The sequence below is a fragment of the Oceanobacillus limi genome (assembly GCF_900111445.1).
GTDB classification, from domain to species: domain Bacteria; phylum Bacillota; class Bacilli; order Bacillales; family Amphibacillaceae; genus Ornithinibacillus; species Ornithinibacillus limi.
Window position 1 is genome coordinate 1 of the sequence record NZ_FOHE01000006.1, and the last position, 57,671, is coordinate 57,671.

A 57,671-nucleotide genomic window follows, 5' to 3' on the forward strand; every position below is an offset into this window, starting at 1 on the left:
GATCCTCATTCCGCTATTAGCCATAAATCAGTGAAAATTATACTGGAAAATGGTGAATAAAGGAAAGAGGAACCAAAACCATGCTCGAAACGAATTAATTCAGCCATTTAGCGGAATGAGGATCCACCTCGTCATCGCTGAGGATCGTTCTTCCGCTATTTGGATCCAATGGTGCTTAAATGAATTTTGTTTTTCCCACTATCGGTTTTAAGTATTCCACCATCAGTTGATTATTAGAATAACAATTATTTAGTTGCGTCGCATAAAGTACAAATATGAAATAATTCCAAACTGTTGATAAACATTTCTAATGGAAAGGGAGGAGTAGTCGTTTCGTCAGTATGAAATCATAAGAGATGTTTCATACTAGAAAAAGAAAGGATGATGAACATGGACAAAAAACATAACCAAGCACCTGAATTAGATACGTTTACGATATTAAATCCAGATTTTCAAGCAATGGATGGAGAAGTTACCATTAGTTCGCAGGAACAAAACGTTGAACCCCAAAAAGAAATGGATGAAGAGCAATAATCAGCATTTTTTTCGGAAAAATATAAATTTTATGTATCTTTTTGTCGGTAAATTTGTTAAATTATAATTACCACCTCTTTCTTTTCATTTAACGAAAGGATTGAATTCAATTGTTAAATGAATTTTATACTCCATCCCATGAGATTACCCCGCAGACAATGGCTGTTTTAGCCCAACTAGATAATAATGGAAACCTTAGCACTTGTGTTTTAGAAGAAGAAACGGAATATATGATTGATTATTCCCCTAGCAAGTTGATTGACTACTCCTGTAGGTTCTTCGGATCTAGTCTAAAGGGCAGGCAGGACGGGACTAGAGATATATGTGGTATAACACATAAAGTTCCAATTTCGATCGATCCCTCAAGTGGAATGTATTTCTTTCCTACGTCTTCACCTTCAAGCCCAAAATGTTCCTGGATTGCTCATTCCCATATTGACCAATTGAATAGAGCTGGTAATCATTGTACAGAAATTATTTTTAAAACAGGTAAGAAAGTGACTTTAGAAATTTCTTTTGGCTCTTTAATTAATCAAGTACAGCGAACAGCACAGTTTCGTTATTTGTTAGATAGTCGTATTAAGTTCCTGAAGCAACGGGATGATGATAAGATAGACTCTTTAACATAAGCTCTTGAAAGATTGCTTCTACCTTTTTACGAATTGCGGGATTAAAGTAATTACGTTTTTCCTCTTTTCCTTGGCATAAGAAAAGGTAGGAAGAAAAGGAATCATTTTTGGTTAATAGGGTGACCTGAAGCTTTTTCTTATTCATTTTTTTCCGTAATTGTTTGCGTTCGTTACTTGCTTCGGAAGCCATTTTTTCCAGTAAATTCACATAAGGCTCCTTAATTTTAAATTCCCCTTGTCGAAAACGGTCAATATCTTGCTTAATGACGACTAGTGTCATGGATAAGAAAAGAAAGCGAGAAGCTAGTTGTACTTCTTCATCTGTCAGATAACGCATGAAAATTCACCTCTACATTTAAGAACGTTTGTTCTATTATACGTCAAAAAGTATAAAAATAACACTAATAAATTTTGGAAATGAAAAGAAAGAGGTTGGAAGTTAGTTCATACTATGCTTTTTGGCGAGTTTAATTTAAAATAGAAGTATTATTGCATAGATATATTACCACTTATTGACGTTATACAATGATGAGGAGATTTGCCTACATGTATTTGTTTAACATCCTAACGGAATGGAAGATTGCATTAGAAAATGACCAATTAGATGATTTGATTATGCATTTACTAAATGATTATGAGCGGCTTGGACCACTGCCAGGGATACTATTGCCATTTATTGAAGCGTTCCTTCCATTTTTACCGTTAGTAGTATTTGTAATGGGGAATGCTGCCGCTTATGGATTATTAGAAGGTTTTTTATTGTCATGGGCTGGTTCCAGTCTAGGAGCTATATTAGTCTTTTTAATCATCCGTAATCTTGGTGATAAACGAATGTTCAAAGCGATTCGTCGAAATAAACAGGTTAATAAAGTGACAAAATGGTTAGAAAGGCATGGATTTGGTCCACTATTCTTGCTTATGTGCTTTCCATTTTCCCCTTCGTCTGTGATAAATGTCGTTTCTGGACTATCAAAAATTAGTATCCAACAGTTTATTTTAGCAGTACTTTTGGGGAAAGCAGTCATGATTTTCTCGATATCCTATATTGGTTCCAGTATTGTTTCATTTGCGCAAAATCCAATTAGAACCATAATTGTAGGAATTTGTATCGTATTGTTCTGGATCATAGGGAAACTTATCGAAAAAAGATTACAACGAAAAGCATTATTAAATGACAACACAAATGAGATTGAAGAATAACAGAACGCTACATAATGATAAGATAAACTTCTGTCTGGTATGGATAGGAGTTTTTTCCTTAGTCTCACAGCGTTTGTTACTTTTGATAATTTAAAGAACAAACCTTCCATATTACCAACATACACCTAGGGGGGATAAGTATGGGACTTCGATTTATCGTAGGTAGATCAGGAAGTGCAAAGAGTGAGCAATCCTTTGCCGAAATTCGTGAAAAATCGTTGAACGATCCACAAGGAACGCCAATATTTTATATTGTTCCGGATCAAATGACGTTTGAACAAGAATATGAATTGTTTAAGGATGAAGGATTTCAAGGGAGTATTCGAACGCAGGTTGTAAGTTTTTCACGGCTTGCATGGCGAGTACTCCAGGAAACGGGAGGGGGTACGAGACAATTTATAAGTTCTGTTGGAATCCAAATGATGCTCCGAAAAATCATTGAGGAAAAGCAAGGAGAATGGCTTGTTTTTCAAAAAGCGATGGAAAAACAAGGCTTTTTGAGCCAACTGGAGAAAATGATTACGGAATTTAAACGTTATCAAATTACACCAGAACTTTTACAAATGCAAATTAATGAACTTAATCAATTTGTTCATCAAGAACCAGGAGAACAGGCGTTAATAAATAAACTAGAAGATTTGCATTATATTTACGAAAAATTAGTACACGCCCTACAATTCAATTACATTGATAGTGAAGATCAGCTTCAATTACTAGCTGAAAAGATAACGGAGGCGTCGTTTTTACAAGGTGCTGAAATTTACTTTGATGGATTCCATCGATTTACTCCGAAAGAATTAGTTGTGGTTGAAACGTTAATGAAGAAGTGTCGTAATATCACGGTAACATTAACAATTGATGATCCAGAGGAAGAACACGTCTCTGATTTGGATCTGTTTTATCAAACAACGGAGACCTATCATGCGCTCAAATCAATTGCCCAAGAAAATAACATTCCAATTGCCGAAGACATCGTGCTGGAACCAGAGGATGGCAGGTTTCAAGATCGTCCGTTTTTTGCTCATTTAGAAAAGTATTTCGATGTAAGGCCAGCTAATTCATACGAAGGAGATGCACCAATCCAACTTGCGGAAGCTGTTCACCCAAGAGCAGAGGTGGAGGGGGTTGCGCAAGAGATATTACGGTTAGTGCGAGATGAAAATTACCGTTTTCGAGACATGGCTGTATTGATTCGTCAAGCCGATATGTACCAAGACCTTATTTCGACTATTTTTGAAGATTATAATATTCCCGTCTTTGTTGATGAAAAACGAACGATGTTAAATCATTCTTTAATCGAGTTTATCCGATCTGTTTTAGATATTGTAGAAGGAAATTGGCGATATGATGCAATCTTTCGCGTATTAAAAACTGGATTCATTCCACAGACTGACGAAGAATATCCATTAACCAATGATGCAATTGATGAATTGGAAAACTACGTATTAGAATATGGAGTTCGGTCACGAGAGAGATGGACTGGGAATGAAGAATGGAAATTTCAGCGTTTCCGTGGGTTTGATCATGCAGCCCAAACAGATGAAGAAAAAAATACGCAATTACGTATTAACCGTTATCGAAAGCAAGTTGTCCAAGCCTTGGAGGCTTTTGATACGAACATTCGAAAAGCAAGCACCGTCCAAGCATTATGTGAAGAAACATACTTATTATTAGAAAGATTGGATGTACCAGCACGACTGGAAAAAATGCGTGCTTACTATGACGATCAAGGACTTATTGAAAAAGGCCGAGAGCAAGAACAAGTGTGGAATGCAATCGTTCAGTTGATGGATGAAATTGTCGAAATGGCCGGTGAAGAGCAAATGTCATTGGCAACGTTTCGAGCAACATTGGATGCTGGGTTTGAATCGCTGAAATTTTCCCATGTTCCACCAAGTATTGACCATGTCATTGTTGGTACGATTGATCGTTCGCGAATAAGTGGTATAAAATGCTCATTTTTGCTTGGGGTTAATGAAGGGGTATGGCCATTAAAGCCACCAGCAGATGGCATGATTAATGAGGCAGAAAGAGAACGGTTAGCTGGCCACGGCATGAAGCTTGCAGAAACAAGTAAACGACAATTATTAGATGATTGGTTCTATATGTACCTTGCATTTACTTCGGCTAGGGATTATCTGTGGGTTAGTTATCCATTAAGTGATGAGGATGGAAAGTCAAAAATGCCATCACAACTCATTAAACGCATGGAAGACTTATTCCCAGATTGTAACAGTCATCTGTTATTACAGGATCCAGATGAATTGGTTGATGCGGAGCGTTATATAACGACACCAGTGAAGACAAGGTCTGCATTAACTGCTCAATTAGCTCGTAGTAGAAAAGGCTATCCTGTAAAACCAGTATGGTGGCATGTTCTCAATTGGTATATGAATCATCACGACAAACAAAGTACGACCTATACCATTTTACAAAGTCTATTTTATGAAAATAAGCCAACGAACATTGCTGAAGAAACGGTTAAGGAATTGTATCCCAAACAAGTGAAGGCAAGTGTTTCAAGGTTAGAATCCTACTACCGTTGTTCGTATCAGCACTTTGCTAAATATAGTTTAGGACTTGATGAACGAAAAACGTACAAGTTGGATGCACCAGATATTGGGAACCTCTTTCATGAAGCATTACGAATCATTACCGAATGGATTCAAGAGGAAGGAAGAGATTTTGCTGGTTTGACAAAACAGGATACAACGACCTATGCACAAAAAGCGGTGGATAATTTAGCTCCAATATTACAGCACCAGATTTTGCATAGTTCCAACCGGTACCAATATATCCAACGAAAATTACAGGAAGTTATTGCACGTGCTGCATTTGTATTGAGTGAGCAGGCAAGACAAAGTAATTTTTCTCCGATTGGTTTGGAGCTAGGTTTTGGGTCAAAAGATGATAAGTTAAAGCCTGTGACCTTAGAGCTACCGAATGGGTATGAAATTATGCTACGAGGTCGAATCGATAGAGTGGATAAAGCATTAAATGAGGAGCAACTATTTTTACGTATCATTGATTATAAATCAAGTGCAAAAGGCTTGAATTTAGTAGAAGTGTATTATGGTTTGGCGTTACAAATGCTAACCTATTTGGATGTCGTGTTATCCCAATCGGAAAACTGGTTACAGAAGAAGGCAACTCCTGCGGGGGTTCTATACTTCCATGTCCATAATCCAATGATCTCTGGCAATAAACGTATTTCTGATGAGGAAATAGAAAAGGAAATCTTTAAGAAATACAAAATGCAAGGAATGGTCATTGCGAACGAACAAGTAGCACGATTAATGGATACTAGTTTGGAAACGGGTTGGAGTGACATGCTTCCATTAGGTGTGAAAAAATCAGGCGAATTTTATGGAAATTCAAAAGTTGCGCATCAGGATACGTTCGCTAGTTTACAAGAACATATTCATCGGTTGATGCTTCAAGCAGGAATAGACATTACCCAAGGTGGGGTGCATTTAAACCCTTTCCAACATAAGCAAAAATCAGCATGCACGTACTGTCCATTTTTATCTGTTTGTCAGTTTGATACGTCGTTAGAAACGAATGATTTCCGAAAACTGCAAGATATGGACGATGATGAAATACTTGAAAAACTTCGCAGCGAGGAGGAGATATAAATGGTCAAATGGACGAAAGAGCAAGAAGATGCGATTTATACGGATGGTAGTGATGTCCTCGTTGCCGCAGCTGCTGGATCTGGTAAAACGGCAGTGTTAGTAGAGCGGATCATTCAAAAGTTATTAAAAAAAGAAAAACCAGTTGATATCGACACCCTCCTTGTTGTAACGTTTACCAACGCAGCTGCACAAGAGATGCGTAACCGGGTAGGACTCGCACTTGAGAAAGCGCTCGAAGAAGATCCGACATCCATACATCTTAAGAAGCAACTATCTTTATTGCAGCGCGCATCGATTTCAACCTTGCATTCTTTCTGTTTGGATATTGTGAAGCAATACGCGTATTTATTAGATATTGATCCTGGATTTCGGATTGCCAATGATATGGAAGCAGATCTCATGCAACAGGAAGTTATGGATGATTTATTCGAGGAATGGTATGGCGCTGATGGTGAGGAGCAGGAGCGTTTCTTTTCTGTTGTTGATCGTTTCTCCAGTGATCGAAGTGATGCGGATGTGGAGGATTTGGTTTTATCATTATATACATTTGCAATACAGAACCCTTGGCCCAATGTATGGCTTGATAAACTAGCGAATGTATATGATATTCCTGATGAGTGGCAGGAACAGGATTTAACATGGCTAGAAATTATTAAAAAAGAAGTTTATAACAAGTTTGAGGCGATTCAACAGGAGATGGAGCATGCCTACACATTAACACAAGACCCGGATGGCCCTGAGCAATATACAGAGGCAGTTGAGTCGGACTTAGCGATGTTAAACCAAGCGAAAGAAACACTTCATTCTTGGGATGGCTTACAGGAAATAATGGCATCTAGTAAGTTTAAAGCTTTATCACGAAAAGGTACGGAGTGTGATGAAGAAAAGAAAAAGAAGGTACAGGTATTACGAAATAACTATAAAAAACGGTGGGAGAAAATGCAAAAAGGGTGGTTCAGCCGTAAGCTTTCCTTTCATATAGAGGATATGCGCGAGTTGGCTCCTGTTATTAAATCCTTAACCGATTTGGTAAAAGAATTTAGTGCCCGCTTTACAAAATTAAAAAAAGAAAAAGCGGTAGTAGATTTTTCCGATTTAGAACATTATTGCCTGCAATTATTAGTGGATGAAACCTCTTCATCTGATCAGGTAGTTCCGTCAAGTGTTGCTAAAAATTTACAAAACCAGTTTACGGAATTACTAGTAGATGAATATCAGGATACAAACCTAGTACAAGAAACAATCCTAACCTTAATCAGTGACCAAGTAGGACCAGGGAATATGTTTATGGTTGGAGATGTTAAACAAAGTATTTATCGCTTTCGTCATGCGGAGCCTTCCTTATTTATAGATAAGTATAAACGTTTTGCTAAGGAAGAAAATGTTGGGAAACGAATTGATTTAGCACGGAATTTCCGCAGTCGAGAATTAGTTCTTATTGGTGCAAATTATTTATTTAGGCAAATTTTAGATGAAGGCTTGGGAGAGATTAATTATGATCAGGATGCAGAATTAATCTATGGGAACAAGATGTATGATACGTTACCTTATTCTGAGCCGAATCCGGAGTTAGTTATTATTGATCGGCAGCAAGTAGATGAGAAAGAAGATACTTCTGAAGATGGAGAAGACTATAAGGATTTAGAAAAAGCCCAATTGGAAGCAAGGGCCTATGCGGAAAAAATTAAAGGCTGGATCGGTCAAAAAGAAAAAGCACCTTTACAGGTGGTAGATAAAGCAACAGAAACACAGCGCGATGTTCAATATCGTGACATTGTTATATTACTTCGTTCCATGACATGGGCACCAACTATTGTGGATGAGCTAAAGAAACAAGGAATTCCAGTGTACGCGGAATTATCGACAGGGTATTTTGAAGCAATTGAAGTAAAAATCATGCTTAGCTTTTTAAAGATTATCGATAACCCGCGCCAGGATATTCCGTTGGCGTCAGTCCTGAAATCTCCTATTGTTGGTCTAGATGAAAATGAATTAGCCTCCATCCGTTTAGCGGATCGGAAACATACGTATTTTGATGCGTTAAATAAATATAAACAAGAAAATCAAGACGAACTTGCGAATAAAATTACACGCTTTTTGGATCTATTAGAACAATTCCGAATCGCATCAAGGCAAGGAGCTTTATCCGAATTAATTTGGCAAATCTACCGGGAAACAGGTTATTATGATTTTGTTGGCGGTATGCCTGGAGGACGGCAGCGTCAAGCCAATTTACGAGCGTTGTATGATCGAGCAAGAAGTTACGAAACGACATCTTTTCGAGGACTGTTCCGTTTTCTTCGTTTTATTGAACGGATGGAAGAACGTGGCGATGACTTAGGAGCAGCAAGAGCGCTAAGTGAACAAGAGGACGTTGTTCGTATCATGACGATTCATAAGAGTAAAGGTCTTGAGTTTCCAGTTGTTATTGTTGGAGCAATGGAGAAGCAATTTAATTTGCAGGATTTAAATAAGCGGTATTTATTGCATAAGGATCTAGGATTTGCAAGCAAATATATTGATCCAGTTAAGCGGATCACCTATCCAACGATTTATTTTGAGGCAATTAAGCAGGAAAAATTACGAGAATTATTAGCAGAGGAAATGCGGGTTTTATATGTTGCATTGACTCGAGCAAAAGAAAAACTCGTAATGATCGGAAATGTGGCTTCCTTTGAGAAGAAACAGGAAAAATGGCAGAAAATGCTCGATCATTCCGAATGGATTCTACCAGCTCATTTCCGAATCGAGTCAAAAACATACTTGGATTGGGTTGGACCAGCATTGATTCGTCATCAAGAAACAGAAATGCTCCGATCGGAAGAAATTCAGGATGCAGTACTAGAGGAGGTTCGTATAGACCCCTCTAAGTGGGATGTATCCATTATTCATGGTAGTGATTTAACTAATATGGAAGATCTTCGTTTGGAAGCGGACAAGCAGTTACAAGATCGAATAAACGATTGGAACCCGATGGATGTTGAAGACGAAGAACTAGATACTTTTGTAGCGAATCGATTATCGTACACGTATCCATATGAGGAAGCGGCAAAGTCACGAGTGAAACAAACAGTTACTGAAATCAAGAGACAGCGCGAAGTGAAGGATGAGTATAGTGCTGAGCAATTGATTACACCATTCCAGGCTCCAATTGTGAAGAAACCAGCATTTATGCAAAAAGAAAAGAAATTATCCGCAGCAGAAAGAGGAACAGCAATGCATACCGTTATGCAGCATATTCCTTTTACAAAGCAAATGAATACTAGTGATATTTCTGATTTTATTGAAGGGTTGGTAGAGAAAGAAATTCTTCTTAGACAAGAAGCGGATATTATTGACATACCAGCAATTGAAAAATTCTTTGACACAGAAATAGCGAACTATTTAAAAGAGCAATCTTCTGTTTATCGGGAGGTTCCATTTAGTATTACATTACCGGCTAAGGAAGTATATGCAAATTGGAAAAGTGATACGAATGAACAGATATTGCTACAAGGTGTGCTTGATTGTGTTGTACCTAAAGACGACGGATGGATTATTTTAGATTACAAAACGGATACAATTACAGGTGAAGTTACAGACGAAACGATCGATAAACTTGTCAAAAGGTATGAAACCCAGCTAAGCTTATATCGCTATGCATTAGAACGGATTTGGCAGCAACCAGTTAAAGAAGCATATTTGTATTTTTTCGCAAGACAACTTCTTGTAAAGGTGCCAATGGAATGATTTTTAAAGCTAGACCAATTAAATGGTCTAGCTTTTTAAGTATATAAAGAAAAACATAATAATTTTGGTCGTATACTACGTGAACTTGGATTGGAGTAATGTCTGATCCAAGTTTTTTTATCGTATTTAAACATTCCTTACCTTAGAGTTGTAGGAATTATTAATTCTGTCAACAATTTGTCAAAAATCGTTCTACCTGTAACCAATATCACACCCTCCTGTGATTCATTTCACTTTCATGATAATACTTCTCAATTAGTATAAAGGTAAGAAATCGTTAGGGAGGTTGATTCAGATGGCAGAAAAGAAAGTTAACCTTGAGCAAAAGGTAGAAACACACACAGATGAACATTCCACAAAAGGTGCATTCGCTGCATCCATGATTTTTGTTGGAGGATTTATTTTATTCTTGTATATAGCAATTTATTGGTTATTTATGGTTCGAGTTGATCTATAGGAGGGGAAGAAAATGCAAATGCACAAACATGAAAAAATTTGGTTGACATTAAGTAGTGCGATGATTATTGGTTTCTTGCTAATTGCTGGCTATCAAACGTTTGCGTTAGAGTTGGGGCCGCCAAGTCATAAGGAGACCATCGATCCGCAAAAAGTGGATGAAACAGCTCCTTTTGATGAACCCGGTGTTTATCAAACAGGTGAAAATGAATATGAAGTGGTGATGACGCTTCAGATATTCAGTTTTACACCAAACGAAATTGAGATACCTGCTGGTTCAGAGGTAACATTTACGATGACATCTAAAGATGTAACACATGGCTTTCAAATTGCTGGTACAAACGTCAATGCTATGGTAATGCCTGGATATATCCAAAAGATTAAACAGACATTTAATGAACCGGGTGAATATTTAATTTTATGTAACGAGTATTGTGGTGCAGGACACCAAATGATGTCGACGACAATCACTGTTAAATAAAGGAGGGAAGCAACATGTCGATTGCATTAAATTTAAAAAACAAAGCAAATAAAGTAATGGGGATAAACCCAGAAGATGCACGAATCTCGAAATCATATTTTACCGTAACTTTTGTCGCATTATTAGTAGGTGGGATCTTAGGCTTACTTCAAGGATTAAACCGAGCAGGTCTTCTTGAACTGCCATCATGGCTTAACTATTATCAAGTATTAACAGCACACGGATTACTCTTAATCCTCGTATTTACAGCATTTTTTACAATTGGTTACTTTTATTCTGTATTATCCCATAACTTGGATGGCTTACTTCCGAAAGTTAGAAAAATGGTATGGATCGGTTTTGGAATGAAAATGGTTGGTTTTGTGTTAGCTGTTATTCCAATTTTAATGAATGATGCTACCGTTATGTACACATTCTATCCGCCAATGGCAGCTTCACCGATGTTTTATATAGGCTTAGTGTTTATTGTATTAGGTGTTTGGATGGCAGCATTTGGAGCATTTATTCAAGTAGCTAACTGGAGAAAACGAAACAAAGGAACGCATTTACCAATCTTATCTTTCTTTGCAACAGGTGTATTTGTTCTATTATTCTTCTCTAGTATTCCAGTTGCAATCGAAGTGTTCATGATTATTCCATGGTCATTCGGTTGGATGGAAACGATTAATGTAATGCTTAGTCGTACGCTGTTTTGGGCGTTTGGGCATACCTTAGTTAATATTTGGTATCTAACGGCGATTTCTGCTTGGTATGTCATCGTACCAAAAGTAATTGGAGGCAGACGATTTAGTGACATGCTAACACGTGTCGTGATCATTTTATTGGTTATTCTTAATATCCCTGGTGGGTTCCACCATCAAATCATCGACCCAGGGATCTCGGAAGCAGTAAAATTCATGCATGTATTTATGAGTTTAGCAGTAGGATTTCCTTCATTAATGACTGCATACGCAATGTTCGCAGTGTTTGAAAGAACAGGTAGAAAAAAAGGTGCAAAAGGATTATTCGGTTGGTTTAAAAAATTACCATGGGGTGATGTTCGATTCTTAGCTCCAATGATCGCGATGATCGCATTTATTCCGGCTGGTGCGGGTGGTATTGTCCAAACTACAAACCAATTAGACCAAGTAGCACATAATACACTTTGGATCACTGGACATTTTCACTTAACACTAGGAATGACGGTAGCACTGACATTCTTTGGAGTAAGTTATTGGTTAGTACCATATGTATCAGGTCGTATCCTAACTACTAAAATGAATAAATTTGGTGTTTTCCAAACAATCCTTTGGACAGTCGGAATGTCCTTGATGGCTGTAGCAATGCACTTAGTCGGATTATTAGGATCTCCAAGAAGAACTTCTTATTCAACTTATGGCGATCATGCAACTGCATTAGGTTGGGATCCATATTTAATCTTCTTGGCAATTGGTGGAACAATTCTTATAATCGCTGTACTCATGCAAGTGTTCGCCGTATTCCATCTGATGTTCCGTGCACCGAAAGGCGAGTCCGAATTCCTTATCGCGGAAGAAGAAGAAAACGCCACGAAAACCCCATTCTGGACAGAACGCTGGAGCAGAACCATTCTTATTATGCTTATCATCGTAGCGATGGCTTATGTTATACCAGTCGTAGACTTTATCGGTGATCCAGGGTCCCCGCCATGGAGAACATGGTAGATGAAGGAATGAGAGTTGATACCTTGGGATGAAGGGTTGATAAGTCGCGGCCGAACGTTGATAACTCGCGGTTTAAGGTCGATAAGTGGGTGCTGAACGTTGATACCTCGGAATAACGGTCGATAAGTGGGGGTCGAACGTTGATAACATGAGATGAAGGTCGATAAGTGGCGGTTGAACGTTGATAACTCGCGGTTTAAGGTCGATAAGTCGGTGCTGAACGTTGATACCTCGGACTGAAGGTCGATAAGTGGCGGTCGAACGTTGATAACTCGCGGTTTAAGGTCAATAAGTGGGTGCTGAACGTTGATAACTCGGACTGAAGGTCGATAAGTGGGGGTCGAACGTTGATAACATGAGATGAAGGTCGATAAGTGGGTGCTGAACGTTGATAACTCGCGGTATAAGGTCGATAAGTGGGTGCTGAACGTTGATACCTCGGACTGAAGGTCGATAAGTGGCGGTCGAACGTTGATACCTCGGAATAAAGGTCGATAAGTGGCGGCCGAACGTTGATACCTCGGACTGAAGGTCGATAAGTCGTGGCCGAACGTTGATAACAAGGAATGAAGGGTTGATATCCTAGAACGAAGGTTGAATTCAAAGAATTGAAAGTTGATTTCATAGAGTTAAGGGGCGATTTTCACGAATCCAAAGGTGATATCTCAGGTGTAACTTGCAGGAGAAGGAGGTTCCTATTTCGCCCTTTAATCTAGTGCAGAAGGAAGTGAGTTCCGTGATCAAAAAAAGACATAATACCGTTGCTATAGTAGTGGTGTTACTGTTTGGATTTGGAGTATTTTACTTTGGTACAGATGGTTTCCAAGCATTCACTGCAGAAACTGCTCGTACGAATAAACTTATTGAAGAAAAGCCTCAATTTCCAAATGTAACATTTGAGGATAGTAAGGAGCGGGTCTATACGTTTGATGAATTTGAAAATAAGTATGTATTTATTACGTTCCTATATACGGCTTGCACCGATGTGTGTCCACAGCTGGAAATGAACATGCATGAAGTCTATCAGAGATTACCAGTAGAAGCGATTGGGGAAGACATCGTCTTTTTGAGTATTAGTTTTGATCCGGAACAAGATGATCCTCGCACTTTAGAAAAATATCGTGGTTTTTTTGGAAGTGATGGAGATACGTGGAGAATGGCTAGAATACCTGATCAAGCAGAATTAGATAGGTTACTAGATGAATTTGGTGTCATTGTCATTCCAGAAGAAAATGGGATTTTCACACATAATTCAGCTTTTTATTTAGTCAATCGAGAGGGACAGTTGGAAGAGGTTATGGATTATACGAAACCTGAAGAAGCTGCAGCGAAGGTAGAGCAATATCTCCAAGATGAAGCGGGGGATGAATGATGACACAGGCAAAATATGGACTGGTACTATTAATCTTTCTTATTCTTCCACCTGTAGCGAATCTATTGGAATCGATCATGATCATTCACATGCATATGCAGATGCCCTTGCTGGTGATAGCTGGATTATTAATGGCTCCATTTTTCCAAGCGAAATTTCCTAGTTTCTTTAATAAATGGAATGAGAACGGAATACCTGGGATAATGCTCTTTATCATCATTATGTCTTATTGGTCGATTCCAAGGGCAATGGACGATGCATTAGCGATTTCAGTTGTAGAGTATTTTAAGTTTGTTAGTCTACCATTTTTAGTTGGCGTACCATTAAGAGATAGCTGGAAAAAGCTCAGTGATTTTGGGAAGAACCTAACATTTATCATTTTCCTGATTCAATTTACAGTAATGGGTATCATTTATATTGCTTCACCTGATCAATTATGTAATAACTACATTCGAGCTGAACAGGTAACCCTTGGGTGGGGATTTATTACCATGGCGATCGCGATATTTATCTATTTAGTACAACTTCTCTTTATTAATCCATCAGATTATGAGTAAGAAAATAGAGTGTATCTAGCCTTGTAGCTGGCTGATACACTCTTTTCTATGCTTAGACAAGTATAAAATTAAATCCCTGTTGGATGAGTTATTGGAAGGAACAGCTGCATCTAGCTACAGCGCCTAGAGACTAGCGAGACTTCCCTCGCCTTCGTACGATAAAGAAGACTTACCGACTGGCTCTGCCAGAGGTTTAGTCGCACTTATACCCTTGTGGTGAAAGTCAACATCGGCTTCGAGGGATAAAGAAGGTCGACTAAAGTCGGCCTCCTGAGGCCAACGTCGACATACCCCTTTTTTAGTGGCATGTTTCCTTTATCTCCTTGAAAAAGGAATACACTTTTTCTGCGTGCGATGTTTTGCTGACGTAGCATTACTTCTCCTACGGTATGAATAATCGATTAAAACCGTCACTTTGCGTGACAACATCGATTCACCCATCATGGATGGGCGCAGTCCGTACGTCTCTACCCAAGGCGCTTGCGCTTTTGTTCTATGCATTGGCGGTCATATTTTGATCGGAAACATCTGGGTCAAAAGGATTTGTAGAACTGAGGCCGGTATTTGTATTGATAAAGTCACCGGTATTAAACGACCCAGACCCTGCATTGGTTTTGGCAGTTCCTTTTGGTGCCAAGTAAAAGGAGTCACCAAAGTTTACAACTCCACTATCAACACTAACTATTTTTAAAGGTCCTCCAACAATTGATGGCATTGTATTTACACCTACTAACTTTCGTTTATTATAGTTTATGATTAGGAAATTAAATTGTGTGGGATCTTTTTATATTTCTTCTTTCTCAGAGCGAATTCTCCGAAAATGTTTGACTCTGGAATCGGAGTGAATATGCTTTAAGCTTCCAACTTGGATAATTCCGGATTGGCTAGCCCCGTTGATATATACATTTCCTACACGGATCGTATTTGAGTGATGCCTGCTTCTCATTTTGACATTTCTTCTACCATTTGGCCAGTTAGGTTGTAATTGAAAAATTGGATAATCCTCGAATTGTACATCATATGCATCGTTAAAGATAGCCCCCTCTTGTTGAAGGGCGATAATTTTCGACCTTGGATTCGCATTGTTACTATCTCCAATATTAAAAATGGAACTGTACGCAATGGAATGAATTCGTATCGTTTTCACATCGGATAAACGTTTGTTAGACAATATTCTCCCTCTTTTAAGCCATAGGTGGTGCTAAAGGAACTAATAATCCCACCTCATAAGATTCTGGAGGGGTATCAAAAAATGAGGAGAGTGTAATTTGTTCATTGTCACCAATTAAGAAAACGGATGACGACGCAATCGCATCGATTTTAATATCCCCAACTTGTAACCCCCAATTGTGTACTTCTATATTCATAATTCTGCTCCTTTTTCATTATTACCCTGCATATATTTTGTTAAGGAGTGATAAATCTCCTTTTTAACTTGCTCGTATAAGTAGGAATGAAGTTCATCTTCCGTTGAAAAATGTTGATTTGATGCTTCATTTGTATAATAAGCTATGCGGTGTGGTAGTTGTCTTTCCATATCTTGAATAAGCAAGGATTGGTAATTTCCATCGATTGAACGATTATGACTTTGAGCAAGATCTTGGATCATTTTAGGTCCTTCATTCCTTAGAAAGTTTGTTAAATCTGCCATTACTTGATGATGTGTGGAATTGGGATTTGCTTGCTGTTGATTTGTATTCATGTCCAGTGGGATCTGATTTCCGAAACCGAGATCGTCTATATTAGCTAAATCATTAGGGGACAACCCAATATGAAGTGTTCCATCCAGTCGTTCAATTTTTAGTTGGTCAAAATGATATTCTACTTTGTCAACCATATGAGAATTTTTTTCTTGGATAACACGTTCAAGTTCACTCATTCTCTGTTGCAATTCTTGTATTTGTTGTTGCTGCTGTTGGCTAGCTTGCTGTAACTGATAGAAGTAGTTGTTCCAATCATACATATTATTTAAATCGCCCCTTTCCCCTAGGCACTTACCTATTTATAGCCTATGCAATGGCTAAGTTATTTGTTAATTAGTAGGACTCCTCAACGGGACAATAGGGGGAATCTGTGTACCAACAGCTTCTGCTTCTTCAGCAACTTCGGTGTATCCTCCAGTATTATATAAATCAGCCTGGGCTTGAATACTTCCTGTACTTCCAATTTGTAAAACCGATGAATTTGTGATGGATCCAACTTTTAATAAGTTTATATTGATGGATTGATGAACAGTGAGACACAACTTTATCACTCCATTATTCTGTAACAGGTTGATCGACTTTATCTTTATCATAGACATACGTGTTGGAATTTCTTAAATTAACACGAATTCCATCTCCAGTATTAAATGAGCCACCACCAGCATATGTTTTTGCAGTACTTCTTGGATTCATCGTATAGACGTCCCCAATGTTGAATATGGCGGATGCGGATACACTATTCACTTTTACTGCGCCTACTTTTGCTGGCATTTTCGCATCCCTCCTCATAGTAGTCTATGTAGAAACGGGGAATTGTTGAAAGAAATAGTGTAGGATGTGGTATCTTAAAAGTACAAAGATTCTAAGGAAGAGGTGACGGTATGAATAAAACAAAACTAAAGCAAGAGGGGAAAAAATGGGTTGCAGAGGGAATTATATCGGAGCAACAATTAGAGAGAATTCTTGAAACCTACAAACAAAAAGATCCAAACTTTATTATTATCGTTTTTGCTGTGTTATTAACAGGCCTGGGATTTCTTACCTTTATCATGTCGGATTGGGCCCAAGTTGCTCATTTTTCTAGGGTATTCGTTATACTAGCTGCCATTGTTGGATTATATATTCTCGGCGATATTTTGTACCGAAAGCGTTCGGAATTATTAGGGGTAAGTTTTGTTATTTTAGGATATATTGTTTTTGGTGCAGGGATGTTATTAATCTTAAACATTTATACTGTTGAATTATTTAGTGCTTGGCCGTTTTTAATTTGGAGTGTTATTGGACTGTTGCTTTATTTTATTTATGAGCATAAATTAATATTTGTTGTAGGATTACTTGTTACAACTGCGGGACAAATTTATAGTGGAATGGAATTTGCTTCATTTAGTTGGCTAATCCTTATCGTATTTATAGTAGGATATACGCATTTTGTTTATCACCATGCAAATTATGTATTTAGTTATTTATTTGCTATTAGTTTTTCTCTGCAAATGGTAGTACTAACGATAGCAAATGCTTATGAGTACTATTGGCTGATTGTTTTATTCCTAGCATTGTATGTGATCGGGGAATTGCTGCCAAAAGAAATACTAAAGAAAACATTCCAATACATTAGTTTACTGAGTATTTTTTTATTCGGCATGTATCAAAGTTTTCTACTACAAGAATCATTTTTTATTCAAGATATGAATTTACAAACTAGCTTTATAATTGTATGGGGATTGGCCATTCTCGGAACTGTAATACTTAAATTGCTTACAAGAAGCCAGTTAGAGCTCATTGACCTGGTTTTATTTTTACCTATTTGCTATTTACCATTTTCGTATGTTCTTGGTTTGGTTAGTTTATTTATTTTTTCAATCGCTTGGTTACTTTTGGGGTATCGAAAAGAGGACCACGAGAAAGTATTGCTTGGTACCGTTAGCTTTTTACTTAGTACATTTACCGTTTATATACAGTTTGGCTGGGACGCGATGAATAAATCGTTGTTCTTCTTAGTAGGTGGAATATTATTATTTTCGATTAGCTTCTTTTTAGAAAAACAGCGTCGTGCGATTGTGGATTCCAATAAAGGAGGAAATACAAAATGAAGCGACTGTTGGTTTATGGTGTCATTTTGTTGCAAATAGTAATTATATCAGGAATTGCCTGGCAAGATACCTTGATTGATGAATATGGTCAATCCATTCAGTTGCTACAAGATCAACAAGATCCTTTAAAATACAATTCACTTTTCGAATTCGGCTCGATGCGCATGGAATATGAGATAAATACAATACCCCATGAAAAGTGGGATATCTCAGAGGAAATTCATTATCAAGAAGTAATCCATGTATTACTCGAGGAAAACGAAAATGGCTATTATGAGGTTATAAAGGCAGCCAATGATAAGGTTGAACCGAGTTCTGATCAAATTGTATTACAGGCAAAATATAACTATACGGATTCGATAACAGATAATCACCGGGTCCAATATGGTTTCGAGGAAATCCATGGAGAAGTGGATGAATATCAGCATTTGGATTCTGGAAAGCAATGGGTTGTTACTGTAAAAGTTGCGCCTTGGAATCAGAATAAAGTAGTTGCGATTGAAAATAAAGAGTGATGAGCAGGTATCCCATTCGAGATTCATTACATTTATACGCAGTAATAGGGGAAAATAAGAGAACATCTTTTATTGGAGGGAGATAAACTTGGCTGAAAAAGAAAGACTTAATGAGGAAGCAGCTCTAAATAATAATTTAGGTTCATCAACTTTAAAAAGAAACCATGACATTGCAGAACAACACCAAAAGCCTAAATTAACACAACAACAAAAGAAAAATTCCAATGGGTAAGTTGAACAAAGACCAGTCCTCAGAAGATTGGTCTTTTATTTTTATAGCAAAAATATAAGATAACATATCTATAACCCTACATAATTAAATTATCAGATATGTTAAAATAGAATGAAAGAGGGGGAGAGAATGGGCATAATGTCCGTATTATTATAATTTTTTCAGGAGAGGGTATTCATGGATTATGTGAAAGATAGTCCTGTAGGAATAGTTGAGCGATTCATTGCATTCGTCGTTGATTTAATTGTTATATTTACGATTGCATCTATTGCGGGGCTTCTTTATGATACTTCAGTTATCGTTATAGCAGTCATTTCTTCCTATATTTATGCAATAACTCTACCGCTACTATGGAATGGTTACACGATAGGAAAGCGATTTGTCGGAATTCGAATTGCTTCTATTACAAATGAAAAACTATCTCTCTCCATGATGGTAAAAAGAGAGTTGCTAGCGGGGTTATTATATAGTATTTGTGCAGGAATTTTAACATTGGTAAGTATCTTAATCATGAATAGAAACGATCGACGTTCGATTCATGATTTGGTTGCTTCTACCTATGTTACTTCTAATTACTCGGAATATTGATTAGCTAAAGCCAGGGCAGTATGGTAATACAGTATAATTCAAAGGTGGTTCCTTGATATCATGGAACAAGCTGTTTTAATTGAAGGTGCCAAAAGGTTTGGGGTTCCTTATAACGAAATGAAACCAATGGGTGGTTTTTCCAATAATGTTTTTCACAGTAATGGAAAAGTTTTAAAATTCCACCCTGACTCGATCTATTCACTGGATTCTATAGCGTCAGAATTGGATTGGATAATCTATCTGTATCATTCAGGCGTACAGGTAACTCCCCCTATTCCTTCGTTAAACGGAAATTCAATAGAGAAAGTTGAGGAAGATAATGGGGAGGTTTGCTTTCTCATAGCTTTTGAAGAAGCAAAAGGTCAGGTTGTAAATGTTGATAATGAACAAGAATGGAATGTAGATTTTTTCTTTACGTGGGGAAAGACGTTGGGAAGAATTCATTACTTATCTAAAAAGTACAATCCAAGTTATAAGGTAACTAGAAAAAGCTGGAATAGTAGTTCCCTTTTTACAAAAGGAACGAATGCATGTGTACAAATCCAAGAGAAATGGAACAAGTATATAGATAGACTTAACAAGTTGCCGAGGGACAGTAATGATTATGGGATGATCCATAATGATCTTCACCATAACAATTTTTATGTCCAAAATGGCCAAATGATCTTATTTGATTTTGGAGATTGTGAGTATAGTTGGTTTATTTATGACATTGCTATTGTTTTGTACCATGCTATTGAAACAATTGAAGAGTGGAAGGTAGAAGAAAGAAATAATTTTGCACTCAAGTTTCTTGGTTCATTTTTAAAAGGATATTACACTGAAAATCAGCTTAGTCACCATTGGATATTGGAACTGCCATTCTTTTTAGATTACAGGCAGATTTATTCTTATATGTATTTTTCCAATTTTTTGAGCGAAGATAAAAAACAGAATCCGAAAGTGAAGGAAAAACTCTGTCGAATGAAAGAAAGAATCGTAAGTGGTAAGTCCAATGTAGATTTAAAGTTGGAATACCTAAGTATTATTTAATTTGATAATGAAAAAAATGATCGTAATAATAACTAAAAGTCACTATTACGATGCTTCCTTAAATGTACTTAGCATACACTATTATTTTTGTTGTACAGAATGAAAGGTTTCTTTATCGCAAATGATAAACAAATTAGTACCCTTGGGAATAGCTTCATCTAATCGTCTTATAATGCCTAAGTCGTTGTTAGCAGATATGAGGTTTGCTCCTTTTTCTTGTAAGCTATGAAAGGCATCACGGTACGTTTTCCAGGTTGGATGGGGTTTTATTTTCCACAAATCATCCCCGTATCTTTTACTAAGCAATTGCATGAATAAATGACTGGATCCATGGTACTGCATGGATTTCGCCATAAGGAATGGGAATGTATCATTGGAAGGCAGAAATTCATTTATTTTTACATGATTAAACATTTTTACATGACTGTCCCGAACCATTTCAACGATTGTATAAATGTCTTTGTTATGTTCCATGCCGTAGATTTCAATAGCAGATGCTATCAACAGGGACTTCCCATCAGCGGAGACCTCATCTTCATTATCTGAAGCAAAAATCGTAACGGAGTTTGATTTTAATACATTTGCCTTTTCGAGTGTTTCGCGCTTTGTCGGGTCCCCATACAAATAGTATAGGTTCTCATGCTCAACCGGTATTTTATCTAGTTGGTCTATTAAAACAATGTCACTTTGGTTATCTTCGTTAATCAGAATTTCATCAAGTGTTTTTTGTGCCTTCTTAGACCACCCAATAAGAACGAAATGATTTTCTCCACGGTAGCTCAACTTTCCTTCCTCCTTAAACCTTCGATACAATGTGAATGAATCTACAATCTTGCCCAGTATAATTCCGATTAGCCCAATACCAGAAAAGTACAGAAACATCCCAAAAACCATGCCCATGTATGTTTCAGGTGAATAATCACCGAACCCCACAGTCGTAACTGTAGTCATAACCCACCAGAGTCCGATGAAAGGATTCTTAAAATTTTCCGGTTCAATTGCGTAAATAATAAATGCACATAGTATGTAAAAAAAAGTTGCTATAGCAACTAACTTGAGTGTATTTACCTTTATTGCTTTTTTGATTAGTTCAAACATTATGTCCTCCATAAAGCTATGTAATTTAACTTCCTTACTCTCTTTAGTAAATATGCCTCATAACTGCCTTATATAAACTAAGTATTCTTTGATTTTATAGGCTAAGGTAGAGTTTTTATGAAAATAGGGTTAAGTTGTTTAGAAAGATATTGACATGAACACGAAACAGGCGTAGATTATTACTTACAAAATTAAAACAAACCTTTTAAATCGCTTAATCTTTTTGAGCGGGGGAACCAATTTAGATAGATATATTTATCTATCTTGGGGTGAATCTTACTTAGGTAAGAAGGGGTACTCTCTATCCCTAATCCGTCAGCTAACCTCGTAAGCGTTGCTGTTTTTTGAGAGGAAGGTCGAAGGTAACAACCAAAGGCCATCTTTTTGTGATGGTCTTTATTTTTAGTTAAGAAAAGAGGCGTAATATGAAAAAGCAATTTGTTATTATTGGTTTAGGAAGCTTTGGAAGTAGTGTCTGTAAACGACTTTTTCAATTAGGACATGATGTCTTAGCTATTGATAATGATATTGAAACTGTAAAAGAAATCTCGGATTATGCGTCACATGCTGTCGTTGCAAATGCAACGGATGAGGATGAACTAAAATCTCTTGGTGTAAGAAATTTTGATCATGCTATCGTTGCAATAGGAGAAAAAATCCAGCCTAGTATTCTATGTACATTGATCCTTAAAGAAATTGGTGTTAAAAAAGTATATGTAAAAGCACAGAATTTAAAACATCAGAGAGTCCTTGAAAAAATTGGTGCAGATCGGATAATCCACCCTGAGGAAGAAATGGGCATCCGAATTGCAAACCAACTGGATTCTGACAAGATTATCGACTATATTGGATTGTCAAAGAATTATAGTATTATCGAATTGGAAGCAACTAATAAAGTATCCAATCACTCTTTGGTTGATCTTGATGTAAGGGCAAAATATGGTTGTACAATACTAGCGATAAAACGGGAAGAACATGTAAATGTATCACCTTTGCCAGATGATAAAATTGTCCAGGGAGATATATTAGTTGTTATGGGTGATAACAAGAGCTTAAAACGATTTGAAGAGAAGGGTTTGTAATAATCTACCTATCAGTTTGACTCGTATCCCCAATTATAAGGAGAAATAAATATGTTAAAAATAAATAAAAAATACGATTTAAGTCCTGCACAACTTATTGTTTCGTTCTATATCATTGCCGTTATTGTATCGACCTGTTTGCTAAGTTTACCAATCACGACCCAGCCGGGTGTTCAGTGGAGTTTTGTTGATGTTTTGTTCACAGCAGTTAGCGCCGTTAGTGTAACAGGTTTAACAGTAGTGTCTACTGCTGATACGTTTAGTACACCGGGAACGTTTATTTTATTGTTTATCCTACAATTTGGTGGAATAGGTATTATGACCCTTGGTACTTTTTTCTGGCTAATCATCGGAAAGAAAATAGGTCTTAGGGAAAGGCGACTAATACGAACGGATCAAAATCAATCTAACTTATCTGGGTTAGTTAGTTTGATGAAACAAATATTAGTGATTATTTTACTAATTGAGCTTGTAGGTACTATTATACTAGGAACATATTTTTATTATCTCGATTATTTTCCAACTTGGCAAGAATCCTATTTACAAGGGTTGTTTGCTTCAGTTAGTGCCACGACTAATGCTGGTTTCGATATTACTGGAAGCTCGTTAATTCCATTTGCAAAGGATTATTTCGTGCAAATCATTAATATTATATTATTAACCCTTGGAGCAATTGGTTTTCCAGTGCTCATCGAGCTCAAAGATTTTATAAAAAATAAACGAAGTTATGGTACCCAATTTACTTTATACACGAAGTTAACAACAATAACTTTCTTTTCATTAATGGTATTTGGAACTTTGGTGATTTTATTGTTTGAAGCCAACCATTTTTTTGAAGGGAAAAGTTGGCACGAATCCTTTTTTTATGCGTTTTTCCAATCTGCAACAACTAGAAATGGCGGATTAGCCACAATGGATGTTAGTCTATTTTCGACATCTACTTTGTTAGCTTTATGCTTTTTAATGTTTATTGGTGCTTCGCCAAGTTCTGTAGGTGGAGGTATTCGAACAACAACATTAGCAGTTATACTATTATTAGTATTTTCTTTTGCCAAAGGACAAAAAAGTATAAAGGTGTTCAAAAGGGAAATACACGAAGAAGATATTCGAAAATCCGTTGTCGTTAGTTTCTTAGCTGTTATGATCTGTTTTATTGCTTTAGTAATTTTGAACTATGTAGAAAATTTTTCATTAATGGAGATTATGTTCGAAGTGAGTTCGGCTTTTGGTACAACGGGTCTTTCAATGGGGATTACTCCTGAATTAAGTACTGTTGGGAAATTAGTGATAATTTCACTCATGTTTATAGGAAGAATTGGTATTTTATCCTTTATTTTTGTATTCCATCAAGAAAAGCAAGAGCTAAACTATCATTATCCAAAAGAACGATTGATAGTTGGTTAATCATTGATCAAGATATATTAGAAGAGAGTTTGCAACGTTGCAAGCTCTCTTCTTTTGACTCTATAATTACCCCTTCAAAACCTCTTTTATATGATCTAATGCCCAATCAAGATCCTCTTGTTCAATAATTAAAGGTGGTGCAAAACGTATTACGTTTTCATGAGTTTCTTTACATAGAAGACCACGCTCTTTCAATGCTTCACAATAAGGGCGGGCAGGTTCGGTTAGTTCAACACCAATGAATAATCCTTTTCCACGAACTTCTTTGATGATAGGATTATCAACTTTATTCAATTCTGCCATCATATGATTCCCTAATTCTAGTGATCTGTCAGCTAGTTTTTCTTCTAATAGTACTTCTAGAGAAGCGATGGAGACGGCACTTGCTAGTGGGTTTCCACCGAATGTAGAACCATGAGAACCGGGATTAAATACGCCAAGAATATCCTTGTTGGCTACGACACAAGAAATTGGCATAACACCGCCACCAAGCGCTTTTCCTAGGATAAGCATATCTGGGGTGACACCTTCCCAGTCACATGCGAACATTTTACCTGTACGAGCAAGACCTGCCTGAATTTCGTCAGCAATATATAAGACATTGTTTTCTTTACATACCTCATACGCTTCTTTTAGAAACCCTTCTGGAGGAATTACAATACCAGCTTCTCCTTGAATTGGCTCAAATAAGAAACCTGCTGTGTTTTCATTGATAGCGGCCTTTAAGGCATCAATATCACCATAAGGAATTAATTTTATGCCTGGAAGCATTGGTCCAAATCCACGCTTGTATTCTTCTTCTGAGGATAATGAGACCGCTGTCATTGTTCGGCCATGGAAATTACCTTCACATGCAATGATCTCAGCTCTATTTTCAGCAACACCTTTGACATCATATGCCCAGCGACGAGCAGCTTTTACTGCTGTTTCAACTGCCTCTGCACCGGTATTCATCGGGAGTGCCATTTCTTTATTTGTTAGCTTGCAAATTTTTTCATACCAAGGACCTAACTGGTCATTATGAAAAGCTCGGGAAGTTAATGTTACGGCATCAGCTTGTTTTTTTAATGCATCAATAATTTTTGGGTGGCGATGCCCTTGGTTTACAGCTGAATAGGCACTTAGCATATCCATGTATCGGTTTCCTTCAGGATCTTCTACCCAAACACCTTCTGCTTTTGTCACGACAACGGGAAGTGGGTGATAGTTCTTCGCACCAAATTCTTCTGTTTGATCAATAACTTGTTGACTACTATGTACCATAAAATCCCTCCAATAGTTTAGAAAATAATGATTATGCAATTATTAATTACATTATAACAGTTTTGACACATTTTCATATGTATTTGTTTTTTATCCATGGTATGATAGATTACATATGTAAGATTAAGTCGTGTATAGGAGGAATAAAATGAATACACATCTTCATATTACAGCATGGGTATTAGCATTGATACTGTTTGCTGTAGCCGTTATGTTACATAAACAAGGAAATGCGAAAGGATCCAAAATTGTACAAATGATTCTACGCTTGGATTACCTGTTAATTCTGTATTCTGGTGGAGATTTAATTGCAAATTATTTTGGTGGAGATAGTCCATTAATGGGAGAAGCCATTGCAAAAGGAATTATTGGTATCTGGGTAATTGCTGCGATGGAAATGACTTTGGCAAAAATTAAAAAAGACAAGCCTGCAAAAGGTGGTTATATCCAGCTAATTATTGCTGTGATTCTAACATTTATACTTGGATTTGTACGCCTACCAGGCGGATTGATGTAAAATGAATTATAAGAGCTATTCCACATATCGGAGTAGCTCTTTCTTTGTTCTTAGCTGTTATTGAATTTAGTTGATGGATTGCGTAGTAAATTAGGTTGAAACCAATATTTAGGAATAGCAAGTATTTTCTAAGCCGTCGATCAAGCTTCACGATCGTGGAAGTTCACTTCGGACGAGAACTTCAAATATAGTCACATTACTCTTTCAATACGTCGTATCTTAAGAAAAAACTATTCAAAATATCATTTTTAAATCAACCAAATATGAAGTATTTTTAACAATCTTAGGTTTAGGATTGACTAATAATGTGGATGGTTAATAATAGAACAAGAGTTTATTTTAAGTTGGGGGAAAGGTTTATGAAAAAAATAATGCTGTTGTTAACAGCCATACTCTCTATATACATTCAGTCAAGCGAACAAGTATCGGCCGAGGAGACAGATATAAACGGAGAAATTATCTATGAAATTTTCGTAGACCGTTTTAATAATGGGAATCATGCATTAACAGAGCAGGTAGATTTAGAAGATCCATATGCCTATCATGGTGGAGACCTAGAAGGGATCACACGAAAGCTAGACGATTTGAAGCAATTGGGCTTTACTACAATTAGCTTATCACCAATCTTTGCTAATGCGCCAGATGGTTATCATGGGTATTGGATAGAAGACTTCTATGAAGTAGAAGAGCAATTTGGTACGTTAGAAGATTTACAAACACTAGTTGAAGAGGCGCATGATCGTGATATGAAAATCGTGTTGGAATTTGTACCAAATTACGTGGCAAAGACTAGTCCGTTGGTATCAGATCCAGAAAAAAGTGATTGGTTTTATGATAACGAACCAATTCCAACAGGGGCTAACACATGGGAAGATAATGTGGTACGTTTGAATCAAGAGCATCCAGAAGTGGAAGCATTGTTAATGGATGTAGCTGATTATTGGATAGAGGAAGCTAATATTGATGGGCTTAAGCTTCATGCGGCAGATCAAAGTTCACCAGCATTCTTAGATACATTTACAACACATATAAAAACGAACAATCCAGACTTTTATATAATTGCAGACCTTTTAACAGATAATGATGCGAAACATGTTTTTACTAATCCAAACATTGATATCGTTGAAAATAAGCCTTTGTATGAAGCGATGACAAATGTATTTTCAACAGTTGATAACCCAACTTCTGAACTTTATGAGGTCTGGGAAAATGAGACTCCAAAAAATGGTTTCGTATATGTAGATAATGCGTTTACAGATCGTTTTACGCAATTGTTTTCAGTCAATGGTAGGAATTCTTTAACCGTATGGCAACTGGCCTTAACGTATATGTTAACAAGCCCGGGTGTCCCGGCAGTTTATCAAGGGTCAGAAATACCGATGCTAGGTGAGTTTCCTGATAGTCAACGGTTAGTTGATTTTAATAGTGGAGAGCCAGACTTAAAAGAATTTATGGAACGAATTACGTCCTTAAGACAAGAGTTCCCTGTGATGAAGTATGGAGACTATCAATTAGTTGCTACAGATCAAGGAATGAGCGTCTTTAAGCGAACATACCAAGACGAAACCATGTATATTGCGATCAATAATGATAGTGAATCCCGTGCGGTTTCAATTGAGATGGATTCAGGATACCAGCTAAGGGGATTATTAGGAGATAATATTGCAAGGGAGCAAGATAATGGGAAATATAAGGTCGGAATTCCTCGAGAATCTGCTGAAGTGTATGTCATTGAGAATGACACAGGATTGAACTGGGGCTTTATTTCACCAATGATTGTCGTTTTTCTCCTTTTTGTATTTGGTATTTTTTATTTAACACGAAAACAGAAAAAGAATAATCAAACAGGAAAGTATTAGGTTATTGGCCTAATACTTTTTTTGTTAACACCTTGAAAAATAAGAATTTTTAAATTATAACAAGGGTAACTATGTTATTATTGGAATGAAAAGGAAATGCCATTTTTGAGTTGGATCCAGTCGAAGAAGATCAAGCTTTCGTCGAAAAGACTGGCTATGTACCTGTTAAAGGATCCAAATAATTGTTTCTATGTTAGAAAAATGTTAATCAAAACAACGATATTAAAGCTAGCGACGAGAAAGTAAGTATATGCAAAACCCCGCTGCTTTTTCCGTAATAATTCTACGCCTGAGTGAAAAAATAACAGACTTATTAGTAGAAGACTAAGCGGTAATAAGTTATAGCTGTTTGTTACTATAATATAGATGCCGAGAAAAATAACAATAAAGCTTAATAGTATACTAATTTTCTTAATGGAAACCAACTCCTAATAATTACTTATTTTACAGTTTATTCTATTAAACAATATTGTTCAATATGTAGTTACAAGAAGGAAATATTTAATAAAGGAAGGAAACTAGATGATTTATGAAGCGGATTTACAAGTAAGAAAGAAATTGTTACCGATGTATCAAGGGATGGAGGATACGGTTATTCAATCCTGCTTGCAAGGTCATATGGGTACTGCCTGGGTAGATGACCTTGAAAAACCTACTGTATCTCAATTAATAGTAGGAATCTTTGTTTTTTATGCGGGGAATCCGAATGCAAATGCTACAGAAGAATTGTTATATAATTTGCCAGAACATTCCTTGGTAATCGTTGATACGGAAGAATGGAAAAAGAAAATTGAAATGGTTCATCAGGATGCTAGTAATAAAATTCAACGCTATCGTTTTCGAAAGGAACGAAAAGATCTTGATCGACATCATTTAGAAAAGTTTCTTTCTACTTTGGAAGATGGCTATGAATTGCGAAAAATGGATGCTGATATTGTGAGAGAACCTTCTTTGCATCACGTTTCGGAAGATTTTACGGCCCAGTTTGAGTCACTTGATGATTTTATAAATAGAGGAATTGGTTATGCTGTTTTGTATAAAGGACAGGTCGTATGTGGAGCAGCTTCTTATAGTATCTATGATGCTGGAATTGAAATCGAAATCGGTACAGATCCAACGCATCGGAGGAAGGGTTTGGCTACAGTTGCAGCTGCAGCACTTATTCTAGATTGTATGGATCAAGGCTTATACCCTAGCTGGGATGCAGCAAATGAGGAATCTGTGAAGCTAGCGGAAAAACTAGGTTACGTATTTGAAGAAGATTATGATACGTATTATATCCACTTGAAATAAATAATTGATTCCAAGGAGGCATTTGAATGGGGTATGAATTAAAGACAAAAGAAAACGACAACAGTGTGATTGAATTTATCGAGAATGTGGAAAGTGTCAAAAAAAGAGAAGAATCGTATCAATTATTAGACATTTTTACGGAGACGACAGGTTATCCAGCAAAAATGTGAGGCTCGAATATCATTGGTTTTGGAGCCTATCATTATAAATATGATTCGGGCCATGAAGGTGATGCGCCTCTTGTGGGATTCTCACCTAAGACGGCTCGTTTTAGTCTTTATTTTGCAACAGGCGATACCGACCGTGATAAATTGTTATCAAAGCTTGGAAAGCACAAATCCGGGGCTGCGTGTGTGTATGTGAACAAATTAGCAGATGTTGATTTAGAAGTATTGAAAGCTTTAATTGAACAATCGGTGACGTTTTTACAGGAGAAATACCCAAGTAATAATTAGGATGAGATACCAAGCCATGTATGGAAGCTATGTAAGAAAAGGCTTAGGAGATAAATTCCTGAGCCTTTACTAGTTAGACGATGTTGGAAGTATGAACTTAATCAACCTAATCAACCCTGATTTATCCATTAATGATTGTTCCACCATTTACATGAATGACTTGGCCAGATACGTAGCTAGAATCCTCACTTGCTAGGTATACATAAGCTGGTGCTAATTCTTTCGGCTGTCCCATTCGTTTCATTGGCGTATTTTGTCCAAATTTATCTACTGTGTTGGCATCAAAAGTCGATGGGATTAATGGAGTCCAAATAGGCCCTGGTGCTACGGCGTTCACTCGAATTCCTTTGCCTATTACAGATTCGGATAAAGAACGAGTAAACGTTGTTATGGCCCCTTTTGTTGCTGAATAATCAATGAGTTGTTTATTCCCTTCATATGCAGTAATGGAAGATGTATTTATAATACTACTACCATTAGATAAATGGGGAAGTACTGCTTTCGTCATGTAGAACATACCAAATACGTTTGTTTGAAAGGTTCGTTCCAGTTGATCGGGAGTAATATATTCTAAGCCCTGCTGCGGATGTTGCTCGGCAGCATTGTTTACAAGAATGTCAATTTTACCGAATTCATTTATCACCTGTTTTATTGCGGTATCACAGAAAGTAGGATCTGCGATGTCACCTGCAATCAATAAGCATTTTCTTCCTGCTTGTTCAACAAGTTGTTTCGTTTCATTCGCATCCGTTTCTTCTTTTAAGTGCATAATGACAACGTCTGCCCCTTCATTAGCAAAATGGACACTAATTGCTCGTCCGATACCACTATCACCACCTGTAATAATCGCAACTTTATTTATTAATTTATTGCTTCCTTGATAATTGCTCCGAATGTATTCTGGTTCGGGATGCATCATGGCTTCCATTCCGGGTTGCTGATTCTGTTCCTGTGCTGGGGGTGTTTTTGGTTCATTTGCTTGTCCCATTCTATGCCTCCTATGATTCAAAACGTTTACTGTTTAGTTTTCCCGAATCAAATTAATTCAATCATGGTAAAAAGAAAAAAGCCCTATAAAGGACTTAGGTAGGCGATTATAAAGTTTCGTTACATATATTCATGTGCGGAGGTAGCCCCTTGTTGGTGTAAAAAATTATAAACATCACGATAATCTTTAATATCAATTTCTCCTGCGATATACTTTTTTTGATAATAATCTAGCAAATCGTTCATTGTTCTGGGGGCTTCTTTCCGTTCGGCTTCATAAGCAGTAACTAATTCATTGACCAGCATACGATTCCTCCTTCAATAGTTTAAGAGCCATAAAGGTATCTATTACGAATGTATGTCGGAGGTAGCTAGTTCATGCGTAACGATTTTGTAAAAATTGAATGGTGGAGTTAAAAAGAGGAACACTCGTAAGGGCGAGTGTTCCAATAATTAATACATATGCTTCATTTTAGGGAATTCAATTGTTTGTAGGATTGCTTCAGAATCGATATCATATGCGCTCATTTGATCAAAGGACAATGTGTAGATCGTATCGTTCACAGAAACTATTCTTTTAATTTCTCCTTCCCAATTTGGATGGTTTTGTCGATTTTCATCTTGATGGGTTATTGTATCCTTCAATTGAATCCCATCTTCTGCTGTAATATGGTATAGTAATGCCCCTTGAAACAAGAAGTCTTGCTCCTCATACGTCATATCATCTTTTTGTACCGTTTTGGTTTCAAATAACATCGCTGGAAGTCCATATAAATTTCTTGATGGGTGGCTAAACAAAGCTTTATGGTTATGGTTTAACTCGGTATGTGAGCCACCTTGGCCAATTACTTCACTATATTTTTCCACAGGATTTGTAAGATCGCTGACATCAAAAACTGAAATTTTAATCCCATCTGTTCTTACGATAGGTTCGGAACTATGCTCGTTTTCTTCTAATTTTGTATTCTGCCCGAATCCAATCACATGGTTGTCGTCTAAAGGATGTAAATAATTACTAAATCCAGGAATCTTTAATTCGCCTAGAACGGTAGGGTTGGTTGCATCTTGTAAGTCAATAACAAACAGTGGATCCACTTCTTTAAATGTTACCATGTAAGCAATATCTTCCATGAAGCGGACACTGTAGATACGTTCCCCTTTAGCAAGACCTTCAACAGAACCTAGGGGGTTTAAGTCGATATCAAATGTGTATAGGTTATTTGTTGATTCCTCTTCGTTATTCCACGTATTGCCTTTCGTCGTAGCTACACGAAAGGTTTCGTTACGTTCGTCCATTGCGAACTGATTAATTAATGTCCCGTTTACTACAGTAGATGCATTGTAGCTAATGGATCCATTATCAATCTTAAACTGATTAATTTCTGTATCATGGGCAGGACGAGCGATAGCAATTTCAGGTCCACTACTAGAAGTTTTTTCTTCACTATCATCGTATTTATTTACGGCAATATATAAATGATTCTCGGACATATACATTTCATTCGAAGCGCCTAAATAGGTTTCTACATGTACCTCTTTTTCCATATCTGTTAAGTCAATCGATGATAATAATAAATAAGTTTCATCGTCACTTTCTGGGAAGAAATACATATCGTCAAAATCAACCGGTTGGCCTTCGTCACTAATCGCTGTATCTTTAACAAAAGGACGTATTTCCATATTTTCTTCTTCCTCTAGAATATGGAATGGAGGCCGTTCATTCGCAACTAGATATAAATGATCGTCCATTAATCTTGAAGCGTTATAAGATCCTTCAAATGTAACCTCGCGTATTTGGTCAGGATTATTCCGATCCGTTATATCATAGATAAATACAGTTGTTTGACTGGAGTATACGGGAAATATAGCGATGTCTTCATTTATTGTTTCTCCACCAGGCTCTTTCGTTTCCCGTATTGGTTCATGCGTATGACCAATACTTATAAGCATGTCATCTTGGACATAGATTTCCCTTGGGGTAAACCGTTCCTCTTCGATGGTGCTCATCACTTTACTATCTTTTTCTGCAGCGGAAGCAATAACAAGATCACTATCTCGTGCGAAATAAATATACGCTCCATCTGTTTTAACCGTATCGCCTTCGTCAATTCCACTGACTTGAACATTTGTTTCGGAAACAGAAGCTCCACTATCACTATCATTTACAGTAGCACTCTCCATTTCAGCAGAATCGTCTGCGGAATCTTCGTTACCAAAGGAAAATAATTTATTTTCCTGTTCTGGTTGTTGCATGCGCTCTTTTAATAAGGTTAGGAGTTGTTGGTTATCTTTGATTTTTGGTAATTCTTCAACAGCTTCAAAATTATGCGTGAAGGACTTCGTTAAATTATTTCCATCTGCTGTTTCGACCGAATTTGAAATATGAATGGTATAGTTTTTATGAACAGTATAGCCTTCAGTGGGGGCTTCAAGTGTTAATACGGTAAAATCATCATTCCACTCGAAGGAAACTGGTACCTGTTTACCGTCTTCATTTGTCACAGTGACCGTACTCGTTGTAAATGTTTCAGGGTTCATTTCCTCTGAAAAGTGTACCGTCCAATCTTTAAAAGTGGGAGCAAAACTAGAAGCTGATGGAATCTCTGCTGATGTTTCATCAGATAAAACATTATAGACGTAGAAACCAATTCCGATTGCGAAAATAATCGCAATACTAATTAACCCTATTTTCTTTTTCACCTTTTTCACCTCATTTTTGAAAGGTTAATCCCTTTTGCTAATAAGACGAAGGTTCCAAAATAATTGTTTCAAATTATTGTGGGATAGGGATTACTTATGTTTCCACAGGATTCTTAGAATAGAGAGTATAAAAATACTGCTTCAACGGTATGTCGATGAAACAGTATCACTCACGTATTAAAATGACTTATTTAAGAAGAATAATGCAATGGTTCCTGGTCCTGCATGGGCACCAATAGCTGATCCAACCATTTCGATTTCTATATTTTTTACGCCGAATTTATTTCGAATCATTTCGGCTAGCTGTTCTGCACGCTCGAGGTCATCACCATGGCTAATACCAATCGTTTGATTTTCAAAGTTTCCACCACGTTCTTCCATAATTTCTAGCATTCGTCCAAAAAGTTTCTTAGATCCTCTAATTTTTTCAAGAGGAACTAATTTACCAGCTTCAACATGTAAAATAGGTTTGATCTTTAGTAATGTTCCTACAAATGCAGCTGTTTTACTTACACGCCCACCACGGTAAAGATACTCTAAGTCATCTACAGTAAAAATGTGCTCCATATTAGCTGCTCGTCTTTTAGCATCCTCTTGAATATCTTCGACTGTTTTTCCCGCTTTAGCCATTTTAGCAGCTTCTAAAACTACAAGACCATATCCGATCGAAGCACATTTGGTATCCACCACATGGATCGGAGCATCTGGGTAATCCTCTTTCACTTCTTGTTCCATCATTTTAGCTGTTTGGTATGTACCGGACAATTCGGAAGAAAAGGCTAAATATAATAAGGGTTGATTGGATTCAGCATAAGAAGTAAAGACCGATTTAAACGTCTGAGGAGATACTTGAGATGTTTTCGGTGCTTTTCCTTCTCTCATCGCATCATATACTTTTTTGGGTGAGATTGTTTGTCCGTCTTCATAATCTTTTTCTTCTAAATGAACAGTTAATGATACCATTTCGATGTCATATTCGTTATAATGGGTTTTTGACAAATCCGATGCTGAATCAGCAAGAATTTTTACTGTCATTGTTTCACCTTCAATCTTTAATAATAAATGTGTTATGTTTAGTTTATAGCTATACGGGAAGATAGTCAAAGCATATTGTATTAATATTGAAATAACTAGGAAAAGCTATAGTATTAGCAGTTTGGTGTTTGATAAGGAGGCAGCCATGTTTTTAGTCGAAGCAAAAAGAATTGCAGTAGTTATTGTAGGAGCCTTGCTTGGTGCCATTTCACTGAATTTCTTCTTAATTGGAGCAAATGTTTATGCAAGTGGATTCACTGGAGCAGCACAGTTAATTTCGAGTGTTTTTAAAGACTTTTTTGGAATTGGAATTGGAACAGGTATTTTGCTATTTATTTTAAATATTCCAGTTGCGATTTTAGGTTGGTTTAAAGTAGGAAAAGGTTTTACTATATATAGTGTTGTATCTGTAATGTTTACAACTCTATTTCTCGAAATCATTCCAATTATTCAGCTTTCAGAAGATATTATTTTAAATGCCGTATTTGGGGGATTAATTGCCGGAATAGGTGTAGGGATGACCTTGAAATTTGGTGCGTCTACAGGTGGTATGGACATCGTTGCCATGGTACTATCCCGAATGAAAGATAAACCTATTGGTGTATATTTTCTTTCATTGAACGCAGTTATTATCGCTTTAGCCGGTGTTTTGTATGAACCAGAAAACGCATTATATACACTAGTTACCTTATATGTAACAACGAGGGTCATAGACGCCATCCATACACGACACGAGAAGCTTACAGCTATGATTGTTACACGTAAAGCAGATGAGTTACAGCGAGCAATTCATAATAAAATGGTACGAGGAATTACCATTTTGCCAGCAAAAGGTGCGTATACAAAAGAAGATAAAAATATGATGTATCTTGTCATTACTCGTTATGAATTATACGATTTAGAGAAAATAATTGGTGAAATTGATCCACAAGCATTCACGAATATCGTTCAAACGACCGGTATTTTTGGATTTTTTCGCAAGGATTAGGGGGAAAAATGGTGAAAAAATTACTATTATTTTTAACAGTTGCATTCACACTGTTAGGATGTAGTGCTGATGAAGAAGCGGAGCAAGAACAGGGGGGAAATGCGGAACAAGAGCAAGCAGTAAATGAAGGTGATGTGAAGGATACAACTTCGGTTCAATTTCAAAATGTTGAAGTAGTAGTAGAAAATAATGTAGCTAAGATTACTGGCGAAGCGAATACGCCCGATGATGCTTTCTATTATATGGTTTTAGTAGGGGAAAAAGAAATCCAAGAAGAAACAGAAGTTCCTGTTGATGGCGAAGCAGATGAATGGGTTGACTTTTCGATTGAAGTTGATATAAGTGAGGACGTTTCAAACTCAACTGAAGTTCCAATACTTCAGCTGTATGCCAAAAGAGAGAATGGTGACATGGTGAATCCGAATTATATACCGATTGATTTGACAGAGTATTAAGGCAAGGATTATCTCGAATAGAAAAAGACAGTTTGATGTACCTTTAACTTACTATATAATAATAATCCTTTTAGCAGTCCAATCACCATATAGATTGGACTGCTTTTATTTGTTAATTTAATAACGTTAAACACAAAATATAGTAAATTGATCCCCTAATAATCAGTTGTTTACAGGGACCTGTAGACTCTTGTCATTTGCATAATTCGGTTGCTAAAATTCTCCAATTATGGTACTAGTTTTCTATACAAAACACTAAAATTTGGGTATTTATGGTAATATAATATTGTGAATATGAACTAGTATACTTAAATTAAAGAAGCAAATTGATTTCGAGAGGGAAGCTAATTTGAAGTATATATTGTTAACAGGCTCATGTTTTGGCTTTACAATAAATTTGATACTGACAATCTATAAGATCTTGATTCAAGTATTAGCATTTTCAATTTTCTGGTAACACCCTATATATGGTCCTATTATTAAATTACTACTCGCAGTCATATCAGGTGTAATTATATTTGTCATCACAACATTTGAGCATGCTATTGTTGGTAATGGTACTTTATCGTAAGTATGAAGAATTAAATCCTACGTAATTTTACGAAGAAAATGCGTTTTTATTTCGTTTGACAATAAAAAATTCAAGGAAACCTTTACTAAGATAGGTTTCCTTGAATTTTTTTATCAATGCAACTTTATACCGTTGCGATTCGTTTCATTTATGGGTAGTGGGGGGGATGAGATTCAATGAGCAACAGTCGCGACAGTTTATTTGTTTTAATAGAGAAAGAGTATGAAGAGAATTATCTCTATTTAAAAAATTTTATACTTAAACTGACAAAAGATGATCAAATAGCTGAAGATTTAATACAGGAAACGTTCCTAAAAGTTCTGAAAAACCCGGAACAAGTTGTCACTGTCACCTATTTTCGTAGTTGGCTAATAACTTGTGCAAAAAATCTATTTATTGATTTTAAACGAAAGAAAAATCCTACGCTTTTCCAAGATGAAAATGTGATGGTCAAACTAATAGGGAATACGGATAATCCAGAAATAACCTTTCTAATGAGGGAAAGTATAAAACAAGCCTTACAAGGTTTTTCCGAATTAGACCGTTCCATTTTTATCGCTAAGGAGTATTACGGATATAAGTTTGATGAGATAGCTCAGTTATTAGATGTACCAGTAAACACAGTTAAATCAAAGTTATTTAGATTGAAGAAAACAGTGCTTAAAGATAATACAAGGAGGGATTAGATTGGGAAATAGCGAAAAGCTGCACACGTTAGCCTATGAATTATTACCCTTATATCAAGATTTGGATGCCAATGTTAAAAAAGTTATCAACGAACATGTTGAAGAGTGTGATGTCTGTAAAGGCCACCTAGATAATGTCCAAGAAACATTCGGTATTCATGAAGAACCTATTGATGAACAGGTGCAATATATCGAAAAAGTAAAGCCATCTCCATTTAAAAAATTAATTCTTTTTAAGAGGAGTTTATTGGTGCTAATGCTTATGGTAAGATTTCTAATTCTAGGGATGATAATATATCTTGCTCAGTCATACTTAGGGAATGCTTCCTTAATTACAAGTAGTGTAATATTGTTTTACTTTCCTTTTGTATGCTTAACCAATGCTGTTCATTATTTATTCTTTAAAAGTAAATTATTTTGGATAATTATATCATTCGATATTTTAATATTATTATTTTTTGACAATCTATTAATTTCTTTTTAGTGATTAAATTGAGAAAGGGAGTATTTTATAATGAGAACATTAGCAACATTAAGCGGGGTTTTAGGTATCGTTATATCTTTATTTTGTCAGTTGTTTGCCATCATCGATGACTCATATACATTTGGTAACATCGGATTTTTGGGTGTAATTAGTGGTGTAATAGCGATTGTAGGTGCTAATTTAATGAAACGGAATAAAAAGTATGCGGCCTCTTTACTTTTGGTTTCGTGTGTGACAGGAATTATTGCCATCTCATATTTTTACATTTTACCATCATTATTCACAGTTTTTCCATTGGTAACATTAATTAGATCAAAAGAAAATAAATAAGGTGAGAGATTTTACACAAAAAACGTTTCAAAATAAACGGTCTTCAACTACAACTAAAGTGAAGTTAAACAAAATAAGGTAAAGCAGAACGCTTGGATAATAATATCCAAGCGTTTTTTTTCTCTTACATCATATGTACAACTAAGCTGATGTTCAAGGTTAGCTGTAGTCTGTGTTTTTCATGCGCGATTAGTATCCGTATTTTTCAAATACTTCTTCTACCTTAGGTGTTAATGCATCCCATTCCGCGTCAAACTCTTTATTAACGGTAATGAAATTTTGATAACCGAAAACGGTATCAACACCATCAAGTTTCATTAATTCATTCATAATTTCGTGTTCACTCGTTTCCCCAGCACGAATAGAAAAGCTATTCGTTCCTTCAAAAATTAGTTTATCAGTCGTAAATTTTAATGCATTAGGATTTGGTGTAGCTTCTACTCTTACTCCCATTGATAATCCCTCCTATAAATCCAATTATAGTTACATATTAGCAGATTTAGAGGAGAATTAAAAAAGAAAAGATGCTCCCAATAATTAGGAGCACCTTTTTCTCATGGTGCTTGCTTCCAGTAATCCTTTTTCATCCTATTTGAATGAATTAGTAATTACCATCACAAGATTATCTCCAGTAAGTGAATTCGGAGGTTTGATTAGCTAAGCTGATGTTGTTGCAATTGTTGTTCAAGCTGTTGCAATTGCTGTTTTTCAGCGGGGGTAGCATCATTATAAGCAGCTTGAATTGCACTGTGTGCAGCTTGCTTATCTTGATCACTTGCCTGGTTATTATTTGTGATGCGGTTTACAGCATCCATAGCTTGTTGTAATAGGTTTCCATTTCCATTTGCCATTTAAAACCCTCCTAGCGTATGGTGATCTGCTTCTTCTTCTTTGCGTTCAGCATCAGTAAAGCGTGATCGATAAGGAAATTTTTCGTCATGCTTTTTAACAGAATCAGCACTTTGTTGACTAAATCGTCTTGATTTGCTTTTTTTGCCCAAGAAGATTCCCCCCAACAAAATAAGTGAACGTAATGATACGTTCACTAGCTAGTATGGTTCATTTTAATTTAAATATGGTAGGAAAATATCGGTATCAGTAAAAAAATATAACAATTAAAATGCGCGTGACTCTAACTTCAAGTACTCTTCAATAAAAGTCCCTACACCATTTTGTTCATTTGTTTCTGTTTCATGATTTGCAACCGATTTAAGCTCGTCTATAGCATTGCCCATTGCTACGCCAACACCAGCATACTCAAGCATTTCTAAATCATTATCTTCATCTCCAAATGCAATAATTCGCTCTTTCGGGATATGATAATATTGCGATATTTTTTGCAAACCGACGGCCTTGCTCATGCCTTTTTTGACAATTTCAATGATATTCCACGGAGCACCCCATTTGCGGTGTTCAATAAATTCTGCGTGATAATCTGTTAAATGATTTCGTAGTTCTGTGATATGGTCTTCTTTCGGATGGATTAATAAGGAAGTAGGATCCTCAGTTAAGTGGCTTTTCAAACTTCCGATCGTAAACGGCGATTCTTCATTTCCTACATGTTGAAATAAATCAATAATCTCTTGGTCATAACGGTCTAAAAAAACATCGTCTCTAACCTCTGCTAACACATTGTTAACATCTAATTCATAACAAGCCTCAACCACAGCTAAGGCAGTTCGCTTTGGCATTGGGCTATGAAGCGCGTCCCATTTTTTATCAGTAGGATGATGAATGAGGGCACCATTAAAATTAACCATCGGTGTTTTCAATCCTAGCTCGTGGTAGTATTGAATACTTGCACGGTGTGGCCTACCAGTAGCAATTACTACAATATGGCCTTGTTTCATTGCTTGATGAAGGATTTGCTTGTTTTTTTCACTAATTTCCTTTTTATCGGATAAGAGTGTTCCATCTAAATCTAATGCAATTAAATGTTGTTTATTTTCCATATATTTCACCTCGTATTCCTATAGTGTATAAGGAGTTAATTAATAAGTAAAGTCGAAATTCTTTGCCTATACAAAAAAATGGTATTACTATGGATAAAAGAGGAAATTTTTTAAGAGAGGATCTGAGTAGTATGATTGGCGTATACAAAGAAACGATAGGGGATACGATTTCAAGTATTATTGTTGTAGATGCTGCAAAAAAAGACGAGCCACTACCAGTTGTTACATATTTTCACGGGTTTACCAGTGCGAAAGAACATAATTTACCAATTGCATATCTGTTAGCAGAAAAAGGATATCGGGTAATCCTTCCAGATAGTAAACTACATGGTGATCGAGAAGAGGACATTTCATCGCTAAAATTACATGTTTCTTTTTGGGATATCGTGATGCAAAATGTGAAAGAGTTTAATGATATTAAAAATTACTTAGATGATCATAATTTAATATTGGATGAAAGAATTGGTGTTGCTGGAACGAGTATGGGAGGGATTACGACTTCGGCTGTACTAACAAAATATCCTTGGATTAAGACCGCAGCTATTCTAATGGGTTCACCTAAAATTACTACCTATGCTAAAGCGTTAGTGAGTAGCTATAAAAAGGCAGGAGACCTACCGATTACAGATGAGGAAATTGAGTTGATTTATAATCAGCTAGAGGAACTCGATTTATCCTTACAGCCAGAAAAATTAGAGCAGCGACCTTTACTATTTTGGCATGGGGATCAAGATCCTACGGTTCCCTTTGATCATTCCCATTCCTTTTATGAAGAGACAAGAGAGATGTATAAAGATAAGGGAAACATTAAATTTCTAAGGGAAAAAGGACAGGATCACAAAGTAACTCGTTTTGCGATATTAGAAACCGTAAAATGGTTTGAAAAGAACTTATAGTGTGATGAAAATCATTTTTAATTGGACGTAAAATATGTTTAAATATAGGTATGAATGGTAAAGGAGGTAGAGGTCATGGATGAAGCATTAAAAGAGAATTTAATGGGAGCATTGGAAAATGTAATTGACCCAGAATTAGGTATTGATATTGTAAACCTTGGTTTGATATATGATGTAGATTTAGATGATGAAGGATTATGTACGGTTACAATGACACTTACAGCAATGGGGTGCCCGCTATCTGCACATATCGAGGCAGATGTAAAACGTGCGTTGGCAGATATTCCAGAAGTAAAAGAGGTCAAAGTAGATATCGTTTGGAGTCCACCATGGGGGAAAGAAAGAATGTCCCGCTATGCTAAAATTGCACTCGGAATTCCAGATTGATTAAAGAAGCCAAAAAAAGGTGCCAGGCACTTGTCGAAATTCGACAAGTGCCTGGCACCTTTTCTTATTAGAATAATTCGGATTCGAGGGCTTCGATGTCTAGGATAAGGTCGCCTTTCTCATCGTTGGTGATTAGTTCAGCTTTTTTTAGTTGGGTAAGTGTTCTACTTACGGTCTCTCGGCTTGAACCAATCATATTTGCCAGTTCTCGATTGGTGAAATGTGTGGTAATATGGATATTTCCATTCCCTAATTCGCGGCCGTGTTTGTTTCCTAAGCGTATGAGGAGCATAATAATTTGATCATACGTATTAAGCATAATTTTTTCTTCTAATCTTCGTTGTAAATCTACAATAATATCTCCTAGGACACGAAATAATTTTACACAGATTTCCGGGTGCGTTAATAAAAAGTTTTCAAATAAATTAATCGGAATATAAATCAACAAAGCGTCTTCCGCAACTTCTGCATGTGCAGGATAATCATCCTGACGAAAGAACCCTTGATGAGGAAACATATCTCCCTTTTGTAAAACATTAACGATTTGTTCCTTGCCATGTATATCGGTTTTATAAATCTTTACTTTTCCTTGATGTATAAAATATACATTTGTTAACGGATCACCTTGCATAAATATATGGGTCCCTTGTCGATACATGCGGTGTTTGGCTAAATCAAGAATTGGCTCCATTTCTCCATCTGTAAGATCCTTGAAAATAGGAAACTTTTGTAAGAGTTCCTTGACGGTCTGTATATTCATCTTAAACCCCTTTCTATTATCAATGATGGGTTTTTACTATCGTACCATATTTCTACCTATAGAAATAATAAAAGAATGATTTATGGAAATATGTGATATAAATCATATGTTGTTTGTGTAGCTACTCACAACTCCCTAGAAAGAAAAGGCTTACGATGAATATGTAATAAATAGAGGAGGTTTCAAAATGGAAGGTATAGAAATTGCCGTGAAGTTACACGCTCCAGATATTGAACCACGCGTAAGACATCCAAGGATTTTACAAGTTTTTGATGCATTAAATAACGGCGAGTTTATGGAATTATCTAATGATCACGATCCAAAGCCATTGCACTATCAATTTATGATTGAACGAGAGGGGACGTTTACTTGGGAATATCTAGAAAGTGGACCGACTCTTTGGCGAGTAGTAATAGGAAAGAATAAATGACTAGAAAATAGATCTTCTCTTTTGTGGGAGATCTATTTTTGTATATTTTATGACATCACTTTATTTAGTGAAATATATCACATCTAATGAATTTATTTTCCTTTACATTAAAGGTAAGTCATTTAATATGCTGGAGGGATAGTATGTTTGCTCGTGATTACAATAAGAATCCATTTATCGTTATTTGGGAATTGACACGCGCTTGCCAATTAAAATGTTTACATTGCCGTGCAGAGGCACAATATCATCGCCATCCATTAGAAATAGATTTTGAAGAAGGAAAGAAATTAATCGATGACATATATGAAATGGATAATCCAATGCTTGTATTTACTGGAGGTGATCCATTAGAACGACCAGATGTATTTGACATAGCGGAGTATGCGGTGAAAAAAGGTGTTCGGGTATCGATGACACCATCGGCAACGCCAAATGTGACCAAAGAAGCAATGCAAAAAGCAAAGGATGTCGGTTTATCAAGATGGGCTTTTAGTATTGATGGACATTGCGCCGAGGTACATGACCATTTCCGTGGAACATCTGGGTCCTTTGATTTAACCATGAACGCAATCAATTATTTACACGAATTAGATATGCCATTACAAATTAATACGGTAATCTCCAAATATAATTATGAATATTTGGATGAGATGGCTGAAATGGTAGAAAAACTAGGTGTTGTCTTATGGAGTGTATTTTTCCTAGTACCGACTGGGAGGGGGAAGGAATCCGATATGATTTCACCTGCCGAACATGAGAAAGTATTGCGATGGTTGTACAAACTTTCCAAACGTGTTCCATTTGACATTAAGACAACTGCAGCTCAACATTATCGTCGCGTTGTTATCCAAAATAAAATGCGCGAGCAAAAGGGAATGAGTGATAAAGAGCATATATTTTACGAAGATGCACTAATGAATGGAAAAACAGGACAAATTGACGGTCTTGGTCGTGCGCCAAAAGGAGTAAATGATGGGAACGGATTTGTGTTTATTTCACATACAGGAGATGTCTATCCAAGTGGGTTATTACCAATAAAGGCAGGGAACATACGAACAACTCCTCTAGCCGAGATTTACCGGGAATCAGAGGTGTTCCAAAACTTACGAAACCCAGACAAGTATAAAGGGAAGTGCGGTGTTTGCGAATTCCGCCATGTATGTGGAGGCTCACGATCACGTGCCTATAATGTAACAGGAGATTACATGGAAAGTGAACCATATTGCGTGTATATTCCCCGAGCAATGCGGGAAAAGAAAAAAACAAAAGCATAGCTTGTAGTGGAAATGCTCATAAAAAAGGATATATGCTCAAAAAGCATAAGCATGTGCTCATAAAATAACAGTAATGCTCAAATTCGACAAAAATGCGCTCAAAAAATCATAATTACGCTCATATCCAGTATAGAGCAAATGAAAAAGGGAATTGCCACGTAAGCAATTCCCTTTTCGAATTTAACGCATGAATAGAATACATAAGATCCCTACAATAAAACAGTAGAAAGCAAAGTATTTTAGATTTCCTCTTGCCATGATACCCATGAACCATTTTAGCGCAAAATAGGATGCAATAATAGATGCCATAAAGGCTAATAGGTATGGAATCATCAACGCATCCATATCTGGATCGTTGATCATGTCTCCGACGGATAGTATTCCCAATCCTAAACTTACCGGGATATATAATAAAAAGGAAAAACGTAATGCCGTTTCCTGTTTCATTCCAACGAGCATCGCTGCGACTATGGTAGCACCTGAACGGCTAATACCTGGAATTAGAGCGGCAGACTGAGCAAAGCCTACAATTAATGCATCTTTCATTGAGATTTCACCATCGTTTTTATTCCCACGCAAGTTACGTATAATCCACAATGCAGCCCCTGTAATTAATAAAGTTATTCCAACCGTGTAGGCACGACTTAAATCTCCTATTTTATCCTCAAATAGAAGACCTATAACTCCAGTTGGAATCGTAGCAATAACTAAAAATACAATAAACATAAAATCGCTTTTTGCATCTGGGTCTTTGGATACTAAAAAACGAAAGCCGTTTTGAATAAGGCGAATAATGTCTTTACGATAGACTAATAGCACAGCGATTAATGAGCCAAAATTAACCAATATCTCAAAGGATAAACCTTCTGCATCGATCTCGAAAATCTCTCGTAAAATGATAAGGTGTCCGCTTGAAGAAATGGGAATTGGCTCGGTAATCCCCTGAATTGTTCCAAGTAGTATATAGTTGAATAATGTCCAAAATTCACTCATTGTTTCCAAAAGATTTACCTCCTAATATGAAAGACTTTTCTATTCTTCCGCATGTAACTGCGCGTTAATCCCCCACTCGAAAAGCTTCATGAAGTGAAAAAAGTAAGGTGGGATTATTCCCGTTCGGCTCAATCCTCCATCAAAAAATCAGCAGGGTTGGGAAAATTCTCCCCTGTTTGAAGTTTTATCTTATTATTCCAATCTCCGCAAGTGTCACCAAAAAATAGGCAATTGAATAGTCTGTTGGTGAGGAGGTTGGTAATATGCACAAACATAAACATATGTACGATTTATGTAAAAAACACATGCATTCGTATGTATTAGCAGAAATGAATGACGGAACTCAAGTTGATGGGATTGTTACTGGATTAGACGATGAATATGTCTATATGGCCGTGCCAAATGATCCAATGTCAGGTGCTCAACAACCAATGACTGGAGCGCAACCGATGCAAGGAATGCAGCAATATCCAGGAGCACAACCAATGCAAGGAATGCAGCAATATCCAGGAATGCAACAACCAATGCAAGGCACGCAACAAATGCCTGGTGGGCAACCTGGAACACAACAAACGGGACAAATGATGCGTGATGACGATGATGACCGTTATGGTTTTGGATATGGATTTCCAGGATATGGCTTCCCAGGGTACGGATTTGGGTATCCAGGTTATTTTGGACCTGGAAGAAGATTCCGTAGACTTGTCCTTCCATTAGCAGCCTTAACTGCATTAAGTGTATTACCTTGGTACTAAAATTATGCAATTTTAAAGTAGGAAAACCCTTGCCGTTCATTACCAAGAGGCAAGGGTTTTTTCTCAAGATATTCACTGAACTATTATTATAATAGCATGTATGTATGGCATTACTCGTACTTGTTATTCGCTCTTAGCTTTAATTACGCCATCACCTAGTACAAAAATTGCAATCGCAACTATTGCAGACAATACAAGCGTATCGGTAATTGCGAATGAATCACCTGCCATACTCGTTAGTACGTATGATAATACAGATCCAATTAATATTGCCCAAACAATTGTCATAAGATACCGCATACATTACACCTCATTTTTTATCATATAAATTAAGAATACCTTTACTTTAGTTAGTACATATATCATATAGTTTACCAAATCATCTTATAAAATGAAAGTATTTAATTGTGGTGAGTATAGTGAAGAAGGAGGGAGTAAATTTGTCATTTTTAGTAGTGAATTGCTTTCATTGGATCGGGTATCATTTAGTTAATTATCTACTTGATAATGGAAATAAAGTGGATGGATTGGATAAACTGGACACAACAAAAAAAGATAATTTATCCATGTTTATTGGTAGGAATAGCCAGTTTACATTCGTGGAAGAACAGGCGTTAGCGAACTATGAAACAGCGATTGTTATTGGAGATACCTCACTTATTTCTAACATTTCCGCAAGCCGTATCTTACTAATTGGAGATAGCAACTACCATAGTTCTTCAAATAATATTGTTCAAATTAATACACCTATTTTAATTGGGGAATGGATGCCTATGACAGAAGATGGATGTTACTATAAGGATCAATTTATATCATTTGAATCAAATCGTTTTTTGACAGAAGCTGTTTATATTGAAGATTTTTTGACAGCAATGCTGCAGTGGGTAGAGAGTAGTAATTTGCCCAGCCAAATTGACGTTTTCGCAAGGAAAAAAACGAATAAAGAAAGCCTAAAACTTGAAAATTGCCTCTACATTCGTGACAATGTATCTATAGAAGATCGTCTTAATAAGCTAAAAGAGCATTTTAGACGTTATAATAAGTTATATGAAACGTAAAGATCTGGGTGAACGAATGGAGTGCTTGAGTTTTGAAAAAACGATACATCGTACTATTCATTATGGTTGCCATTCTCTTGCTCACAACAGGCTGCGGTGATCATGCAAAACAAGGAAACTTACAAAAGGTTGGCTTGCTGCTTGAAGGAAACATTGATGATCAAGCATGGGGAGAAAAAGGGTACCAGGGTCTATTAAGTATTAAAGAAGAATTTGATGTAAATGTAGAATATAAAGAAGGTATCATAGAGGAAAAAGAGATTAAGGAAGCCGTTGATGAATTTGTAGAAGACGGCGTTAATTTAATTTTTGGACACAGTAGTGCATATGGAAAAACGTTTTTTGAAATTAGTCAAGAATATCCAGATGTTCACTTTGTTTATTTTAATGGGACATACTATAGTGATAATGTTACTAGTTTAACATTTAATTCACACGCAATGGGTTTCTTTGCTGGGATGTTAGCAAGTGAGATGTCTGAAACAGATCAAGTCGGTATTATTGCAGCATACCAATGGCAACCAGAGATTGAAGGATTTTATGAAGGGGTAAAGTATCAAAATCCAATGACAGAAGTAAATATGGACTTTATCTATGACTGGAATGAATACCAAATCGCATTAGAAATGTATGAAAAGCTTAAACAACAAGGCGTAGATGTCTTTTATCCTGCTGGCGATGCATTTAGTCAACAAGTTATTAAAGCTGCTAGTGAAGATGGTTTATTTGCTATTGGTTTTGTATCGGATCAACACGATATTGGTCCGAAAACGGTTTTAACAAGCACCGTACAACATGTAGACAAACTATACACTTTAACAGCTGACCAGTTTAGTGAAGGGGAACTAGAAGGAGAAATACTTACGTTTGATTTTAAAGACAATTTTATTACCTTTGGTGAGTTCAGCCCAGAGGTTCCTGAAGATTTTCAACATACGTTAGAGCAAGCTATTGAAAATTATAAAAATACTGGTTTATTACCTAATCAATGATTAGGTAATTTTTTTGATAGAGAAGAATGTATCAAAATTTGGCTTTGTTAAGCTTACTTACCGAAACTACATAAGGCACTTGCGCTTTTGCCAAATGAATTGCTTAGTTCAAGCGTGTAATGGAAATGAAGTGTAATGAATAACTTTTTACTGGCATATGGAACAACTGCAACTTGCAAATAAGGATATTTTGCATTAAAATTAGTACCAAGTCATAAGAATTGATAATAAGATATACTACGTAAGGGGATGTATATATGGGTGTAGGTGTATTAGGTACAGGGCATTACGCTCCATCAAAAGTTGTAACGAATAAAGACCTTGAAAAAATTGTTGATACGAGCGATGAATGGATTCGCACAAGAACAGGGATAGAGGAAAGAAGGATAGCAGAGGATGATATGGAGACTTCAGAAATGGCTTATCGTGCCTCTGTGGCTGCTTTGGAAGAAGCGAATGTAAAAGGAGAAGATCTTGATCTTATTCTAGTAGCTACAGTGACACCAGATACACCATTTCCATCCGTTTCTTGCATGCTTCAAGAAAAGCTAGGAGCAGTTAAAGCTGCAGCAATGGACATAAGTGCTGCTTGTGCTGGGTTCATGTATGGCATGGTCACAGCGAAACAATTTATTGAATCAAACGTATATAAAAATATCCTAGTTGTGGGTGCAGAAAAACTATCTAAAATAACAGATTGGTCCGATCGTAATACGTGTGTATTATTTGGCGATGGGGCTGGTGCAGCCGTAATGGGAGAAGTGGCTGACGGAAAAGGCATCCTCTCATTTGAGTTAGGTTCCAATGGATCTGGTGGAGAGCATTTATACCAAGATCCTGAATCAGGATATTTGTATATGAATGGTCGAGAAGTGTTTAAATTTGCTGTGAGACAGATGCCAGAGTCATCTGTAAATGTCATTGAGAAAATTGGTCAAAATAAAGAAGATGTAGATTATTTAATACCACACCAAGCCAATATTCGAATTATGGAAGCAGCTAGAGAGAAGTTAGGTATTTCGGAAGATCGGATGGCAACGTCCATTAAAAAATATGGAAATAACTCATCTGCCTCTATACCAATGGCTTTATCAGAAGCTGTAAAAAATGGTAAAATTAAGAATGATGATTTAGTCGTATTAGTAGGATTTGGCGCGGGTCTAACATGGGGCGCAATTGCTCTACGTTGGGGGAAATAAACTATCATGAAAATAATAAAAGCGAAAATTATAGAACATAGGAGGGAGTACGAATGGAGAAAAGAAGAGTAGTTATCACTGGACTAGGAGCGGTTACCCCTGTTGGAAACAACGTTCAATCCATGTGGGAAAATATATTAGCTGGTAAATCGGGAGTTGACTTCGTAACACGAGTTAATAAAGAGGATTTTAAAGCGCAAGTAGCAGCTGAGGTGAAGGATTTTGACCCAACGGATTTTGTGGATAAAAAAGATGCACGAAAGATGGATTCATTTACCCAATTTGCGGTGGCGGCTTCAAAGATGGCTGTCGAAGATGCAAAGCTAACAATTGATGATTCGAATGCCCATCGAGTAGGTGTGTGGATTGGTTCTGGAATTGGTGGAATGCAAACGTATGAAGACCAATTCCGTCGCTTTTTGGATAAAGGGTATAAACGAGTTAGTCCATTCTTCGTGCCGATGATGATTCCTGATATGGCAGCGGGACAAGTGTCCATTCAGCTTGGAGCAAAAGGAATCAACTCTTGTACCGTAACAGCTTGTGCTTCTGGTGCCAATTCGATAGGTGATGCCTATAAAGCGGTTGAACGTGGAGATGTCGATTATATTATCGCTGGTGGAGCAGAAGCGCCAATTACAAATATGTCCTTTGCAGGATTTTCTACAGCAGGAGCTTTATCACTTAATGAAGATCCAAAAAAGGCAAGTCGTCCATTTGATAAAGACCGTGACGGATTTGTAATGGGTGAAGGTGCAGGAATTCTACTAATGGAAACGTTGGAGTCTGCAAAAGCACGTGGTGCGCATATATATGCGGAGATCGTAGGATATGGCGCAACTGGTGATGCCTACCATATTACAGCACCAGCTGAGCATGGTGAAGGAGCAGCAAGAGCTATGCAGCATGCTATTAAAGACGCTGGCGTTTCACTAACAGATGTGGATTATATTAATGCACATGGTACAAGTACAGAGTTGAATGATAAATTTGAAACTGAAGCAATTAAAACGGTATTTGAGGATCATGCATACAAATTAGCAGTCTCATCTACGAAATCCATGACAGGTCATTTGTTAGGGGCAGCAGGTGGAATAGAGTCTGTTATATCGATAAAAGCGATAGAAGATAGCGTTCTACCACCAACTACAAACTATGAAACTCCAGACCCTGATTGTGATTTAGATTATGTTCCAAACGAAGCTAGGAAACAGGAAGTTAATGTTGTTGTTAGTAACTCACTTGGTTTCGGCGGACATAATGTTGCATTGGTGTTTAAGAAATTTGAAGAATAATTGTTGATTTAGAAGACTGGCCTAGGGGTCAGTCTTTTTTCTTTGCTACATTTCTTCCTTCTACAATATTTTTTCTAAATTCTATTAAAGCTATCATGTATCCATCTATCCTAGCATAGTATTAGATAAATAATATAGGACAAGCATGGTGATGGATATGGGGTATATGTTTTTATTTCTAATAGGATTTGGGCTAGCTGTTACAGGCGGAGTTACTACGATCGCGTATATGAACTTTTTACCTGCTGGTGTATCATGGGTAGAATATTTTATTTTTATTAAAGGTAGAATAGAATGCTACTTTCTTCCGATTGGACTTCTTATCATGACACTGGTTATTTATCGTTTTCCAAATAAACCATAATCTTACTTCACTTCGAATAAATTTTTTCAGGATGGTCATAATGTATGTTAAGTGATGTTCAAAACATGATAACAACAAGGTTTTGAACAACCTCGAAAATGATTCATTCAAAAGTGAGGGGTGTTGTATGTTATATTTGCACGATGTTTGGGTGAACTGGTTTGAAGGTGAGGAAAACGGGTATAACGTATGTTATTATCATGAATGGCGAAAAGACGATAAAATTGAGCTTTTAGATCAGGTCCCATTGTTGTACATAACGGAAGGCTTATATAATTATATTGAAAATGATATGCATGATCTACCGAAGCCTTTACTAGATATGATATATAAACGAGCCTATTTGAGAAAAGGGCAAGAAAGAACAGGACTAGATTATGCATGTGTTGTAACAGATGGAAATGATATTATAGCATTTGATACCATTGGGTACCGTATTCCAATTCGAAAAAGTAGACTCATTCCAAGACAAGAGCAACTCGTGTACGATATGATTGAAAAAGTAAAACCACAAAACTTTGATTTTGATGCGGATTCCTATGAGAAAGAGTATCATATGCTTTCGATGTCACCAGATTTAGTATTTGGCTTAACGAGAAGAGAGCGGCAATTAAAGCAATTGCTCATGATGGGGCTCGATCAACTTCGTACAACGAATAATATTGAGGAATTACGTTATTGGTTAACCGAATGGGATCCGAAAAAATATCCGTTTATTCGTTTTATGGATGAGGAAAAAGTTTGGCAAGCATTATATGATGGTGTAAAAGTTGGGTGGAGCAGAGCTCATGAAGACCTTTGTGCGAAATTAATCAAGGGACAGCCTTTCCTCGAAAAAATGTGGGAAATTGAGCATAGCTATGAACAAGGAGTACCCAAACAAAAATCAAAAAATCAGTGAGGAAGTTTTCCCTCACTGATTTTTTATTTTTTCTTCTTAACTCTACCTAATCCCATGGCTTTCTTAGCTTTTGCAAGCATCTTGTTAGCTGTGAAAGAGGCTTTCTCAGCACCTTGATCAAGGATCTCATCAAGAAGCTCAGATTCAATTAATTCATTATATCGCTCTTGAATTGGTTGCAATACATGGATTACTGCATCTGCGACACCTTGTTTGAAATCCCCATAACCTTTCCCAGCATATTTTTCTTCAATTGCTTCTACGGATTCACCAGTGCAGCTTGCGTAGATTGTCAGTAGATTTGATACGCCAGGTTTGTTTTCTTTATCGTATTTAACAACGCCTTCTGAATCAGTTACTGCACTTTTAATTTTCTTTTCAATTTTCTTTGGTGTATCCAGCATGGAGATGAATGCTTTTTCGTTTTCATCGGATTTACTCATTTTTTTCGTAGGTTCTTGTAATGACATAATACGAGCGCCTACTTTTGGAATGCTAACTTCCGGAATTGTAAAGATATCATTAAATTTGTTGTTAAATCGCTGTGCTAAATCCCTTGTTAATTCTAAATGCTGTTTCTGATCTTCTCCGACGGGAACAATATCCGTTTTGTATAATAGAATATCTGCTGCCATAAGCGATGGATACGTAAACAGGGCAGAAGAAACGGCTTCTTTTCCTTCAGACTTATCTTTAAATTGTGTCATGCGCTCTAGCTCTCCCATATAACTAAGCGACTGTAGCATCCAACCTAACTGCGTATGCGCAGCAACCTCTGATTGAATAAATAATGTAGACTTGTTTGGATCGATTCCCGATGCTAAATATAAGGCTGCAAGTGATTTAATGTTTTCTCTTAATTTTAGGCGATCCTGTGGAACTGTTATTGCATGTTCATCAACCACGCAAAAATAACAATTATGATCCTCTTGTAATTTTACAAAATGTTGAATTGCCCCTAAGTAGTTCCCTAATGTTAGTGTCCCACTAGGTTGGATCCCAGAAAAAATGGTATTCATAATTTGCTTCACTCCTTTAAATTATCGTAGAAACTAAAAAAAGCCCATTCATTCCCTCATGAAAAGGGACGAATGAACCGCGTTGCCACCCTAATTATCTTAAAACTTAAAGATCACTTCATTAATAATTAGCTCCAAAGTCCAATTCCAATTTACCTTGATACTTGTTTTCACCAACCACAAGCTCTCTAGAAATCAGTGGGTAATTGTACTACGCCTTTTTCATTGCTATTGATATTGAGTTTTTATTATTATATATAGTCTTTTGGGAAAATGCAAGGGCTAACTCACTAAAACATCTTTATCTAGAGTAACGAGGACGTGCTGAGGAAAAGAATAGATGTAAGGTTTTTCCAGATTTAGATAGAGTGAAATAACTGATTTCAATAATGATTTTTATTATTTGATTACTAAGAAGATGAAACTATATTCAATTAGAGGACGTCTTATTCTTGAGAAGTACCAAGTGAAATGGTAATTTTTAATGAAAAAAGTAGAAATTTGATTTTTAAATATAATATGGTAAGAGAAAAATTTACTATACACAATTAGTCATATTAGGAAAGAAATGGAATACATTTGTATTAATCTATAATGAGGAGGCAAATGTATGAAAAAAGTAATTTATTGCTTTTTAATTTTGCTTGTGTTTTTTTCTTTGGGCAATTCGGTAGAAGCTAGTAATGATGCTGAACTTAGAAATGGTGATGCATTTTCTGGGAAAAATAATTACCACAATAATGGTAGATACAGTATTTCGACACCTTACCTTTTTCATGAAGTAGCATGGATGAATGCTGTAAATAAAATGAATGCAATTACGAATGCAGAAATAAATTTAAGTAGTGGCTCAACTCCACATATAAGTATGAGTTCAATTAATTCATCTAATTATTCGTGGTATGGACATGCTAGTTGGAATTCAAGCAAGGCTACTTTGAGAATTAATGAAGATTCGACTAAAAAAGCTAATTTTACAACTAGTAACTATAATAAGACTGCCATGCACGAGCTTGGTCATGCATTCTATATGAAACATCAACATTCTAGTGTTAATTCCGTTATGAAATCTGGTAAATACTCTTATAGTGATTATACCAGTTTAGATAAGTTGAATTTGCGTCACCAATATTAAGATGCGGGGGGAGACAAGATGAAAAGAATACTAATTTCATTAATTGCTATAACCATATTTTTAGTTGGGTGTAATCAAACTGATACAAACAGTTACATTAATGAAGAAACACCAATAAGCCAATACCAATCTATGGCGGACTATGAAATTCCAACTGATTTGAATGCCCTAAAGAACTCTTCAAAAATTATAGTTAAAGTAAAGGCATTAAGTGATTTAGGAAATGATGTGATAGATGGTCAAACTTTTGGTTCCAAAAAGAAAGTGAAGGTTTTAAAATCCTATGGTGAAGAAATTCAAGGTGAAATAACTATTATAGAACCTGCTTTTGTTGCTGATGGTGAATATGTAGCTACAGAATCCTATATTAAAATGTTAGATGGTGAAGAATATATACTTTTTTTAAATGAAGGTGATCTTAAGAATGAATATGCGATTGTGGCACTAGGATTTGGTAAATACTCTTATGAAAAATCTGGTGGAAATTTTACTATTACAGACTTCAGTACTTTTGGCGAAATAAAAAAATATGGTTTCATTTCCAATAATAAAGAAGAAGTTAAGCAATATGAGGTAATAAGAGCAGATGTATTAAAAGAATACGAGTAACTACTGTGAGTAGTAATTTAAATATTAAGAAGGAAACATAGAATTATATAAAGTGTATATAAAAATTTTTTAGTGATAAACGTACAAATTCTAAATTTGATAAGATATATTATTACTTCTTAAATGCATAAAAAAAGATTGATGACATAAACACATGTTAGAACAATGGATATACCAAAACAAAATGGGAAATCAAAATATGTTCTTTGAGAAAAGCCATTTTCTGTTTTGATAACAAAACTAAGCAAATATGTTGGCAAATCATAATTCCATAAAAACACTGATGTACATCAATGAAGAAAGAGGATTGCTAGCTTTCAGATGATAATCCATATTCTCAACAATTCTCTACCATGGATAGTTTTGGAAACAGAAGTTTGATTCCTTTTGTGTATGTGTGGAATGTTCGGTCAATTTTTTTCAGTATAACAGAAACTTTTGATTCCGTGCATGTAGATACCACCAGAATAGTTGTTCAGTAGGAAATCCAGAAAATAATATTGTTGAACTTCGTGTTCGTGTAGTGCAAAACTGAATTCTTTAACAACGCCTCAATTGTGTTAATAAGGGGGAATCCGCCCTTAAGCGCAATTGTTTGGACGTTTTTGAAAAACCAATTATTGCCTGGTTTTTAAAATAATGTGACATGCAATTTCCCATCCATATTATTTTAATAAATTCTCCTACAAAAATTAGGAGGAAATAAAATGGACTGGTACAAGAAAAAACATTATCTAAGGGCGAATACCGAGAGTGTGTATATTACGAGGGGGATAAATGTGAAAAAATTCCTTTTTATCGCATCCATCATTTTAATGATTTTGTTAGGGTGTTCTAATCAATCATCACTGGAAGAAAATAACGAAAAAAGTAAAATCCACAATGACGAAATGCAGTCTTCTGTAGAATGGGCTGATGTTATCATGTGGGAGGATGTTCATTATTATTTTGATGAGGCAAAAACAGAGGAAGTTTCAGTACAAGATATTGATAAAACTCTAGGAAAAATCACATTTAGAGTAATGTATAGTGAAGAGGAAAATAATCCTAATTATAAGTTGAAAAATAATGAATCTACTTATTTAAGAGAGGGGGCTACAATATATTCTCTAATTGGAGAAGATAGCAAAATATATATTTATGCTGAAAGCAGGGTATATAAAATTAAGGAATAAATACACATTGTATTATTTTCTTCTCTGCTAGCCTGTCTTAAGGTTAGTTGATCAAATCAGTTTTTTCTAAGGATTCCACAAATACAACTTTCAAACTCTTCTCGAACCCTTGAAGTGGGGGGGGGCAGCCAAGGATCTAAGGCAAAGTATTGAGATATATAAAAGAATGCTCGAAGATAAACAGTTTGAATGGGACAATATTGTGGCAGGCAATTGGGTAACTATTTCAGAAAAACAGTTTGAGATGCTTGACAACAATGTAAATATTTCGGAGAGTCAAAATTACCCAACGAATATTACAATGGATCAAGTCGTTTCCAGGTTTACGATGAGAGCAACAGCGGAAGAAAAAAATTTTTAGCGGAAACAGGTGTTGAACCTTTCGTCCAAAAAGATACCTATACGGCTTTTCATCCTAAGATATATGACAAATTTACTGGGGAAGTATTAGAATTTTTGGAGGATACAACGAAGTGATATGGAAAATCAGGGTTTTACTTTTTATATCAAATTATACCGACGTTTTTTATCCCATTTATTATTTTAATCGGCTGTTTTGTCTTCGGTAATACCGTATCCTCTGAAGCCACCAAGAAAAGAAAAGGGATGAATTTGTATGCTTTCCTTCCACTACAAAGAAGAAAGAATCTTTTTTGCGAAATTATTTAGCGGAATGCTGTTCACAAGTTTATTTGTTTTATTCATTTTACTCGTCCCAATCGTCTCCAGTTTATTTACATCTGGTGTCGGAAGTTTGGAAACCCGGTAGTAATTTATGATGGACCAGTTGAAAATCCTTATGGAATAGAATTAGAAGCCACATTTTTAAATGAATGGACGGATGCATTTCATTTTATTACGTTGGGTGAATATTTACGGATAATGAAGTGTCGGAAATTTCACTTTTAAGTATAACATCACCGCCTAGAGATAAAATTAATATTAATAACCCAAACGTTTATATGTCTTCACAAGGAATGTTTATTACGGCAAGCGCTAACTGGAAAAATAAACATGGTAATGTGCGTTGGTGGAAAGATCATGGACCTATAGGAATAGGTACTTTAAAAGTAGGTGGGGCAAATGGATTAGGAATTTATTTTTCCAATAGCACTAATTTAGACGTTGGCGAAACTAATTTCTATACATACGATGAAAACTTCAACACGTATAACAATAACTTGTATCCACATAAAATCGATAAAACTGGAGTGTATTATAAAGCGCAAGATACAATGAAAAACAGTACTTTTAATCCATTTCATAGTTATTCTTGGGATACAGCAACATTGAGTGTTTGGCCTGATTTTAAAGGGAAAGTAAATACAAATGTTAGAACTCATTGGACACACACTTGGTCCAGCGGTGAAATTTCAAGTGTAGGTGTATCGAATTCTGGTATCAGTGTAAACTTTTCGAATTCCTCTCATGCATGGGATGGAGTTTCACTTGGCTCTACTAATTTAAAAAATTACCAATAATTAAGCTAATAGAGGTAGATAGGCTGTAAAGTCACTTCTATCTCTTTTTTGTTGTAAGCCTCTAAGGGTGTTATTTTTATAAAACGCCAGAAAAAGTACAGTTCATGCACGCCTCTCAACTACTTGGATAGTAAAGAGTGGGTGTTTTTTTAGGCAGCCTAGAAAAATAACAAAAGAAGGCGATAACGCAAATACTATCCCTCAAAATATCCTGATTTGCTGGTACAGTATAAATATAGTCAGTGTCAGAAGGAGAGTAAAAATGTCTTTTTAGGTATGGTATTTGCAATTTTTCTTATGATAGTATTGGCGGCGGTGATTGTATATTGCGAAGTAGTAGGGCACGGACTAAAAATTTACTTACAATTATTGTTAGCAGTATTTAATTTACATTGAATTTAAGTGGAATGTATGTTCAAAAATATCGCCAAACGTACGTGGTGTTGAAATTTCCCCTTTAAAATACAATTGGACGGATAAACAGATGTGTTCGATTACTTAATTAGTCCTAGGGATTCGCAACAGGGGCGTGTGTAACAATTATTTCACATGTAGTTGCGCTACATAGGATGTGGGAGAGAAATAATCTATTATAAATCTTAGTTAAATAGTATAAAAAGTGTCCAAAGGAAAAGCTCCTTTGGACATTGACGTTGTAAAACTAAGCTTCAAAAATAACAAATGCAGGAATAGTCAACCGCTTCTTACCGTGAATTCTAACTTTATATATTCTAGACTGTCTTCTTTGATTGTAAAGTTTTGTGGTTTCAAGACACACGCCCCGCGGTGCCACCCTATTTATTCTGCAAATAACTGCAGAACCACTTTAATCGTTCGTTAGCTCGAAAGTCCAATTCACCTTGATGCTTGTTTTCACCAACCACAAGCTCTCTAAAAATCAGTGGGTTATTGTACTACGCCTTTGTCATTGCTCTATGATACTTTAGTTTTTATTATTATATAAAGTCCTCTGGGGAAATGCAAGAGAAAAACTCATTCAGATTATATCATTTTGTGCGATTTAGGAAAGATTTTCATGTGTTTCATGATTATCTTAGTCGAATTTTGTCAATGTTTCCCAATATTAGTTTCAAGAAACTATGATAGAATTTAAATAGAGTTAATTGACTACGCTTACATTTTTGTCTGGACTAGAGGGATTTATAAGGCGAAAAATATATTTATAAGATTATACTTAAATAAAATGAAAGGATAAAATGAAAGGATAAAATGAAATGCATACATTGGTGATATTGTCAAGGATGCTTAAAAGTTTGAAAATAGAAATAACCCTTATTATTTCGTATTCATTTATTCTAGTATTTTATTGTAGTAATCCATACGCTATCAATCC

General features: G+C 36.2%; 63 protein-coding genes, 1 pseudogene, 1 riboswitch and 1 other annotated feature. Of the genes and pseudogenes, 42 read left to right on the top strand and 22 right to left on the bottom strand.

Going from position 1 to position 57,671, the window contains the following annotated elements; genetic code table 11:
* Positions 1-390: 390 nt before the first annotated feature.
* Positions 391-534, top strand: coding sequence for a hypothetical protein (locus tag BMX40_RS20175; protein WP_170840708.1), 144 nt, complete (start codon positions 391-393; stop codon positions 532-534).
* 110 nt (positions 535-644) lie between these two features.
* Positions 645-1,163, top strand: a complete 519-nt coding sequence (locus BMX40_RS07865; RefSeq protein ID WP_090868583.1) for a competence protein ComK — start codon at positions 645-647, stop codon at positions 1,161-1,163.
* On the opposite strand, the gene BMX40_RS07870 is transcribed toward BMX40_RS07865, so the two are convergent.
* Positions 1,114-1,500, bottom strand: a complete 387-nt coding sequence (locus BMX40_RS07870; RefSeq protein WP_090868585.1) for a YhjD family protein — start codon at positions 1,498-1,500, stop codon at positions 1,114-1,116. The two genes, BMX40_RS07865 and BMX40_RS07870, sit on opposite strands and share 50 nt — an antisense overlap.
* Positions 1,501-1,709: 209 nt before the next feature.
* Between BMX40_RS07870 and BMX40_RS07875 the strand changes: the two genes are divergently transcribed.
* From BMX40_RS07875 to BMX40_RS07905, 8 genes are all read left to right on the top strand, one after another.
* On the top strand, positions 1,710-2,363 hold the full coding sequence (locus tag BMX40_RS07875; protein ID WP_090868587.1) for a TVP38/TMEM64 family protein: 654 nt from the start codon (positions 1,710-1,712) through the stop codon (positions 2,361-2,363).
* A gap of 140 nt (positions 2,364-2,503) precedes the next feature.
* The gene (gene addB, locus BMX40_RS07880) at positions 2,504-5,998 is read left to right on the top strand and encodes a helicase-exonuclease AddAB subunit AddB (RefSeq protein WP_090868589.1); all 3,495 of its coding nucleotides are present in this window, start codon (positions 2,504-2,506) and stop codon (positions 5,996-5,998) included.
* Positions 5,999-9,727: a helicase-exonuclease AddAB subunit AddA gene (gene addA / locus BMX40_RS07885; protein WP_090868591.1), complete on the top strand. Its 3,729-nt coding sequence runs from the start codon at positions 5,999-6,001 to the stop codon at positions 9,725-9,727.
* 295 nt (positions 9,728-10,022) lie between these two features.
* Positions 10,023-10,184 (top strand): hypothetical protein, encoded by a 162-nt coding sequence (locus BMX40_RS20180; protein WP_170840709.1) that lies wholly within the window; start codon positions 10,023-10,025, stop codon positions 10,182-10,184.
* A 12-nt stretch (positions 10,185-10,196) separates the two neighbouring features.
* Positions 10,197-10,664 (top strand): cytochrome c oxidase subunit II, encoded by a 468-nt coding sequence (locus tag BMX40_RS07890; RefSeq protein ID WP_090868593.1) that lies wholly within the window; start codon positions 10,197-10,199, stop codon positions 10,662-10,664.
* Positions 10,665-10,678: 14 nt separating this feature from the next.
* Positions 10,679-12,346 carry a cbb3-type cytochrome c oxidase subunit I gene (locus BMX40_RS07895; RefSeq protein ID WP_090868595.1) on the top strand — a complete coding sequence of 556 codons (1,668 nt, stop codon included), beginning with the start codon at positions 10,679-10,681 and terminating at the stop codon, positions 12,344-12,346.
* A 736-nt stretch (positions 12,347-13,082) separates the two neighbouring features.
* Entirely contained in the window at positions 13,083-13,718 is a 636-nt protein-coding gene (locus tag BMX40_RS07900) for an SCO family protein (RefSeq protein WP_090868597.1), read from the top strand.
* Entirely contained in the window at positions 13,718-14,275 is a 558-nt protein-coding gene (locus tag BMX40_RS07905; RefSeq protein WP_170840710.1) for a hypothetical protein, read from the top strand. Before BMX40_RS07900 ends, BMX40_RS07905 begins: the two co-directional genes overlap by 1 nt.
* A gap of 493 nt (positions 14,276-14,768) precedes the next feature.
* Here BMX40_RS07905 and BMX40_RS07910 read toward each other — a convergent pair whose 3' ends face one another.
* The 6 genes from BMX40_RS07910 to BMX40_RS07935 all read right to left on the bottom strand — a co-directional run bounded on the left by BMX40_RS07910 (position 14,769) and on the right by BMX40_RS07935 (position 16,749).
* Positions 14,769-14,990 (bottom strand): spore germination protein, encoded by a 222-nt coding sequence (locus BMX40_RS07910; protein ID WP_090868601.1) that lies wholly within the window; start codon positions 14,988-14,990, stop codon positions 14,769-14,771.
* Between the two features lie 69 nt (positions 14,991-15,059).
* Positions 15,060-15,446: a spore germination protein GerPE gene (locus BMX40_RS07915; protein WP_170840711.1), complete on the bottom strand. Its 387-nt coding sequence runs from the start codon at positions 15,444-15,446 to the stop codon at positions 15,060-15,062.
* 13 nt (positions 15,447-15,459) lie between these two features.
* Complete coding sequence (locus BMX40_RS07920; RefSeq protein WP_090868606.1) at positions 15,460-15,642, bottom strand: spore gernimation protein GerPD; 183 nt, start codon at positions 15,640-15,642, stop codon at positions 15,460-15,462.
* The gene (gene gerPC / locus BMX40_RS07925; protein ID WP_090868609.1) at positions 15,639-16,238 is read right to left on the bottom strand and encodes a spore germination protein GerPC; all 600 of its coding nucleotides are present in this window, start codon (positions 16,236-16,238) and stop codon (positions 15,639-15,641) included. Before gerPC ends, BMX40_RS07920 begins: the two co-directional genes overlap by 4 nt.
* Before the next feature lie 69 nt (positions 16,239-16,307).
* Complete coding sequence (locus tag BMX40_RS07930) at positions 16,308-16,520, bottom strand: spore germination protein GerPB (RefSeq protein ID WP_090868611.1); 213 nt, start codon at positions 16,518-16,520, stop codon at positions 16,308-16,310.
* Between the two features lie 13 nt (positions 16,521-16,533).
* The gene (locus BMX40_RS07935; RefSeq protein WP_090868613.1) at positions 16,534-16,749 is read right to left on the bottom strand and encodes a spore germination protein; all 216 of its coding nucleotides are present in this window, start codon (positions 16,747-16,749) and stop codon (positions 16,534-16,536) included.
* A 110-nt stretch (positions 16,750-16,859) separates the two neighbouring features.
* Between BMX40_RS07935 and BMX40_RS07940 the strand changes: the two genes are divergently transcribed.
* The 5 genes from BMX40_RS07940 to BMX40_RS07955 all read left to right on the top strand — a co-directional run bounded on the left by BMX40_RS07940 (position 16,860) and on the right by BMX40_RS07955 (position 20,435).
* On the top strand, positions 16,860-18,068 hold the full coding sequence (locus tag BMX40_RS07940; RefSeq protein ID WP_090868615.1) for a DUF2157 domain-containing protein: 1,209 nt from the start codon (positions 16,860-16,862) through the stop codon (positions 18,066-18,068).
* Positions 18,065-18,583, top strand: a complete 519-nt coding sequence (locus tag BMX40_RS07945) for a GDYXXLXY domain-containing protein (protein ID WP_090868617.1) — start codon at positions 18,065-18,067, stop codon at positions 18,581-18,583. The genes BMX40_RS07940 and BMX40_RS07945 overlap by 4 nt, the downstream gene beginning before the upstream one ends.
* An 88-nt stretch (positions 18,584-18,671) precedes the next feature.
* A complete protein-coding gene (locus BMX40_RS20185) occupies positions 18,672-18,815 on the top strand; it encodes a hypothetical protein (RefSeq protein WP_170840712.1) in 144 nt (47 codons plus the stop codon).
* A 177-nt stretch (positions 18,816-18,992) separates the two neighbouring features.
* Positions 18,993-19,403: an RDD family protein gene (locus BMX40_RS07950; protein ID WP_090868619.1), complete on the top strand. Its 411-nt coding sequence runs from the start codon at positions 18,993-18,995 to the stop codon at positions 19,401-19,403.
* 60 nt (positions 19,404-19,463) lie between these two features.
* Positions 19,464-20,435: a phosphotransferase enzyme family protein gene (locus BMX40_RS07955; RefSeq protein WP_090868620.1), complete on the top strand. Its 972-nt coding sequence runs from the start codon at positions 19,464-19,466 to the stop codon at positions 20,433-20,435.
* 81 nt (positions 20,436-20,516) lie between these two features.
* Here the strand turns inward: BMX40_RS07955 and BMX40_RS07960 are convergent, their stop codons facing one another.
* Entirely contained in the window at positions 20,517-21,533 is a 1,017-nt protein-coding gene (locus tag BMX40_RS07960) for a potassium channel family protein (RefSeq protein ID WP_170840713.1), read from the bottom strand.
* 201 nt (positions 21,534-21,734) lie between these two features.
* Positions 21,735-21,882, top strand: a riboswitch (cyclic di-AMP (ydaO/yuaA leader).
* Between the two features lie 76 nt (positions 21,883-21,958).
* Here BMX40_RS07960 and BMX40_RS07965 point away from each other — a divergent pair.
* Both BMX40_RS07965 and BMX40_RS07970 read left to right on the top strand, forming a co-directional pair.
* Positions 21,959-22,615: a potassium channel family protein gene (locus tag BMX40_RS07965; protein WP_090868624.1), complete on the top strand. Its 657-nt coding sequence runs from the start codon at positions 21,959-21,961 to the stop codon at positions 22,613-22,615.
* Between the two features lie 51 nt (positions 22,616-22,666).
* Complete coding sequence (locus BMX40_RS07970) at positions 22,667-24,019, top strand: TrkH family potassium uptake protein (RefSeq protein ID WP_090868626.1); 1,353 nt, start codon at positions 22,667-22,669, stop codon at positions 24,017-24,019.
* 66 nt (positions 24,020-24,085) lie between these two features.
* Here BMX40_RS07970 and BMX40_RS07975 read toward each other — a convergent pair whose 3' ends face one another.
* Complete coding sequence (locus tag BMX40_RS07975; RefSeq protein WP_090868628.1) at positions 24,086-25,282, bottom strand: ornithine--oxo-acid transaminase; 1,197 nt, start codon at positions 25,280-25,282, stop codon at positions 24,086-24,088.
* A 148-nt stretch (positions 25,283-25,430) separates the two neighbouring features.
* Here BMX40_RS07975 and BMX40_RS07980 point away from each other — a divergent pair, with 148 nt between their 5' ends.
* A complete protein-coding gene (locus BMX40_RS07980; protein WP_090868630.1) occupies positions 25,431-25,799 on the top strand; it encodes a YisL family protein in 369 nt (122 codons plus the stop codon).
* A gap of 359 nt (positions 25,800-26,158) precedes the next feature.
* Positions 26,159-27,658, top strand: a complete 1,500-nt coding sequence (locus tag BMX40_RS07985; RefSeq protein ID WP_090868632.1) for an alpha-amylase family glycosyl hydrolase — start codon at positions 26,159-26,161, stop codon at positions 27,656-27,658.
* A 188-nt stretch (positions 27,659-27,846) separates the two neighbouring features.
* Here BMX40_RS07985 and BMX40_RS20905 read toward each other — a convergent pair whose 3' ends face one another.
* On the bottom strand, positions 27,847-28,083 hold the full coding sequence (locus BMX40_RS20905; protein WP_425287847.1) for a DUF3953 domain-containing protein: 237 nt from the start codon (positions 28,081-28,083) through the stop codon (positions 27,847-27,849).
* Between the two features lie 97 nt (positions 28,084-28,180).
* Between BMX40_RS20905 and BMX40_RS07990 the strand changes: the two genes are divergently transcribed.
* Both BMX40_RS07990 and BMX40_RS07995 read left to right on the top strand, forming a co-directional pair.
* On the top strand, positions 28,181-28,951 hold the full coding sequence (locus tag BMX40_RS07990) for a GNAT family N-acetyltransferase (protein ID WP_090868633.1): 771 nt from the start codon (positions 28,181-28,183) through the stop codon (positions 28,949-28,951).
* Positions 28,952-28,977: 26 nt separating this feature from the next.
* Positions 28,978-29,406, top strand: a pseudogene (locus tag BMX40_RS07995) (DUF1801 domain-containing protein).
* A gap of 121 nt (positions 29,407-29,527) precedes the next feature.
* Here BMX40_RS07995 and BMX40_RS08000 read toward each other — a convergent pair.
* The 4 genes from BMX40_RS08000 to BMX40_RS08015 all read right to left on the bottom strand — a co-directional run bounded on the left by BMX40_RS08000 (position 29,528) and on the right by BMX40_RS08015 (position 34,128).
* Positions 29,528-30,394, bottom strand: coding sequence for an SDR family oxidoreductase (locus BMX40_RS08000; protein WP_090868635.1), 867 nt, complete (start codon positions 30,392-30,394; stop codon positions 29,528-29,530).
* Positions 30,395-30,513: 119 nt separating this feature from the next.
* Positions 30,514-30,699, bottom strand: a complete 186-nt coding sequence (gene yppF, locus BMX40_RS08005; protein ID WP_090868637.1) for a YppF family protein — start codon at positions 30,697-30,699, stop codon at positions 30,514-30,516.
* A gap of 147 nt (positions 30,700-30,846) precedes the next feature.
* Entirely contained in the window at positions 30,847-33,093 is a 2,247-nt protein-coding gene (locus tag BMX40_RS08010; protein WP_090868639.1) for a beta-propeller domain-containing protein, read from the bottom strand.
* Positions 33,094-33,270: 177 nt separating this feature from the next.
* Complete coding sequence (locus BMX40_RS08015; RefSeq protein ID WP_090868641.1) at positions 33,271-34,128, bottom strand: DegV family protein; 858 nt, start codon at positions 34,126-34,128, stop codon at positions 33,271-33,273.
* Between the two features lie 145 nt (positions 34,129-34,273).
* Here BMX40_RS08015 and BMX40_RS08020 point away from each other — a divergent pair, with 145 nt between their 5' ends.
* The 5 genes from BMX40_RS08020 (at position 34,274) to BMX40_RS08040 (ending at position 37,642) form a co-directional block, all read left to right on the top strand.
* Positions 34,274-35,116 carry a YitT family protein gene (locus BMX40_RS08020; RefSeq protein ID WP_090868643.1) on the top strand — a complete coding sequence of 281 codons (843 nt, stop codon included), beginning with the start codon at positions 34,274-34,276 and terminating at the stop codon, positions 35,114-35,116.
* Between the two features lie 11 nt (positions 35,117-35,127).
* On the top strand, positions 35,128-35,571 hold the full coding sequence (locus BMX40_RS08025; RefSeq protein WP_090868645.1) for a hypothetical protein: 444 nt from the start codon (positions 35,128-35,130) through the stop codon (positions 35,569-35,571).
* 747 nt (positions 35,572-36,318) lie between these two features.
* Positions 36,319-36,828, top strand: a complete 510-nt coding sequence (locus BMX40_RS08030) for an RNA polymerase sigma factor (RefSeq protein ID WP_090868647.1) — start codon at positions 36,319-36,321, stop codon at positions 36,826-36,828.
* A 1-nt stretch (position 36,829) separates the two neighbouring features.
* A complete protein-coding gene (locus BMX40_RS08035; protein ID WP_090868649.1) occupies positions 36,830-37,312 on the top strand; it encodes a hypothetical protein in 483 nt (160 codons plus the stop codon).
* A gap of 30 nt (positions 37,313-37,342) precedes the next feature.
* Positions 37,343-37,642, top strand: a complete 300-nt coding sequence (locus tag BMX40_RS08040) for a hypothetical protein (protein ID WP_090868651.1) — start codon at positions 37,343-37,345, stop codon at positions 37,640-37,642.
* A 189-nt stretch (positions 37,643-37,831) separates the two neighbouring features.
* On the opposite strand, the gene BMX40_RS08045 is transcribed toward BMX40_RS08040, so the two are convergent.
* The 4 genes from BMX40_RS08045 to BMX40_RS08055 form a co-directional block, all read right to left on the bottom strand.
* The gene (locus BMX40_RS08045; RefSeq protein ID WP_090868653.1) at positions 37,832-38,095 is read right to left on the bottom strand and encodes a NifU N-terminal domain-containing protein; all 264 of its coding nucleotides are present in this window, start codon (positions 38,093-38,095) and stop codon (positions 37,832-37,834) included.
* Positions 38,096-38,295: 200 nt separating this feature from the next.
* Positions 38,296-38,493: a DUF3813 family protein gene (locus tag BMX40_RS08050; protein ID WP_090868655.1), complete on the bottom strand. Its 198-nt coding sequence runs from the start codon at positions 38,491-38,493 to the stop codon at positions 38,296-38,298.
* The gene (locus tag BMX40_RS20190; protein WP_170840714.1) at positions 38,494-38,643 is read right to left on the bottom strand and encodes a hypothetical protein; all 150 of its coding nucleotides are present in this window, start codon (positions 38,641-38,643) and stop codon (positions 38,494-38,496) included. It abuts the gene before it with no gap.
* Between the two features lie 114 nt (positions 38,644-38,757).
* Entirely contained in the window at positions 38,758-39,594 is an 837-nt protein-coding gene (locus BMX40_RS08055) for a Cof-type HAD-IIB family hydrolase (RefSeq protein WP_090868657.1), read from the bottom strand.
* A gap of 131 nt (positions 39,595-39,725) precedes the next feature.
* Here BMX40_RS08055 and BMX40_RS08060 point away from each other — a divergent pair, with 131 nt between their 5' ends.
* Together BMX40_RS08060 and BMX40_RS08065 are read left to right on the top strand one after the other, a co-directional pair.
* The gene (locus BMX40_RS08060) at positions 39,726-40,490 is read left to right on the top strand and encodes a serine aminopeptidase domain-containing protein (RefSeq protein WP_090868993.1); all 765 of its coding nucleotides are present in this window, start codon (positions 39,726-39,728) and stop codon (positions 40,488-40,490) included.
* Positions 40,491-40,565: 75 nt separating this feature from the next.
* The gene (locus BMX40_RS08065) at positions 40,566-40,877 is read left to right on the top strand and encodes a metal-sulfur cluster assembly factor (RefSeq protein ID WP_090868659.1); all 312 of its coding nucleotides are present in this window, start codon (positions 40,566-40,568) and stop codon (positions 40,875-40,877) included.
* Between the two features lie 67 nt (positions 40,878-40,944).
* Here BMX40_RS08065 and BMX40_RS08070 read toward each other — a convergent pair whose 3' ends face one another.
* Positions 40,945-41,637, bottom strand: coding sequence for a Crp/Fnr family transcriptional regulator (locus BMX40_RS08070; RefSeq protein WP_090868661.1), 693 nt, complete (start codon positions 41,635-41,637; stop codon positions 40,945-40,947).
* A 187-nt stretch (positions 41,638-41,824) separates the two neighbouring features.
* On the opposite strand from BMX40_RS08070, the gene BMX40_RS08075 reads away from it, so the two are divergent.
* On the top strand, positions 41,825-42,067 hold the full coding sequence (locus BMX40_RS08075; protein WP_090868665.1) for a DUF2249 domain-containing protein: 243 nt from the start codon (positions 41,825-41,827) through the stop codon (positions 42,065-42,067).
* A gap of 143 nt (positions 42,068-42,210) precedes the next feature.
* Positions 42,211-43,341 (top strand): TIGR04053 family radical SAM/SPASM domain-containing protein, encoded by a 1,131-nt coding sequence (locus BMX40_RS08080; RefSeq protein WP_090868668.1) that lies wholly within the window; start codon positions 42,211-42,213, stop codon positions 43,339-43,341.
* Between the two features lie 180 nt (positions 43,342-43,521).
* Here BMX40_RS08080 and BMX40_RS08085 read toward each other — a convergent pair whose 3' ends face one another.
* Positions 43,522-44,334, bottom strand: coding sequence for an undecaprenyl-diphosphate phosphatase (locus tag BMX40_RS08085; RefSeq protein WP_090868996.1), 813 nt, complete (start codon positions 44,332-44,334; stop codon positions 43,522-43,524).
* 263 nt (positions 44,335-44,597) lie between these two features.
* Between BMX40_RS08085 and BMX40_RS08090 the strand changes: the two genes are divergently transcribed.
* Positions 44,598-45,089, top strand: a complete 492-nt coding sequence (locus BMX40_RS08090) for a hypothetical protein (protein WP_090868671.1) — start codon at positions 44,598-44,600, stop codon at positions 45,087-45,089.
* A gap of 123 nt (positions 45,090-45,212) precedes the next feature.
* Here BMX40_RS08090 and BMX40_RS08095 read toward each other — a convergent pair whose 3' ends face one another.
* Positions 45,213-45,389 carry a DUF2929 family protein gene (locus tag BMX40_RS08095; RefSeq protein ID WP_090868673.1) on the bottom strand — a complete coding sequence of 59 codons (177 nt, stop codon included), beginning with the start codon at positions 45,387-45,389 and terminating at the stop codon, positions 45,213-45,215.
* Between the two features lie 140 nt (positions 45,390-45,529).
* Here BMX40_RS08095 and BMX40_RS08100 point away from each other — a divergent pair, with 140 nt between their 5' ends.
* From BMX40_RS08100 to BMX40_RS08125, 6 genes are all read left to right on the top strand, one after another.
* Positions 45,530-46,147, top strand: a complete 618-nt coding sequence (locus BMX40_RS08100; protein ID WP_090868675.1) for a hypothetical protein — start codon at positions 45,530-45,532, stop codon at positions 46,145-46,147.
* 32 nt (positions 46,148-46,179) lie between these two features.
* Positions 46,180-47,139 carry a BMP family ABC transporter substrate-binding protein gene (locus BMX40_RS08105; RefSeq protein ID WP_244513430.1) on the top strand — a complete coding sequence of 320 codons (960 nt, stop codon included), beginning with the start codon at positions 46,180-46,182 and terminating at the stop codon, positions 47,137-47,139.
* A gap of 257 nt (positions 47,140-47,396) precedes the next feature.
* Positions 47,397-48,338, top strand: a complete 942-nt coding sequence (locus tag BMX40_RS08110) for a beta-ketoacyl-ACP synthase III (protein WP_090868677.1) — start codon at positions 47,397-47,399, stop codon at positions 48,336-48,338.
* Between the two features lie 53 nt (positions 48,339-48,391).
* On the top strand, positions 48,392-49,633 hold the full coding sequence (gene fabF / locus BMX40_RS08115) for a beta-ketoacyl-ACP synthase II (protein WP_090868679.1): 1,242 nt from the start codon (positions 48,392-48,394) through the stop codon (positions 49,631-49,633).
* A 157-nt stretch (positions 49,634-49,790) separates the two neighbouring features.
* Positions 49,791-49,997 carry a YuzI family membrane protein gene (locus tag BMX40_RS08120; protein ID WP_090868681.1) on the top strand — a complete coding sequence of 69 codons (207 nt, stop codon included), beginning with the start codon at positions 49,791-49,793 and terminating at the stop codon, positions 49,995-49,997.
* Between the two features lie 127 nt (positions 49,998-50,124).
* On the top strand, positions 50,125-50,898 hold the full coding sequence (locus BMX40_RS08125; RefSeq protein ID WP_090868683.1) for a YjbA family protein: 774 nt from the start codon (positions 50,125-50,127) through the stop codon (positions 50,896-50,898).
* A gap of 23 nt (positions 50,899-50,921) precedes the next feature.
* On the opposite strand, the gene trpS is transcribed toward BMX40_RS08125, so the two are convergent.
* Positions 50,922-51,917, bottom strand: coding sequence for a tryptophan--tRNA ligase (gene trpS / locus BMX40_RS08130; RefSeq protein ID WP_090868685.1), 996 nt, complete (start codon positions 51,915-51,917; stop codon positions 50,922-50,924).
* Between the two features lie 61 nt (positions 51,918-51,978).
* Positions 51,979-52,152, bottom strand: a binding site (T-box leader).
* Positions 52,153-52,527: 375 nt separating this feature from the next.
* Between trpS and BMX40_RS08135 the strand changes: the two genes are divergently transcribed.
* The 5 genes from BMX40_RS08135 to BMX40_RS08155 all read left to right on the top strand — a co-directional run bounded on the left by BMX40_RS08135 (position 52,528) and on the right by BMX40_RS08155 (position 56,317).
* A complete protein-coding gene (locus BMX40_RS08135) occupies positions 52,528-53,052 on the top strand; it encodes a hypothetical protein (RefSeq protein WP_090868687.1) in 525 nt (174 codons plus the stop codon).
* Positions 53,053-53,070: 18 nt separating this feature from the next.
* Positions 53,071-53,661 carry a hypothetical protein gene (locus tag BMX40_RS08140; RefSeq protein ID WP_090868689.1) on the top strand — a complete coding sequence of 197 codons (591 nt, stop codon included), beginning with the start codon at positions 53,071-53,073 and terminating at the stop codon, positions 53,659-53,661.
* Between the two features lie 707 nt (positions 53,662-54,368).
* Positions 54,369-54,836, top strand: coding sequence for a hypothetical protein (locus BMX40_RS08145; protein WP_090868691.1), 468 nt, complete (start codon positions 54,369-54,371; stop codon positions 54,834-54,836).
* A 109-nt stretch (positions 54,837-54,945) separates the two neighbouring features.
* Positions 54,946-55,197, top strand: coding sequence for a hypothetical protein (locus BMX40_RS20195; RefSeq protein ID WP_090868693.1), 252 nt, complete (start codon positions 54,946-54,948; stop codon positions 55,195-55,197).
* Between the two features lie 526 nt (positions 55,198-55,723).
* Positions 55,724-56,317, top strand: a complete 594-nt coding sequence (locus BMX40_RS08155) for a hypothetical protein (protein ID WP_139177925.1) — start codon at positions 55,724-55,726, stop codon at positions 56,315-56,317.
* The last annotated feature ends 1,354 nt before the right edge of the window (positions 56,318-57,671 follow it).

Excerpts from the sequence above, each read along its gene's own strand:
- BMX40_RS20175 (WP_170840708.1), top strand. The coding sequence starts at position 391 with ATGGACAAAAAACATAACCAAGCACCTGAATTAGATACGTTTACGATA.
- BMX40_RS07870 (WP_090868585.1), bottom strand. The coding sequence starts at position 1,500 with ATGCGTTATCTGACAGATGAAGAAGTACAACTAGCTTCTCGCTTTCTT.
- BMX40_RS07875 (WP_090868587.1), top strand. The coding sequence starts at position 1,710 with ATGTATTTGTTTAACATCCTAACGGAATGGAAGATTGCATTAGAAAAT.
- addB (WP_090868589.1), top strand. The coding sequence starts at position 2,504 with ATGGGACTTCGATTTATCGTAGGTAGATCAGGAAGTGCAAAGAGTGAG.
- addA (WP_090868591.1), top strand. The coding sequence starts at position 5,999 with ATGGTCAAATGGACGAAAGAGCAAGAAGATGCGATTTATACGGATGGT.
- BMX40_RS20180 (WP_170840709.1), top strand. The coding sequence starts at position 10,023 with ATGGCAGAAAAGAAAGTTAACCTTGAGCAAAAGGTAGAAACACACACA.
- BMX40_RS07890 (WP_090868593.1), top strand. The coding sequence starts at position 10,197 with ATGCAAATGCACAAACATGAAAAAATTTGGTTGACATTAAGTAGTGCG.
- BMX40_RS07895 (WP_090868595.1), top strand. The coding sequence starts at position 10,679 with ATGTCGATTGCATTAAATTTAAAAAACAAAGCAAATAAAGTAATGGGG.
- BMX40_RS07905 (WP_170840710.1), top strand. The coding sequence starts at position 13,718 with ATGACACAGGCAAAATATGGACTGGTACTATTAATCTTTCTTATTCTT.
- BMX40_RS07910 (WP_090868601.1), bottom strand. The coding sequence starts at position 14,990 with ATGCCATCAATTGTTGGAGGACCTTTAAAAATAGTTAGTGTTGATAGT.
- BMX40_RS07920 (WP_090868606.1), bottom strand. The coding sequence starts at position 15,642 with ATGAATATAGAAGTACACAATTGGGGGTTACAAGTTGGGGATATTAAA.
- gerPC (WP_090868609.1), bottom strand. The coding sequence starts at position 16,238 with ATGTATGATTGGAACAACTACTTCTATCAGTTACAGCAAGCTAGCCAA.
- BMX40_RS07935 (WP_090868613.1), bottom strand. The coding sequence starts at position 16,749 with ATGCCAGCAAAAGTAGGCGCAGTAAAAGTGAATAGTGTATCCGCATCC.
- BMX40_RS07940 (WP_090868615.1), top strand. The coding sequence starts at position 16,860 with ATGAATAAAACAAAACTAAAGCAAGAGGGGAAAAAATGGGTTGCAGAG.
- BMX40_RS07945 (WP_090868617.1), top strand. The coding sequence starts at position 18,065 with ATGAAGCGACTGTTGGTTTATGGTGTCATTTTGTTGCAAATAGTAATT.
- BMX40_RS07950 (WP_090868619.1), top strand. The coding sequence starts at position 18,993 with ATGGATTATGTGAAAGATAGTCCTGTAGGAATAGTTGAGCGATTCATT.
- BMX40_RS07955 (WP_090868620.1), top strand. The coding sequence starts at position 19,464 with ATGGAACAAGCTGTTTTAATTGAAGGTGCCAAAAGGTTTGGGGTTCCT.
- BMX40_RS07960 (WP_170840713.1), bottom strand. The coding sequence starts at position 21,533 with ATGTTTGAACTAATCAAAAAAGCAATAAAGGTAAATACACTCAAGTTA.
- BMX40_RS07965 (WP_090868624.1), top strand. The coding sequence starts at position 21,959 with ATGAAAAAGCAATTTGTTATTATTGGTTTAGGAAGCTTTGGAAGTAGT.
- BMX40_RS07970 (WP_090868626.1), top strand. The coding sequence starts at position 22,667 with ATGTTAAAAATAAATAAAAAATACGATTTAAGTCCTGCACAACTTATT.
- BMX40_RS07975 (WP_090868628.1), bottom strand. The coding sequence starts at position 25,282 with ATGGTACATAGTAGTCAACAAGTTATTGATCAAACAGAAGAATTTGGT.
- BMX40_RS07980 (WP_090868630.1), top strand. The coding sequence starts at position 25,431 with ATGAATACACATCTTCATATTACAGCATGGGTATTAGCATTGATACTG.
- BMX40_RS07985 (WP_090868632.1), top strand. The coding sequence starts at position 26,159 with ATGAAAAAAATAATGCTGTTGTTAACAGCCATACTCTCTATATACATT.
- BMX40_RS07990 (WP_090868633.1), top strand. The coding sequence starts at position 28,181 with ATGATTTATGAAGCGGATTTACAAGTAAGAAAGAAATTGTTACCGATG.
- BMX40_RS08000 (WP_090868635.1), bottom strand. The coding sequence starts at position 30,394 with ATGGGACAAGCAAATGAACCAAAAACACCCCCAGCACAGGAACAGAAT.
- yppF (WP_090868637.1), bottom strand. The coding sequence starts at position 30,699 with ATGCTGGTCAATGAATTAGTTACTGCTTATGAAGCCGAACGGAAAGAA.
- BMX40_RS08015 (WP_090868641.1), bottom strand. The coding sequence starts at position 34,128 with ATGACAGTAAAAATTCTTGCTGATTCAGCATCGGATTTGTCAAAAACC.
- BMX40_RS08020 (WP_090868643.1), top strand. The coding sequence starts at position 34,274 with ATGTTTTTAGTCGAAGCAAAAAGAATTGCAGTAGTTATTGTAGGAGCC.
- BMX40_RS08030 (WP_090868647.1), top strand. The coding sequence starts at position 36,319 with ATGAGCAACAGTCGCGACAGTTTATTTGTTTTAATAGAGAAAGAGTAT.
- BMX40_RS08040 (WP_090868651.1), top strand. The coding sequence starts at position 37,343 with ATGAGAACATTAGCAACATTAAGCGGGGTTTTAGGTATCGTTATATCT.
- BMX40_RS08045 (WP_090868653.1), bottom strand. The coding sequence starts at position 38,095 with ATGGGAGTAAGAGTAGAAGCTACACCAAATCCTAATGCATTAAAATTT.
- BMX40_RS08050 (WP_090868655.1), bottom strand. The coding sequence starts at position 38,493 with ATGGCAAATGGAAATGGAAACCTATTACAACAAGCTATGGATGCTGTA.
- BMX40_RS08055 (WP_090868657.1), bottom strand. The coding sequence starts at position 39,594 with ATGGAAAATAAACAACATTTAATTGCATTAGATTTAGATGGAACACTC.
- BMX40_RS08060 (WP_090868993.1), top strand. The coding sequence starts at position 39,726 with ATGATTGGCGTATACAAAGAAACGATAGGGGATACGATTTCAAGTATT.
- BMX40_RS08065 (WP_090868659.1), top strand. The coding sequence starts at position 40,566 with ATGGATGAAGCATTAAAAGAGAATTTAATGGGAGCATTGGAAAATGTA.
- BMX40_RS08070 (WP_090868661.1), bottom strand. The coding sequence starts at position 41,637 with ATGAATATACAGACCGTCAAGGAACTCTTACAAAAGTTTCCTATTTTC.
- BMX40_RS08075 (WP_090868665.1), top strand. The coding sequence starts at position 41,825 with ATGGAAGGTATAGAAATTGCCGTGAAGTTACACGCTCCAGATATTGAA.
- BMX40_RS08080 (WP_090868668.1), top strand. The coding sequence starts at position 42,211 with ATGTTTGCTCGTGATTACAATAAGAATCCATTTATCGTTATTTGGGAA.
- BMX40_RS08085 (WP_090868996.1), bottom strand. The coding sequence starts at position 44,334 with ATGAGTGAATTTTGGACATTATTCAACTATATACTACTTGGAACAATT.
- BMX40_RS08090 (WP_090868671.1), top strand. The coding sequence starts at position 44,598 with ATGCACAAACATAAACATATGTACGATTTATGTAAAAAACACATGCAT.
- BMX40_RS08095 (WP_090868673.1), bottom strand. The coding sequence starts at position 45,389 with ATGCGGTATCTTATGACAATTGTTTGGGCAATATTAATTGGATCTGTA.
- BMX40_RS08110 (WP_090868677.1), top strand. The coding sequence starts at position 47,397 with ATGGGTGTAGGTGTATTAGGTACAGGGCATTACGCTCCATCAAAAGTT.
- fabF (WP_090868679.1), top strand. The coding sequence starts at position 48,392 with ATGGAGAAAAGAAGAGTAGTTATCACTGGACTAGGAGCGGTTACCCCT.
- BMX40_RS08120 (WP_090868681.1), top strand. The coding sequence starts at position 49,791 with ATGGGGTATATGTTTTTATTTCTAATAGGATTTGGGCTAGCTGTTACA.
- BMX40_RS08125 (WP_090868683.1), top strand. The coding sequence starts at position 50,125 with ATGTTATATTTGCACGATGTTTGGGTGAACTGGTTTGAAGGTGAGGAA.
- trpS (WP_090868685.1), bottom strand. The coding sequence starts at position 51,917 with ATGAATACCATTTTTTCTGGGATCCAACCTAGTGGGACACTAACATTA.
- BMX40_RS08135 (WP_090868687.1), top strand. The coding sequence starts at position 52,528 with ATGAAAAAAGTAATTTATTGCTTTTTAATTTTGCTTGTGTTTTTTTCT.
- BMX40_RS08140 (WP_090868689.1), top strand. The coding sequence starts at position 53,071 with ATGAAAAGAATACTAATTTCATTAATTGCTATAACCATATTTTTAGTT.
- BMX40_RS08145 (WP_090868691.1), top strand. The coding sequence starts at position 54,369 with ATGGACTGGTACAAGAAAAAACATTATCTAAGGGCGAATACCGAGAGT.